Annotated in this window: 52 protein-coding genes; 11 read left to right on the top strand and 41 right to left on the bottom strand. The window is 60.1% G+C overall.

The window, feature by feature from the left end; translation table 11 throughout:
* Positions 1-166: 166 nt before the first annotated feature.
* Positions 167-637 carry a hypothetical protein gene (locus tag OQE56_RS15555; RefSeq protein WP_267225562.1) on the bottom strand — a complete coding sequence of 157 codons (471 nt, stop codon included), beginning with the start codon at positions 635-637 and terminating at the stop codon, positions 167-169.
* 556 nt (positions 638-1,193) lie between these two features.
* Positions 1,194-1,589: a nuclear transport factor 2 family protein gene (locus OQE56_RS15560; RefSeq protein ID WP_267225563.1), complete on the bottom strand. Its 396-nt coding sequence runs from the start codon at positions 1,587-1,589 to the stop codon at positions 1,194-1,196.
* A gap of 537 nt (positions 1,590-2,126) precedes the next feature.
* Here OQE56_RS15560 and OQE56_RS15565 point away from each other — a divergent pair.
* Positions 2,127-4,019 (top strand): S53 family peptidase, encoded by a 1,893-nt coding sequence (locus OQE56_RS15565; protein WP_267225564.1) that lies wholly within the window; start codon positions 2,127-2,129, stop codon positions 4,017-4,019.
* A 111-nt stretch (positions 4,020-4,130) separates the two neighbouring features.
* Here the strand turns inward: OQE56_RS15565 and OQE56_RS15570 are convergent, their stop codons facing one another.
* From OQE56_RS15570 to OQE56_RS15585, 4 genes are all read right to left on the bottom strand, one after another.
* Positions 4,131-4,613, bottom strand: a complete 483-nt coding sequence (locus OQE56_RS15570) for a PepSY domain-containing protein (protein WP_267225565.1) — start codon at positions 4,611-4,613, stop codon at positions 4,131-4,133.
* Between the two features lie 369 nt (positions 4,614-4,982).
* Positions 4,983-5,375 (bottom strand): DUF1398 domain-containing protein, encoded by a 393-nt coding sequence (locus OQE56_RS15575; protein WP_267225566.1) that lies wholly within the window; start codon positions 5,373-5,375, stop codon positions 4,983-4,985.
* 57 nt (positions 5,376-5,432) lie between these two features.
* Positions 5,433-5,849 (bottom strand): hypothetical protein, encoded by a 417-nt coding sequence (locus OQE56_RS15580; protein WP_267225567.1) that lies wholly within the window; start codon positions 5,847-5,849, stop codon positions 5,433-5,435.
* 53 nt (positions 5,850-5,902) lie between these two features.
* A complete protein-coding gene (locus OQE56_RS15585) occupies positions 5,903-6,196 on the bottom strand; it encodes a hypothetical protein (RefSeq protein WP_267225568.1) in 294 nt (97 codons plus the stop codon).
* A gap of 305 nt (positions 6,197-6,501) precedes the next feature.
* On the opposite strand from OQE56_RS15585, the gene OQE56_RS15590 reads away from it, so the two are divergent.
* Positions 6,502-9,747: a TonB-dependent receptor gene (locus OQE56_RS15590; protein WP_267225569.1), complete on the top strand. Its 3,246-nt coding sequence runs from the start codon at positions 6,502-6,504 to the stop codon at positions 9,745-9,747.
* A gap of 203 nt (positions 9,748-9,950) precedes the next feature.
* Here OQE56_RS15590 and OQE56_RS15595 read toward each other — a convergent pair whose 3' ends face one another.
* Entirely contained in the window at positions 9,951-10,214 is a 264-nt protein-coding gene (locus OQE56_RS15595) for a hypothetical protein (protein WP_267225570.1), read from the bottom strand.
* Positions 10,215-10,597: 383 nt separating this feature from the next.
* On the opposite strand from OQE56_RS15595, the gene OQE56_RS15600 reads away from it, so the two are divergent.
* Entirely contained in the window at positions 10,598-10,984 is a 387-nt protein-coding gene (locus OQE56_RS15600; RefSeq protein WP_267225571.1) for a nuclear transport factor 2 family protein, read from the top strand.
* A 172-nt stretch (positions 10,985-11,156) separates the two neighbouring features.
* Here OQE56_RS15600 and OQE56_RS15605 read toward each other — a convergent pair whose 3' ends face one another.
* The 8 genes from OQE56_RS15605 to OQE56_RS15640 all read right to left on the bottom strand — a co-directional run bounded on the left by OQE56_RS15605 (position 11,157) and on the right by OQE56_RS15640 (position 16,767).
* Positions 11,157-11,405, bottom strand: coding sequence for a hypothetical protein (locus tag OQE56_RS15605; RefSeq protein ID WP_267225572.1), 249 nt, complete (start codon positions 11,403-11,405; stop codon positions 11,157-11,159).
* 173 nt (positions 11,406-11,578) lie between these two features.
* On the bottom strand, positions 11,579-11,788 hold the full coding sequence (locus OQE56_RS15610) for a hypothetical protein (RefSeq protein WP_267225573.1): 210 nt from the start codon (positions 11,786-11,788) through the stop codon (positions 11,579-11,581).
* A gap of 255 nt (positions 11,789-12,043) precedes the next feature.
* Positions 12,044-12,463, bottom strand: coding sequence for a hypothetical protein (locus OQE56_RS15615; protein WP_267225574.1), 420 nt, complete (start codon positions 12,461-12,463; stop codon positions 12,044-12,046).
* A 146-nt stretch (positions 12,464-12,609) separates the two neighbouring features.
* On the bottom strand, positions 12,610-13,632 hold the full coding sequence (locus tag OQE56_RS15620) for a DUF2891 domain-containing protein (RefSeq protein ID WP_267225575.1): 1,023 nt from the start codon (positions 13,630-13,632) through the stop codon (positions 12,610-12,612).
* A gap of 19 nt (positions 13,633-13,651) precedes the next feature.
* Complete coding sequence (locus tag OQE56_RS15625; RefSeq protein ID WP_267225576.1) at positions 13,652-14,608, bottom strand: DUF979 domain-containing protein; 957 nt, start codon at positions 14,606-14,608, stop codon at positions 13,652-13,654.
* Positions 14,605-15,297: a DUF969 domain-containing protein gene (locus OQE56_RS15630; RefSeq protein ID WP_267225577.1), complete on the bottom strand. Its 693-nt coding sequence runs from the start codon at positions 15,295-15,297 to the stop codon at positions 14,605-14,607. Before OQE56_RS15630 ends, OQE56_RS15625 begins: the two co-directional genes overlap by 4 nt.
* Before the next feature lie 423 nt (positions 15,298-15,720).
* Positions 15,721-16,185: an SRPBCC family protein gene (locus OQE56_RS15635; protein WP_267225578.1), complete on the bottom strand. Its 465-nt coding sequence runs from the start codon at positions 16,183-16,185 to the stop codon at positions 15,721-15,723.
* A 186-nt stretch (positions 16,186-16,371) separates the two neighbouring features.
* Positions 16,372-16,767 carry a DoxX family protein gene (locus OQE56_RS15640; protein ID WP_267225579.1) on the bottom strand — a complete coding sequence of 132 codons (396 nt, stop codon included), beginning with the start codon at positions 16,765-16,767 and terminating at the stop codon, positions 16,372-16,374.
* Between the two features lie 644 nt (positions 16,768-17,411).
* On the opposite strand from OQE56_RS15640, the gene OQE56_RS15645 reads away from it, so the two are divergent.
* Positions 17,412-18,755: a cytochrome C gene (locus OQE56_RS15645; protein ID WP_267225580.1), complete on the top strand. Its 1,344-nt coding sequence runs from the start codon at positions 17,412-17,414 to the stop codon at positions 18,753-18,755.
* Here OQE56_RS15645 and OQE56_RS15650 read toward each other — a convergent pair.
* The 8 genes from OQE56_RS15650 to OQE56_RS15685 form a co-directional block, all read right to left on the bottom strand.
* On the bottom strand, positions 18,734-19,990 hold the full coding sequence (locus OQE56_RS15650; RefSeq protein WP_267225581.1) for an MFS transporter: 1,257 nt from the start codon (positions 19,988-19,990) through the stop codon (positions 18,734-18,736). The two genes, OQE56_RS15645 and OQE56_RS15650, sit on opposite strands and share 22 nt — an antisense overlap.
* 539 nt (positions 19,991-20,529) lie before the next feature.
* Entirely contained in the window at positions 20,530-21,120 is a 591-nt protein-coding gene (locus OQE56_RS15655) for a DUF899 family protein (protein WP_267225582.1), read from the bottom strand.
* A 27-nt stretch (positions 21,121-21,147) separates the two neighbouring features.
* Positions 21,148-21,852: a DUF899 domain-containing protein gene (locus OQE56_RS15660; protein ID WP_267225583.1), complete on the bottom strand. Its 705-nt coding sequence runs from the start codon at positions 21,850-21,852 to the stop codon at positions 21,148-21,150.
* A gap of 63 nt (positions 21,853-21,915) precedes the next feature.
* Positions 21,916-22,356 (bottom strand): ArsR/SmtB family transcription factor, encoded by a 441-nt coding sequence (locus OQE56_RS15665; RefSeq protein ID WP_267225584.1) that lies wholly within the window; start codon positions 22,354-22,356, stop codon positions 21,916-21,918.
* Positions 22,357-22,589: 233 nt separating this feature from the next.
* Positions 22,590-23,792 carry an alginate O-acetyltransferase AlgX-related protein gene (locus OQE56_RS15670; protein ID WP_267225585.1) on the bottom strand — a complete coding sequence of 401 codons (1,203 nt, stop codon included), beginning with the start codon at positions 23,790-23,792 and terminating at the stop codon, positions 22,590-22,592.
* A 6-nt stretch (positions 23,793-23,798) separates the two neighbouring features.
* The gene (locus tag OQE56_RS15675) at positions 23,799-25,229 is read right to left on the bottom strand and encodes an MBOAT family O-acyltransferase (RefSeq protein WP_267225586.1); all 1,431 of its coding nucleotides are present in this window, start codon (positions 25,227-25,229) and stop codon (positions 23,799-23,801) included.
* A gap of 436 nt (positions 25,230-25,665) precedes the next feature.
* Positions 25,666-26,589: a M14 family metallopeptidase gene (locus OQE56_RS15680; protein WP_267225587.1), complete on the bottom strand. Its 924-nt coding sequence runs from the start codon at positions 26,587-26,589 to the stop codon at positions 25,666-25,668.
* A gap of 204 nt (positions 26,590-26,793) precedes the next feature.
* Positions 26,794-27,819 carry an alpha/beta fold hydrolase gene (locus OQE56_RS15685; protein ID WP_267225588.1) on the bottom strand — a complete coding sequence of 342 codons (1,026 nt, stop codon included), beginning with the start codon at positions 27,817-27,819 and terminating at the stop codon, positions 26,794-26,796.
* A gap of 272 nt (positions 27,820-28,091) precedes the next feature.
* Between OQE56_RS15685 and OQE56_RS15690 the strand changes: the two genes are divergently transcribed.
* Together OQE56_RS15690 and OQE56_RS15695 are read left to right on the top strand one after the other, a co-directional pair.
* Positions 28,092-28,316, top strand: coding sequence for a hypothetical protein (locus OQE56_RS15690; RefSeq protein ID WP_267225589.1), 225 nt, complete (start codon positions 28,092-28,094; stop codon positions 28,314-28,316).
* Between the two features lie 306 nt (positions 28,317-28,622).
* Positions 28,623-28,907: a hypothetical protein gene (locus OQE56_RS15695; RefSeq protein ID WP_267225590.1), complete on the top strand. Its 285-nt coding sequence runs from the start codon at positions 28,623-28,625 to the stop codon at positions 28,905-28,907.
* Positions 28,908-28,927: 20 nt separating this feature from the next.
* On the opposite strand, the gene OQE56_RS15700 is transcribed toward OQE56_RS15695, so the two are convergent.
* From OQE56_RS15700 to OQE56_RS15720, 5 genes are all read right to left on the bottom strand, one after another.
* Positions 28,928-32,107, bottom strand: a complete 3,180-nt coding sequence (locus tag OQE56_RS15700) for an efflux RND transporter permease subunit (RefSeq protein WP_267225591.1) — start codon at positions 32,105-32,107, stop codon at positions 28,928-28,930.
* Positions 32,104-33,408 (bottom strand): efflux RND transporter periplasmic adaptor subunit, encoded by a 1,305-nt coding sequence (locus OQE56_RS15705; RefSeq protein WP_425601638.1) that lies wholly within the window; start codon positions 33,406-33,408, stop codon positions 32,104-32,106. The genes OQE56_RS15700 and OQE56_RS15705 overlap by 4 nt, the downstream gene beginning before the upstream one ends.
* Positions 33,405-34,694 (bottom strand): TolC family protein, encoded by a 1,290-nt coding sequence (locus OQE56_RS15710; RefSeq protein ID WP_267225592.1) that lies wholly within the window; start codon positions 34,692-34,694, stop codon positions 33,405-33,407. The genes OQE56_RS15705 and OQE56_RS15710 overlap by 4 nt, the downstream gene beginning before the upstream one ends.
* Before the next feature lie 630 nt (positions 34,695-35,324).
* The gene (locus OQE56_RS15715) at positions 35,325-35,960 is read right to left on the bottom strand and encodes an energy transducer TonB (RefSeq protein ID WP_267225593.1); all 636 of its coding nucleotides are present in this window, start codon (positions 35,958-35,960) and stop codon (positions 35,325-35,327) included.
* 641 nt (positions 35,961-36,601) lie between these two features.
* Positions 36,602-42,202, bottom strand: coding sequence for a putative Ig domain-containing protein (locus tag OQE56_RS15720; protein ID WP_267225594.1), 5,601 nt, complete (start codon positions 42,200-42,202; stop codon positions 36,602-36,604).
* Positions 42,203-42,537: 335 nt separating this feature from the next.
* On the opposite strand from OQE56_RS15720, the gene OQE56_RS15725 reads away from it, so the two are divergent.
* The 4 genes from OQE56_RS15725 to OQE56_RS15740 are packed head-to-tail and all read left to right on the top strand — an operon-like array spanning position 42,538 to position 44,756.
* Positions 42,538-43,044 (top strand): phage tail protein, encoded by a 507-nt coding sequence (locus OQE56_RS15725; protein WP_267225595.1) that lies wholly within the window; start codon positions 42,538-42,540, stop codon positions 43,042-43,044.
* Positions 43,045-43,062: 18 nt separating this feature from the next.
* Entirely contained in the window at positions 43,063-43,593 is a 531-nt protein-coding gene (locus OQE56_RS15730; protein ID WP_267225596.1) for a phage tail protein, read from the top strand.
* A gap of 52 nt (positions 43,594-43,645) precedes the next feature.
* Positions 43,646-44,179: a phage tail protein gene (locus tag OQE56_RS15735; protein WP_267225597.1), complete on the top strand. Its 534-nt coding sequence runs from the start codon at positions 43,646-43,648 to the stop codon at positions 44,177-44,179.
* Positions 44,180-44,186: 7 nt separating this feature from the next.
* Positions 44,187-44,756, top strand: a complete 570-nt coding sequence (locus OQE56_RS15740) for a GNAT family N-acetyltransferase (protein WP_267225598.1) — start codon at positions 44,187-44,189, stop codon at positions 44,754-44,756.
* On the opposite strand, the gene OQE56_RS15745 is transcribed toward OQE56_RS15740, so the two are convergent.
* The 6 genes from OQE56_RS15745 to OQE56_RS15770 form a co-directional block, all read right to left on the bottom strand.
* Complete coding sequence (locus OQE56_RS15745; RefSeq protein WP_267225599.1) at positions 44,749-45,051, bottom strand: DUF6916 family protein; 303 nt, start codon at positions 45,049-45,051, stop codon at positions 44,749-44,751. The two genes, OQE56_RS15740 and OQE56_RS15745, sit on opposite strands and share 8 nt — an antisense overlap.
* Before the next feature lie 330 nt (positions 45,052-45,381).
* A complete protein-coding gene (locus OQE56_RS15750) occupies positions 45,382-46,167 on the bottom strand; it encodes a hypothetical protein (RefSeq protein WP_267225600.1) in 786 nt (261 codons plus the stop codon).
* A 268-nt stretch (positions 46,168-46,435) separates the two neighbouring features.
* Entirely contained in the window at positions 46,436-46,792 is a 357-nt protein-coding gene (locus tag OQE56_RS15755; RefSeq protein WP_267225601.1) for a DUF1428 domain-containing protein, read from the bottom strand.
* Between the two features lie 139 nt (positions 46,793-46,931).
* Positions 46,932-47,951 (bottom strand): agmatine deiminase family protein, encoded by a 1,020-nt coding sequence (locus OQE56_RS15760; RefSeq protein WP_267225602.1) that lies wholly within the window; start codon positions 47,949-47,951, stop codon positions 46,932-46,934.
* Positions 47,952-48,242: 291 nt separating this feature from the next.
* A complete protein-coding gene (locus OQE56_RS15765) occupies positions 48,243-49,484 on the bottom strand; it encodes a sensor histidine kinase (protein ID WP_267225603.1) in 1,242 nt (413 codons plus the stop codon).
* Positions 49,465-50,145 (bottom strand): response regulator transcription factor, encoded by a 681-nt coding sequence (locus tag OQE56_RS15770; RefSeq protein WP_267225604.1) that lies wholly within the window; start codon positions 50,143-50,145, stop codon positions 49,465-49,467. The genes OQE56_RS15765 and OQE56_RS15770 overlap by 20 nt, the downstream gene beginning before the upstream one ends.
* 477 nt (positions 50,146-50,622) lie before the next feature.
* On the opposite strand from OQE56_RS15770, the gene OQE56_RS15775 reads away from it, so the two are divergent.
* Positions 50,623-51,381 (top strand): phytochelatin synthase family protein, encoded by a 759-nt coding sequence (locus OQE56_RS15775; protein ID WP_267225605.1) that lies wholly within the window; start codon positions 50,623-50,625, stop codon positions 51,379-51,381.
* A gap of 549 nt (positions 51,382-51,930) precedes the next feature.
* On the opposite strand, the gene OQE56_RS15780 is transcribed toward OQE56_RS15775, so the two are convergent.
* The 7 genes from OQE56_RS15780 to OQE56_RS15810 form a co-directional block, all read right to left on the bottom strand.
* Positions 51,931-52,815 (bottom strand): CPBP family intramembrane glutamic endopeptidase, encoded by an 885-nt coding sequence (locus OQE56_RS15780; protein WP_267225606.1) that lies wholly within the window; start codon positions 52,813-52,815, stop codon positions 51,931-51,933.
* A 126-nt stretch (positions 52,816-52,941) separates the two neighbouring features.
* The gene (locus OQE56_RS15785; RefSeq protein ID WP_267225607.1) at positions 52,942-53,601 is read right to left on the bottom strand and encodes a hypothetical protein; all 660 of its coding nucleotides are present in this window, start codon (positions 53,599-53,601) and stop codon (positions 52,942-52,944) included.
* A 91-nt stretch (positions 53,602-53,692) separates the two neighbouring features.
* Positions 53,693-54,004 carry a hypothetical protein gene (locus tag OQE56_RS15790; protein ID WP_267225608.1) on the bottom strand — a complete coding sequence of 104 codons (312 nt, stop codon included), beginning with the start codon at positions 54,002-54,004 and terminating at the stop codon, positions 53,693-53,695.
* 124 nt (positions 54,005-54,128) lie between these two features.
* Positions 54,129-54,599 carry a hypothetical protein gene (locus tag OQE56_RS15795; protein ID WP_267225609.1) on the bottom strand — a complete coding sequence of 157 codons (471 nt, stop codon included), beginning with the start codon at positions 54,597-54,599 and terminating at the stop codon, positions 54,129-54,131.
* A gap of 613 nt (positions 54,600-55,212) precedes the next feature.
* Positions 55,213-55,488: a hypothetical protein gene (locus OQE56_RS15800; RefSeq protein ID WP_267225610.1), complete on the bottom strand. Its 276-nt coding sequence runs from the start codon at positions 55,486-55,488 to the stop codon at positions 55,213-55,215.
* A 754-nt stretch (positions 55,489-56,242) separates the two neighbouring features.
* Complete coding sequence (locus tag OQE56_RS15805; protein ID WP_267225611.1) at positions 56,243-56,554, bottom strand: hypothetical protein; 312 nt, start codon at positions 56,552-56,554, stop codon at positions 56,243-56,245.
* A 149-nt stretch (positions 56,555-56,703) separates the two neighbouring features.
* The gene (locus tag OQE56_RS15810; protein WP_267225612.1) at positions 56,704-57,537 is read right to left on the bottom strand and encodes a carboxylesterase family protein; all 834 of its coding nucleotides are present in this window, start codon (positions 57,535-57,537) and stop codon (positions 56,704-56,706) included.
* Between the last annotated feature and the right edge of the window lie 134 nt (positions 57,538-57,671).

Below are 57,671 nucleotides of genomic sequence, written 5' to 3' on the forward strand. Positions count from 1 at the left end.
TTGCTGCCAGCGCTCCCACATCACCGCCTTCTGGCTATCGGTTATGTGCCTTCGGACTCTGGGTGCCATGCAACACTCCTTCCGCTTGCGCGTCTATAGTGTGTTGCGTTGACCGGCTGAAGTCGCAATCGAAAGCGGACCTTCCCACTAGGGCACCATGTCCCGCCTATGTCAATTTGACCTCAGTGCAAGACAGGTCCGGGGCACCAATTTCACTGGCGCCTTGTATGCCGACAGGAATTATCCACTGCGCCCTGTCTGTGGTGTCAAAGAAGATCTGAATGCTAGGGTTTTTCGAACTGCTCACGTCGCTTTGGATCGAAATGTAGAACATCCAGTTCGACCCCAACCAATGGGCGTTTGGCCCCTTTGGTCCGAAATCGAGTTCGCTGAAGTCTGGCGAACCAAGCTCACTGGCAACTTCATCTTTGGTCATGCATCGATAAAGTTCCTTGGCTCCGTTCATAAGGCGTGTCGCGCGCTCCGTTGACGCCACATAAGGATAGTGTTTGATGCCGTTCAAAAAGGCCTTCGCGCTGGGGTAAGCGTCATGTGGAACGCTTGCCGTCTCCTGTGGGTGATATCCGCAACCAACAAGCAAGACTGCGACCAGAGCGAAACCGATTTCACGTCGCATAAACACCCCTATCGGTTGTGTGGCATTCCATTGAAAGTGTCTGCTTCGGGTCGAAAGCGGATCTTCCCATGGTGCCGGAAACGCGCAGTTATCCGCTAGCCGAAGACACTCGCCGGGGATCGATCAACAACTGAGCATGGGCCTGTCCATTTCGAGTCAGCGTTCAACCTGACCGAGATCCTCAGCTATCGCCTGTACCTCTTCGCCGCCGACTTTTCGGCCCCTTCGCCTCCAAGCATCCAGAGCCATGTGAACACTACGAGGATGGTATTGGTATGCCAGTAGGCATTCGTAGCCAGAATGGCGACCAGGAGGCGCGGCGTCAGGACCCAGCCCAACCACCAAAGGAACCCGCCAGTAGCCACCGAGCTGAAGATCAACGTGAGGCGTGGAAAGAAAAACATGGCCAGGATGAATAGCCAGCCGTGGACATTCCAAAAATTCTGGTGCGCCATAGAACCTCCAAGCACCATCAAATTCGACTTTCACTGCTTATGTTCGGTCCGTCATGACCGCTCTGTATCGGAAGCGGACACTTCGAGTCCCATGGATATCACTACGCTCCCTGCTTTGATTGCAGCATCGCGCCCATTCGCTGATGGATGAGATTGATGGCCTTCAGCGGCCTCAGCATCACTTTGAATTCGACAATTCGGCCCATGCCGTTCCACTTGATGATATCGACGCCGTTGACGAGTATCCCGTCAATTTCCACCTCGAACTCCAACATCGCGTCTGATGTGCCCACAATCTCGCGCACATAGCGGAATGTTGGATTGAAGAACACGGAGAACGCCGCGCTCAGGTAGGCGGTGGCCAATGCCTTGCCTAGCTGTGGCGTGTGGACGACGGGCGAATAAAAAACCGCATCGTCCGCAAGCAGCGCGTCGAGGCCGGAAGGGTCCTGGGTACGAACCAGGCGATGCCATGTTTCGAGCGGGTGTGCGTCCATCTCATGCTCCTCTGCATTTATAGAGATGTCTGCTTTGGGTCGGAAGCGGACTCTTTGAGCAAGCTCTAGCTTAAAAGGTAGCTGCTCCGGTGGGCATGGCGATTCCCGGCCACGGCCAGCCTATCGCTTCCCCTGTCGGTTGGCGTTGGCCTTGAAGTCGGGTTTTGGCAGGCAACTCACGTCTCAATCATGTCTTTCGCGGATATGCCCTAAGGACTATGACGACATGCATAGGCTGACCGCGACCCAGATGTGACGCGCTTTCCACCGTATGAGCGCACGTTCCACCCCTCAAGACACCAGCATCAGGCGCATTCCTTCACATCGTTTATATGCATCGAGGGGGATCGTCCCGACACCTGCCGGTTCGGGGAGTCGTGCACGGGACTTTGTCTATGATTGTGGCGGCCTCATCGGCGCGCCCGCAAGGATGCCGGCTATCCGGCGCAACCACTGCAACCACTGTATTAAGGTCGGAACACACGAGCATCCGTGCTCGCAGGCCCTCGTCATCGTACTTTCATGAGGAGACCTGCCATGCTTTTCCACTACAAGCGCAAGCTGGTGACGGCGTCGCTGACGCTGATTCTCGCCGGCGCCACCGTGTCCACCGCCATGGCCGCCAATCCGGGCCAAGCCACCGAGAAGGGCGCGAGCAGCGCGAACGCACCCATCACCGCGTCCGTCGTCCTGCGTGTCCACAATCCGGAGGCACTCGAGAACTTTGCCAGGGATGTCTCCAGCCCCGGAACATCCAACTTCCGGCAATTTCTCACCACGGAGCAATTTGCCGCGAAGTTTGGCGCGAGCAATGAAGAGATCAGTCGCGTCACCCGCTTTCTGCAGCGGAACGGTATCCAGGTCAATGAAGTGGCGAGTAACCATCTTCTGATCAAAGCCAGTGGCACCGCCGCTCAGTTCAACGCCGCATTCGCGATTGGTCTTCGTGACTATGTAAGGAACGGCCGTGTCTACCATCGGCCTGATCACAACCCCAGCTATCCGGCAGAGCTGGCGGATGTCGTTACACACGTATCGGGCTTGTCAAACGAATCGTTCCGCACGCCAAAGAACCATCGCTCGCTCAGCCAGCCTGACTTCTCTGCGACATCCAACTTCGTACGGTCGGCCACGGCGTCGACCGGTGGAAGCCCAAAAGTCACGTTTGGCACGCCACTCACGGTGTTCGACGTCGCCAACATCTATGACATCAACCCGCTCTATGCCGCTGGCATCAATGGCGCGGGCTCCACGGTGGGCATCGTCACGCTGGCCGACTTCAATCCGTCGGATGCCTACGCCTACTGGACAATGATCGGTCTGCCAGTGAAGTCCAACCGCATCCTCGATATCCCCGTGGATGGAGGGGGCCAACTGAGCGCTGACGCCGGATCCGATGAGACCACGCTGGATGTAGAGCAATCCGGCGGGCTCGCCCCGCAGGCGAACATTCGCGTGTACGAGGCACCCAACACTGACTCGGCCTTTATCGACGCCTTCAATCAGGCCATCTCCGACAACGTCGTCGACTCGATATCGACTAGCTGGGGTCAACCCGAAGTGTTCCTGTTCCCGACGCTGTTCGATGGAAACATCGACAACAGGGGCGAGTTCGCTGCGTTCCATCAGCTGTTCCTCGAAGCGGCGGTACAAGGTATTTCGCTGTTTGCAGCATCGGGCGATTCCGGAGCGTATGACACTAACCGCGACGGCGCTCCATTCCCGTTCTTTAGCAAGGTGCTGACGGTTGATCATCCAGCCGCCGACCCCGCCATCACCTCGTCTGGCGGTACCACGCTGCCCTACTCGCATATCTTCAGAGGCGCCACCGTACCGTTTGTCGTACCCACGGAAGAGGTGTGGGGCTGGCACGGGCTTCAGGACTATCTGAATACCAAAGCGGGGCGCAACGTCGACTTGTTCTCAGCAGGCGGCGGCGGTGGTGTCAGCATCGTCTTTCAAGAACCGTTCTATCAGTTCTTCACCCATGGCATCCGCAAGACCGAGCCCAATCAGAACTGGGTGGACATCGCAGACGGCAACATTGAGCTTCTGAAACTGCCTGCGAACTTCCATGGACGCAATCAGCCCGACGTGTCGCTCAATGCCGATCCGGAAGTGGGTTACTTTGTGTATACGACGCTGCCGGGTGAAGGGTCGATCCAGGCGGGTGGAACGAGTTTCGTAGCGCCGCAACTCAACGGCATCACTGCGCTGCTCAAGCAGGCTGACCACCGCCGCATCGGCTTCTGGAATCCGCAGATCTATCTGCTGCAGAACGCGGTCGGCTATGGCGGATCGTTCAGCCCGTTCCACGACATCACCCACGGTGACAATTGGTTCTACTCGGGCATCGCCGGCTATGACGACGGTGCTGGCATCGGCACACTGGATGTCGCCAATCTGGCGCTGTGGCTTAACGCCTTCTGAGCCTCATGTTGAGCAACCGGCGGCGCCTTGCGCGCCGCCGGTTTTCACCTAAGCATTTCCATACAGGATGGCCGTCATCTCTGCGCGACCGGCTCCGACCCTATGGGTGCTTCAATCCTGCGAACTGGCAACAACGGCGCCATCGCCAGGATCGATCAGCAGATCAACGTGAGCGCCCCTCCCGTTTTTGGCGTTAGCGCTCCACAGGCCGTCCTGGAACTTCACGTGCTTGATGTTCTGGAACCCGACCGCTGCCAGCTTGGCATTCACTTCGTCTTTGTTGAGCTTGGATGGTGCATCGGCGGGGTAAACCTTGCCCGTGACGGGGCCGACCTTGAGTTTGACCCACTGTTTGTTGCCACCGCGGGCCTCGCTGCGCCACACACCGTCCTTGAACTCCAGGCCTTTGACTTCCTTATAGCCGGCGTTGGCGATCGCGGTCTTAATGGCATCCTCACTCAACGCACCCGTCGGCGGTTGGGACGCCCATGTCGTAACTATGGTCGTCGTCTGGGCGGCACTGGCCGGGGAGTGTGTGGTGGCGGGCAGATCCTGCGCGAAGGCTACGTTGAAAACTTGCAGTGCAATCAACATGGGAAGTATGCGCTTGATCATAGTGATCTCCTTCCACTAACAGGGATCGTACGATCAGCGTGCGCACGCGTCGTTTAAGCCTGCATGAACCATCGCCTGATACTTAGCGTCGATTCATATGGTGTTGACCGAACTTTTACGTTCCGTGCAGCGCGGGGGGCACTCACAACCTTGATAGCCACCGCTCTGAATGCAGGCCAACAAGAAGGCACGGAGGATTTGAAAGTCATTCCACTGAACCGGTCAGCACGCTCGTGATGCCGTCGTCATGTGGTTTACCTTGCGTGATCTGAATTGCGTGACGGTCAAACGCCGTAGTCTTGAAGCGATATGACGCGTCCGCCATGGGTCGGAAGCGGACTCTTGCGCTCACGCCATCTCAATCTGTTTCACCAGCAATGGCACACCCGCTTTGTCGTAGAACGTCATGGTCAGGTTGCCGGTGTGGACAGTCCATTTCTCCACGCCAGCCTCAGCCAGCCCACGCGACATTTCGAGGTATTTGGTCCGGCCGAGCTCGTGCTGCCGCAGGTGGTGAAGAAATGCCTCGTGCTGAGCAACGTCAGCGACGATAAGTGGATCATGCGCCGGAGGTGACGCCAGTTTGTAGCCACCCTGACCGAAGTACTCGGAATGCCCATCGCACAGATAGGAATCGTAATAATCGACGCCAAGCGCCTGCAGTGATTGCACATACTCAGCAAGCGTCTTCGCGCTGCCGAGTCGCGTGTGGATATCGTCGATTTGCTGCAAAGTGAACATCGATGGCGCCCCAATGGGAAATGGTGTGCTTTGAGTCGGAAGCGGACTTTCTACTACTCAACTCAGCCCCTTCCGTCCTTGCTCACCGAGCGCCGCAAAAAGCTCGCCCATTGAAAGCCGATCGTGCCAGATACTCCGCAACGACAAGTCATGGATTCTATCCAGGTCATTCGCAAGCGTTTCAAACTCTAGCGCGTCAGGCCAACCGCCCACGGGATAGCGCGCCCGGTAAATGGCCAATAACTCGTCATCTGGGCGAAGCAAGAGCGCTTGGCGACGAGGAATAGCGAACGAGGAAGCGAACATCCAAAGGAACTGCCGGATGTCTTCTTTTGGCGAGTCGGGGAACTCTCTGCGCCAGAGCTTCCCCATACATTGCCGCCCACGATAGACCTCCACGCTCTTGCGCGATATGTGCATGAGCATTCCGACGGCAACAGCGGCGCCAATGACAACGAGCAGAAAAACCACCATGTTGGCTCCTTGGTGAGTGTCCGCTTCGGGTCGGAAGCGGACCTTCCAAGCTCTTAGGCTTCTTCATGCCCTTCGAGCTCAGGCTTGGGATAAATCCGCACTGGATATTTGAGCCTAAGGACGCCGATGACGTGCTCGACATGTGAGCCTGCGCGCGCTGATTTGACCTGATGCTTCGTCGAAGAGAACGTGTCGATTGCCACCTTCTCTCCGCCATCAAAAATCCAAAACCACGAATCAGTCTGCATGCCCGACTCGACGCATGAATAGTGACTACAGAGGAAGCCTTCCAGCTCCTCATGAAAGTCCCAGTACTCAGCCGGATGGTCCATTTCCGCGAAGATCATTGATGCCTCGTGTCAGGTTTCTTTCGGTCCGCTCCGGGCCGGAAGCTGACCTTAGCCCAACCCATACCCAGCACCCAACTCCCCAGCCGCCGCCGTTGCTGCGCAGCAGTCGTCAGTCTCGCGTTAGCAAGGCATCGTAAGTTTGTCACCGGGCAATCGTAATTTTGAACGTTGAATCGCGTAACCGGGTGGCCAAACCCCGGTCGTCGATTAGCAGGGGCTCGCTATCCATGGACGGTCTCGCGGTGCTTCCGCGCGGGCAATCAGGAGTAGTGGGCCGAAAACCCACGTGACAAGGACTTCTGATGATTAACCCTATTCGCCTCAGGGCGCTGCCTGTTGCCATTGCTTCGCTGCTCGTCGCCGCCCCGCTCGCCGCTCAAAACATCACCACGTCCGGCGTCAGTGGACGCGTGGTGGATGCCTCGGGGCATCCGGTCACCGACGCGACGGTCACTATCGTGCACCAGCCCTCGGGCACCACGAAGCAGGTAACGACGGATGCCGATGGCCGCTACGCCGCGCAAGGCCTGCGCGTGGGCGGTCCGTTCGAGATTACCGCCAGCAAGGCGGACATGACGGCCGCCGAGCAGCACGATATCTACCTGCAGCTTGGCCAGCCCTCCGCGATCAATCTGAGTTTGGGTGCGACGGCCCAGGCAGCAAGTACGCTGGGCGCGGTATCGGTGAATGCGTCGTCGCTGGCGCAGACCTTTACCTCGGACAACAAGGGTCTGTCGACCAACCTTACGCAAAAGCAATTGGAGGCCACGCCCCAGGGCAATCGGTCGATCGATGACATTGCGCGGCTTGACCCGCGCATCACGGTGATCGATCAGGGCGTTGGCTCGATCTCCGCCAACGGCATGAACAACCGCTACAACAATATTGCGGTGGATGGCGTGAGCCAGGGTGACCCGTTTGGCCTGAATGCCAACGGCCTGCCTTACCAGAAGTCGCCGATCTCGCCGGAGGCGATCACCGGATACAACATATCGACCGCGAATTTCGATACCACCTCCGATACGGTGGGCGCGGACGTCAACGCAGTGACCAAGTCGGGCACCAACCAGTACCACGGCTCGGTGTATTACTCCTACCGCAACGCCAGCAAGCTGGTGGGTGACGCCGGCTGGTTGCCCAGCAGCGACCCGGGTTACCAGTACCACGGCTACAAGACGGACTGGACGGGCGGTTTCAACGTCGGTGGCCCCATCATCAAGGACAAGCTGTTCTTCTTCGTGTCGGCGGAACACGAGCGCACCAACGGTATCGGCGCGGACTCCGCCAACGGCCTGGACTACTCGCTCGGCAATGGCCCCTCGACCAGCAACAAGGTGTCGCCCGGCGATCTGCAGAAGATCATCAACGCCGCCACCAAGCTTGGCCTGACGCCGGGTACGTTCGGTGGCGCCACGGGCCTGGCGTATGACGACAAGCGTTATCTGGGCAAGGTCGACTGGAACATCACCAACGAACACCGTGCCAGCTTCACCTATCAGCGCACCAAGGAAGAGCTGCCTGCCGTGGGTGGCAACAGTGCCAACAGCGTGGGCCTGACCAGCTACACGTATACCAAGGCCATCACCACCGACGGCTACGTACTGCACCTGTTCGACGACTGGACCGACAGCTTCTCCACCGAAACCAAGGTGGCGTATCAGAAGTTCGCTCAGGACACGACGGCGCCGTTCCAGCAGCCTGCCGTCAACGTGAACTTGTCGCCCGACGGCAAAGGCCCCTCGGTCAACCTCGGCGAAGAGCGCTATCGCCACTACAACCACATCGATACCAAGAAGTTCAGCCTGTTCCTGGCCGGCACCTACGTTGTGGGCGACCACGCCATCAAGGGCGGCATCGATTACCAGAGCAACAAGATCTACAACTTGTTTGGCCAGACGGAATTCGGTCAGTACAACTTCTGGGGCATCAATAATTTCCAGAAGGCCAATTACAACTCGTACCTGCTCTATCACCCCGCGCCCGGTTATTCGCTCGGTGATATCGCCGGACGCTGGACGTATACGCAGTACAGCCCGTTCCTGCAGGACACCTGGCAGGTGACTGACCAGCTGTCGGTGCAGTACGGCGTGCGTGTCGATATTCCAGACGCCAACGTCAAGCCGGAGTACAACCCGGCATTTGCGAAGGCCTTCGGCTTCCCGAACAACTTTGCCATTGGCCCCGGCAACCGCGTCGTCGAGCCGCGCCTGTCGTTCAATTATCTTTTCGACAGCAGCTACCGCACGCAACTGCGTGGTGGCGTTGGCTTGTTCCAGACCACGCCGCCCATCGTGTGGCTGACCAACCCGTACCAGAACAACGGCGTTACGCTGCTGAACTACACCTCGTACGCGCCGTCGACGGCGCCGTTCAGTGCCGACCCGTTCAACCAGAACATTCCGGCGGGTGGCGGTGCAGGCTCCATCGACACGATCGACCCGAACTTCAAGATGCCTACGGTGTGGAAGGCCTCGCTGGCCTTTGACCGCGAGCTTCCGTGGTGGGGCATGGTGGCGTCGGCCGAGTACCAGCACATCAAGGTCCGCGATGGCATTCTTTATGAAGCGCTGAACTTCGGCGCCCCCACCGGCACGCTGCCGGATGGCCGCGAGCAGTTCTGGAAGACGCCGGGTGAACCGCCGAAGACGGCGGATTCACTCGCCAACCAGAACCGTGCCTTCAGCAACCAGTCGACCTACCTGACCAACACCAAGAAGGGCAAGTCGGACACCTTCACGCTGGCTCTCAGCAAGCCGTTTGGTGATGAGTTCTCGGGCACGGTCAGCGCAACGCTCAGCCACGCAACCGATGTCGATCCGGGTACCGACACGATTGCGTTCAACGGCTATTCGCGCATCGCTCGCCTGAATCCGAACAGCGACGTGCTGGCAACCTCCAATTACAACGTGGCCAAGAGCCTGAAGGCCTCGCTGAACTGGCAGCATGCGTTCTTCGGCGACTACTTCACGCAGGTGTCGCTGTTCTACAACGGCCATACCGGCACACCGTACACCTGGGTTTTCGCCAACGACGCGAATGGCGACACCATTGCCGGATGGGATCCGGTCTACATCCCGTCGGCCAACGACCCGAAGGTGGCTTACGCCAAGGGCACCAATCCTTTGGTCATCCAGCAGTTTCAGAACTACCTGGCCAACGACAGCTATCTGAAGGAGCACCGCGGCCAGATCGCCACGCGCAACGGCGACACGACCCCGTGGGTCAATCAGCTGGACGTGAGCTTCTCGCAGGAAGTGCCGGGCATTTTCGCGGGCAACAAGGGTGTCATCCGCCTGGACATCTTCAACTTCCTCAACCTGCTCGACAAGCATTGGGGCGACGTGCGCAACACGGGCATCTACCCGACCCGCACACTCGCGAGCTATGGCGGCGTGAATGCGCAGGGTCAGTACGTGTATTCGCTGCCGACCGACAAGAACGGCAACTACCAGCCGCAACAGCTCACCACGTATGACGGCGGGTTCTACGATCCGAGCCGAGTGGTATCGCGCTGGTCGGCGATGGTGACGCTGCGCTACAACTTCTGATCGATACCGAACCATCGCGTTATCGAAATGATGGAGAGCAGGCGCCGCAAGGCGCCTGCTCTTTTTTATGCCAAACAGCGATGGGGCGGCCAAGTCACAAAGAACCAGGCTATTGCTGACCTCGTTCTTCGTAAGGAATAGCCTTACCAAACGGGATATATGACGATCAGATAGAGCCGTCCGCTTCGGGTCGGGAGCGAGCTTTAGCCGCCGCCTGGGTTGGCATACGTCGCATGCGGACGAATGGCGACCACGGCCTCAAGCAGAGATCGACCGCTCTGCAGAATGTCATCCCTATAGAACTCCTCGGCCGCGAGGCGCTCAGCATCAATCTCCTTAAGCGCCGTTTCCGCCCATTTCGCGCGCACCGCCCCAATAGGAAATCTATCTGTCTCCGAGTCGACGCCAACGAACGTGAGAAAGAGTTCGCGTTCCAAACCGTGGCTTGAATGACGCCATTGGACCACGTTCCTGACTCCTTCCGTTAAGCAACAGCGCCCGTCAAGCAAGTCACGAAGGGCCTGCTCAAGGTGTTGCAGCACAATGGCGTTGGGGTAACTACTCAGAAATGGACTCCTATGAGCTGGTCATCGTCCAAGTCCGCTCCGGGTCGGAAGCGGACACTTTCTCGCTGGCGTTGGATCATGGCAGAACTTGGCGTTCCTACGCAGCGGATAAGCAGTGGGCGCTTCGGAACCGGGGTGTCCGGCACGAGCACTTGCATGCCAGCTGACCTGGGCGCAACGTAGTTAGCCGCCTTAGCGTTTCGCGTGCGGCACATTGCCGATTCATCGGTCAGGTACGTACCAGGCGCTGGCGTCGTAACCATACGATCCTAAATGGGAGACCCATGATGGACGTGCATAACATCCAAATGGCTTTGGAGCGACATTGGGCTGCATCTGCTGCAGATGATCAAACAGCCGAGCATGAGATCTATCACGACGATGCCGTGTGCGAGTACCCGCAGTCGGGTGAAGTGATTCACGGCCGGCGCAACCTACAGTTGCTTCGTAGCCATCACCCGGGAAAGCCTTCGGGGTTCATCGTCCGACGTATGGCAGGAGAGGGCGATCTCTGGGTTACCGAGTATGTGATTACTTATGAAGACAAGCCCGTCTACACCGTGAGCATCATGCAGTTTCGGGATGGAAAGGTGTCGCACGAGACGCAGTATTTTGCAGATCCGTTCGCTGCCCCTGCCTGGCGCGCTCAGTGGGTTGAAACGGCGGCGTGATCACCGGCGCGAATCCATCGCGCCCGCTACTTGGAGTTGGCTTCTGCTAGCGAAGGGGAACCGTCCGCTGTGGGTCGGAAGCCGACATCTCCAGTGCATCGATTGATCACTTGAACGGCAGAAGCCACGGTGAGCACCCTGGCTCTGAAATGGCCTCTTTGCCTGGATACCGTCAGTACTTCAAATTTAGCTCGGGTATGTACTTTCTGTTGAGCTCGAAGAGGTCCTGAAACTCCTCTTCGGTCAGTTCGTCGGGGGCATAAACCGCCACCGGATCCCAAATGCGGTCCGTCGCTTGCGGTTGTCGCGGGCCACCGCGCAAGGAAAACCAGCGCCCATCGCGCTGGAGCAATTCGGGCGCTTCCTCAATATGCTCGGTTCGCGCCTCATGGGAGGTTTCAAGGAACACGGCGAAGATCATGGGGAAATTCCTCGTGAAGCGTGGCCGGGTGTAGCCATAGAAAACTACCGATCCCATTTCTGCGCAAGGAGGAGATGGACTTAGGACGGAAGCGAGCACGCTGCGCAGCGATCCGCTTAGGTCTAATGGTCGCGTTAGGTCCGCTTCGGGTCGGAAGCGGACGTGGCCGGTTTTCAGTGATTCTTGAGTGCAATGTTCGAGGCTGACCGAATGCACACCATCTGCATTTCTCCCGCTTTTGCCAGATTCAGCGGGCAAACCTCCATGTCCGCCATGACGCTCTGATCAAAGGTCACGGCCCGCTTGATGCTTTCCGGTGCGTCCTCGTTTTCTGCCGGAAGCACTCCGAGGATGTGGCGAGAGCCAATCGGCGAAATTCGCATCGAAGGCGTCCCGTTGGAGAGGTAAACCCGCCCACGAAGCGCAAAGCATTTGCCACCCATTGCCTGCGCTGACTGGCACGCAAAAGAGGCGTTCGTCGCCAATGCCAGGACCAGTCCTAGGCCCAGCAGCGCACTGAGATTGTGGCCTCGCATTAGCGTCACTTCCCCTCCCATGTTGTTCTGAGAGGTCCGCTACGGATCGGAAGCGGACATCACATGATCTTTGGTGGTACCCGCGCACGACGCACATCCCGACTAGAAGCGCTGACAAGCCTGCCTCGCGTCGCCAATGAGGTAGTCAGCCTGTCGGCGCTCAAGACCCAACCCATACCGCTTGAACACCATCACTTCGGTTTCCGATCCCCACACCGCCCGGCAAACCATATCTCCCCGATAAATCTCGACATCCGGCTTCATCCAAGGGTCTAGCGCAGCACCCCAGCCGACGACCAATAGCGAGACGAGATAGCCACCAGACAATGTAAGCGCGGCCAAGGTCGCCACCCACCGACGCTTTATACGCCACGACAAAGCCAGTAGTGCGCCCAGAGTGGCCGTCATGGCGATAAGGCCAACAAGGTAATTGGCTGCCGATGATCCAAATGAAACCTGGTACACGAAGGCCGACGCGATCAGCACCCAATAAGCGACCAGCCCGGCCAAGGCTACACGCATCGATGGATCTCCCCACTGACGAATAACCATTCCGGCACACGATGAAACAGCATTAGTTTGCCCCGTATCGCATCGCTTTCGACGGGCAATTTTATGTCTGCGTTCGGTTGGAAGCGGACATTACCAAGGCGCCAGTCACGTCCGCCCTAGGCCTCCAGCGCCAGCGTCGCGAAGGTCGCCAGCCAATGCTCACCCATGTAGTCGCCCGCGACATGGGCCAGCGCGCTGTCCAGATGCCGATCTGCAGCGTGGAGCAGTCTCGTTCGGCGCACATCGCCTTCGGGCAATGCGCGTGCCAGCGCACGCTGACACCATGCACGGCTCAGGTTGAGGCCATCGAGGTGACCGATCTTGCCATCGCTGCGATCGCTGACGGTGGCCGGCTCAAACAGCGTCGCCGGCGCCCCCTGCGCGAGTTCGGGAAGGAAGCGCGCGAACCACGCGTCAAACTCAACCGGCACGAGAACGCGCCGCATGAGCTCCGCCTCCATCAGGGCCGGCGACAGGAACTCATCTCCCGACGGCTCCCACGCCTGGCAGGCAACATCGTTCAGATGCCAGCGGCGCGCCGCATCGACGATCAGCGCGCCCAATGTCTCGCGCTGCGTCGCCCGCGCGAAATCCAGCGCCAACGCGAGCGCAAACGCGGTGTTGAAGTGCGTACCAACGCGAATGGGATAGGTGGCCTTTGGCAGAAACGCTTCGAACCAGCCAACGAACACCTCGGTAAGTGGCGCGAAGGTCTTCGCCCAGCGCTCGGCCTGCGGCACCATTTTGCCCAGCGCGAGCTGCTCAATCTGGGCAGACAACGCAAGCAGCCACGCCCAACCGTAGGGTCGCTCAAAGCCGCTTTGGTGCGGCTGCGCCAGATAGGCACACTCGCCCTGGACGTTCGCCGCGGTGATGTGTGCGTCGACCACTGCGATGATGCGCTCGGCCTCTGGTAGCGAAGGAAACCGCTGGAGCAGGTGCAACACGAGCCAATAGCCATGCACGGACGAATGCCAGTCGTAGCTTCCATAGAAAATCGGATGCAACGTGCGCGGGCTCTGCACATCCTGTGGCCCCGCGAGTGCGTGCACGAGCTTATTCGGGTATTCGCGCGTCAGGTGCGACAACGCAAGCGACGCAAATTTCGACGCCAGCTCCAACGTCAACTGTGGCCCCATCGACTTATCGCCTCTTTGATCAATAGCGGGAAACGAACAGGTACAACAGCACAGTGTTGACCACGAGCAGAAGGCATGCCGTTGGGACCTGTACTTTGATCACGCCGTTCTTGTCTTTCAGTTCCAGCAATGCGGCGGGAACGATATTGAAGTTCGCCGCCATGGGCGTCATCAGCGTTCCACAAAAGCCGCTCAGCATGCCCAGCGCACCCAGTATCGCCGGATTGCCGTGAAACTGGTGCACGATCAGGGGCAGCCCAATGCCCGCCGTCATCACTGGAAATGCCGCAAACGCGTTGCCCATGATCATGGTGAAGAGCGCCATGCCCACGGTGTAGGCGACCACGACCGCCAACAGCGAGTCCACCGGCACCCATGCGGTGATCAAACCCGACACCACGCCTCCCACGCCGGCCACGGCAAACAGGGCGCCGAGCGCAGCGAGCATCTGAGGCAGAATGGCGGCCCAGCCGACCGCATCCATCGTGTAGCGCGCATCCTTCAGCGCGTGAACGGGTGAGTCGCGAAGCATGGCCAGCGCAACGATGAAGGCAATCACCGTACCGAGCACCAGCGCGATGAGCGTTACGTTCTTCGGATCGACCCAGGGCACATACGGCAATGCAAATGTACCGACAAGGGTGACGATGGGTATCAACAGTGCGACAAGGAAGAGGCGATTGCCGTAACGGTTGGCACCAGCGACACGGCGCTGCGCGGCCGCATTCACATCGGCGGCTGGCTCGGCCTTGCTGCGCCCTAGCTTGCCCGAGCCGGCGATGAGCGCCAGCAACAGCGCGAGACAGCCCGTTACAAAATGCGGCACCCTCGAGCCGAGCAGAAATGTCGCCGCGTAGATGGCCCAGAACGCGAAGTTGATGAAGCGTCGTGGGTTGGTTCGATCGGTGAGATTGAACCAGGCAAACGCGGCGAACATCAGCCCCGCCAGTGTGTACAACGTTTCCAGGCCAATCATTGCCCGCCACCTGGCCTGGAGATCGCCACGTCTCGCTTCAGCCGGCGGTCGAACAACGCGAGCCTCGCGCCATGAATCAGCAAGGCCGCCACCGCGGTCGGGATGGCCCAGACCGATACTTGCAGCGGTGCCACGATAATGCCGTTCTGCTCAAGAAAGCCCTTTATCAGCAGGATCGACTGGATGGCGATGAAAATATCCTCGCCGAAGAACACAGCGATATTGTCCACCGCGGCGGCATGCGCGCGAATCTGCTGGCGAATCGACTCGACAAGCTCGCCATGACGGTTCGTCGCCGCGGCCTCGGCCATCGGCGCGATCAGCGGCCGGACCATCTGCGCGTGGCCGCCCAGCGAGGTCAAACCGAGGGCTGCGGTGATTTGACGGGCGACGAAGTACAGCATCAGAACGCGCCCAGCGGTCGCCGCATGTACCCGCGAGATCAGGTGCCTGGCCCGCTCCTTGAGCCCATTGCGCTCAAGCAAGGCAATTACCGGCAACGTCAGCCAGATGAGCCCCATATAACGATTGTCCGCTACGGCTTTGCCGAACGCGCTGATGATGTCTACCAGGTTCAGTCCGGCAGCGAGCCCGGTCGCCAGGCCGGCCACCGTTACCACTAGCAATGCGTTGAAGCGCAGTGCAAAACCGATCACTACGATCGGCACCCCAATCAGTACCAACAACATGACCTCTCCCCGTCATACGGCGCGCACGGCGTACAAACCATCTGATTCAACCGGCCGGCGTGTACCGAACCTGAGAACGGTGGTTAACATGAAAGCCCATTGGCATCAATTGTCTTGATGACACTCGCCCTCCCAAACGACGATCGGGCATTCCGCGCCCTCCATGGTTGCAAGCGCGCATGACCACGCCCGTGTTCCGCATCAGGGCAGCGTGGCCCCATAGCCACGCCATCGCGTCACCGACGACGGCGCGTGCCTACCTGGACGATCTTGCGCGACCGCTCGCCTTTCGCAGCGAAATGTCCTCCAGGTCGAGGTTTTGACGGAGCAGGGCGATGATGCGTCATTCGAATGGAGTGAGTTCCGCTAGCGACGGGACACTGTCCGCTTTGGGTCAGCAGTGGACGTAGTCCATGTAAATGGCTATCGCGACTCTGTGTATTGCTTGAAGACGTCTAGCGTTCCCATCCAATAGAAGTGCAAATGTCTGTAGATGGCCATCGTGGGAAACCCGGATGCCTCGAATCTCAGGAGGGTTCGGGTGCCGGCGTCTTCGAGTACGAAGCGGAGCTTCGTATAGCTCGAGGGCTGATCCGGGAGGCGGGACAACGAGCTCAGGTGCGTGAAGCTCAGCTCTTCGTACGGACAGTACGCCAGGATGATGCCCTTGTTCTCGAACGGAAGATGGTGCGTGCCTCGAATGACAATCGCGCTTCCCACTGCCCAGGTGGTGTCGACCTCGACTGAATATTCGTCGCCGCCAAGCCACTGGCGCATGCTGTGATGGCCAACCAGATGCCTCCAGACCTCGGCAACGGGTCTCTCCAAAACCACCTTTTCGCCGAAGCAATCGGGGATATTACCGTGATCGTTTGATAGAAGGCTCATGGTTCGAAGTTCACATCGGCGAGCACGAAAATTTGAGATTACCGCGTTCAACGCGCCCCGTTTCTCTCTGGGCCAGGCTGTCGCGAGGAACTAGCTAGCACGGCCCGCCCTTTGTCAGCGCTTACGTTTCAACTCAACGCGCGAACGATAGAGGCAATCAAAGACCTTTCGTCTGGCTTCGGACGTCTAACTGGCGCGCATGCAGTATGGGCCATCGCCCAGCATGGATTGAAGAACCAGCAACAGCGACCACACCAGCGGCAGCTCCGCCCCTGCGCCGGTAAAGTAGAAGCCCTTTCGTGCGGCCCAGAACTGCGTTGCGCCGAGCATCATGGGTAGTGCGTACAGACTGACCCAGCGCGTGTAGATGCCGGGAATGAGCAGCAAGGCACCGGCGAGCTCGGCAGAAAAGACATACCAGGGAACAAACGGGGGATAGCCGCTTGTGGCAAACCCCGCCCACCAGCGGGATAACCCTCCCGGCAGCATCGCGAATTTCCAGTACAGGTGTGCGATAAACAGCGACCCAAGTACCACCCTTAGCAGCAACGGCGCGTATCGGGCAGCGCGGTCTGAGTTCATGCTGAGCCCCCTTGGTCAGTTGTCTGAGCTGCCGACGGCAATGCCGCCCCTTCGAACCAAATGTAAGGCCGCCACCTCGTGGCCAACGCGAACATGAAGATCAGCGTCAAGCGAAACATGTTCAAAGCAAGCCATTCCCAGGTGAGCTAATCGATGTAACGATGAAACAAGCCGACTTTAAAGCCGGTGCCTGGCGGCCGTCAGAATCTCAGGCTTACCAACGCAAGCGCAAGCCTGTCATGGCGGCCAAGCGAATGGATCGAATGCAAAGAAGCTCACGCGCACGTTTCCAGTTCACCGATAGCGCGTTGAACCGTGTGCGCCGGTTTCGGTACTACTAGGCGACTTAATCAAACGACACATCCACATAGTTAACCCTTCGCACGCACTGCTAGGTCGTGACGAGTGCGGTTCTCAATCCGCGATAAAGCTTGGTAGTGCTTATGCCTGCGAGCGGTATCCGCGCTTGCACCGATAGATGGCATTGAACGAAACACCACTCGTTCGTACCGCGAGGCATAGCGTTCGGCGCAATGGTCCGATAGCGCTGATGGGCACGGCTGCGCCCGAGCCAAGGCATCGCTATAACGGAGTAGCTGCGTATGAGTGCGTTATGCAGAACCGCTGGAGGTCGGCACAAGCGCATGCCCGCGCGGTGGCTGCGCCGGGCCGTGACGTTCGCCTGTCTTGTTCTGCCTGTTTTTGGCGCACAGGCGGTACCTGCTTTTGCGCGGCAAACGCATCAGCCATGCACCAGTTGCCATGTGGGCGGCTTTGGTCCTCAGCTCACACCCTTCGGGCGACAGTTCAAGATGCTCGCGTACACGCTGAAGGTGGGTGACGATACGAAAGTGCCGTTGTCGATGATGCTGGTGGAGGCATTCACACGCACGGCCAGAGCGCAGCCGGATCCACCCGCGCAAGGTTTCGACCGCAACAACAATCTGGAGCTGGAACAGGCCTCGGCGTTTCTCGCAGGACGACTTACCGAGCACCTTGGCGTGCTGGCACAGGCCACGTATTCGGACAACGGCGGCAAGTTGGGCTGGGACAACGCCGAACTCCGTTACGCGCGTACCTTTCAGGCGAGCGGGCATGCCGGTATCTGGGGCGTGTCGCTGAATAACAATCCTGGCCTCAGCGACGTGTTCAACACCACGCCGGCCTGGCAGTACCCGTATATGTCACCCGATCTGGCACCTTCGGCTCCCGCCGCGCCGGTGCTTTTCGGGGGCATGGCCGGACGTGTGCTTGGCGCCAGCGCCTATATGCAACTGGATGGCGCGTGGTATCTGGAGGCGGGCGGCTACCGGTCGCTGTCGCCCGCGTTTCTCAGGACAGTGAACGCCGACTTTGCCGGACGCATTGCTGGCATCGCCCCCTATGCGCGCATGACGTATACGCGAAATATGAAGCGCGGCAATTTTGAGGTAGGTGGCATGTTGCTCAGCATGCGACGTGGGTTGGCAGGCACGGATGCAGCGGGCCGCATGGTGTCGCTGGGCGGACCCACGGACAGGTTTCAGGATGTGGGCGTGGATGCCAGCTATCAGTTCATCGACGGCAGCGAGCACATTGTGACGGTGAAGGCATTATACGTGGACGAGCATCAGCGGCTGGATGCTACGTATGCATCGGGTGGCGCCGAGCACCGCAGTAACTCGCTGCAGTCGCTGAACGTCAACGCGAGTTATTGGTATCAGAATACGTGGGGCGTGACGCTGGGCGCGTTCTCCACCAAGGGTAGCCGCGACGCGTTGCTATACCCCGTGACGGGGCGCCCGGATACGAATGGCGACATGGTGGAGTTCAACTGGAACCCCTTTGGCAAAGCCGATTCGTGGGCGTCGCCGTTTGCGAACCTTCGCCTCGGCGTGCAGTACACGTTCTACACGCGCTTCAGCGGCGCGCGCAGCAACTTCGACGGTGCAGGGCGCAACGCCAGCGACAACAATACGTTGTTTGTTTATACGTGGCTGGCGTTGTGATCGGCGTGTGGCGACGGCCGGGTTTCCGGCATGGTCAGCAACACCGGCAATACCGCCAGGGCAATAACCGCAATCATGGCGCCCGGCACGGCGGCCCAGCCGGTACGCTGCGTGAGCAGCTCGGCGAGAAATGGCGTGAGGCCGCCGAAGATGGCCGTAGCCACGGTGACACTCAACGCCAGTCCGCTCAAACGGCCTTCGCCGGGAAACTGTTCCGCCGTCGCGGGCGCCCCCACGGCACTGACGCCTCCGGCGACAAAGGCCAGCACGATCGCACCGAGCACTATCGCTACGCGGGAGCCACCCGCCATGACGGTAAACATGGCGAGCGGAAGCATGACGCTCAGCACGGCGAGCACCACCAGCACCGGCTTGCGGCCCACACGATCGGAGAGCGCGCCAATAAGCGGCGTAATGAGAATGACGGCAACAGCCGCAACGGTGGAAAGCCCGAGGGATTCGCCTTCGCCCACGGTTCCCGTCGAGTGGAGGAACGCTGGCACATAGGTGATGCCAACGTAGTACGTGATGGAGCCCAACGCCGAGATGGCGAATGTCCGCAGCAGCGCCGCGCGGTGATGAGTAAGTGTGTGGCGTGCGGGCGCGATGGGCACGGTGCCGTTGGCGCGTTGCCGCTCGAAGTCGGGCGACTCCTGCATGGTGGTGCGCGCGATAAGCGTGCTGCCGGCCAGCGCGGCGCCGACGAAGAACGGAATTCGCCATCCCCAACTATCGAGGCTGGCCGTGCTCATAAGGCCGACCGTGAGCGCAGGCACTGCCACAGCGAACAGCGCGCCGATTTCGCTGGCCGCGGGCGCCAGAGACGTGATCAGGCCGCGGCGATGTGCGTCGGCGCCTTCAAGCAGGTAAGCCACCACGCCGGTGTATTCACCGCCCACCGAGAAAGCCATCATGCATCGGAGTAATAGCAGCAAGACACCGGCAGCCGCGCCCACCTGGTGATACGTGGGCAACAGTGCCGTGGCGAGCATGGCCAGGGTCATCAACCCCATGGACAGCAACATGGTTCGGCGGCGGCCGGAGCGGTCGCCAATGTGGCCAAACACAACGGCACCCAGCGGCCGCATGGCATAGGAGATGGCGAAGCCGGCCAGCGTGTAGAGCAATGACCCGCTGCCGCCGCCGAAGAATACGCGGGCCAACACGGTGGCGAAGTAGAGGTACAGCGTGAAGTCGTACCACTCCACAATGGTAGAGATTGCAGCAATGGTCATTGAGGCGCGCGAAATCCCAACGACTTGCAGTGTCCCAACAGCCCTCATCGGCTGGCTCCCCGTGGTGCGTCGGTAAATTGAGAACGGCTGATCGGGCGCTCGCGGCGTGGCGATCGGCGAGGCGCCGACGGCTCAATATACCTGTGTTGGGAGACGGGGCTGCTGGGGAGCGTTTGCACGCTACGAGTGGAGCGGGGTTCCCATGTTTCCCACGAAACGAAACCTGTGCCCACCGTCATCCCCGCGAAGCCGGGGATGACGGTGGGGTCATGCTGAGGCTCGGCAGGAGCCTTTGAAGGCTTCGATGCCCGAGCAGCAACATCACTTCTGACGTGGCGCTGCCAGTACTGCTTTCACCTCGCGAGTCCGGGCATGGTCATCGCCACTCGCTGGTGACGCGACTGCAAGCGTTGCCGATGAACGCCGCCGCCGGGTGATGGATCGCAGCGAGAGCACCGTCACCCCTCCCGCCGAACTCGCGCCACCCAGCAGAAGGAGGGCGGACCCAATGCACAGGGGACACATGGCAAATCTCCAGGTCAGGCGTGGTTGCAACAGGAAGGCTTTGCTGCAGCGCGTGGTTCCTCGCCGATGCCACCGGGCAACAGATCGAAGAAGTGCCACAGCGTGCAGAAGTCATCGCTGGGGCTGAAGCCCGTATCGGAAACGCGCACGATGGCGTCGCCTTCGCGCCGGAATACCGACACGCCGGCGATCCAGCCCCCACCGGCAGACACGTAACCCATATCTGCCGCAAAGGTGGAGCCCACATGGCTCACCATGGGGAATTTCCAACCGCGGCTTTCGGCGAATCGCTTCTGCACGGCGGGACGATCCGGGCTTGTCACAACGAAACCTGCGCGAGTGACCACGTGTTGATGGATGCCGTTGTAGCCGTCTGCCCATAACGTGCAGTTGGGACACGACACACCCATGTTGTGGATGACGATGAGATCGTCGTGCTCACCAAAGAGCTGGGACAGGCGCACTGAACCCTCGGTATCGGCGAAGTCGTAGTCGATGACTGGCTCCGGCTCCACCGTGGCGAGCGTCTCGCGCATGCGTTCTCGAATCGCCGCGATCTGTTGGCGATAGTCCGCGAGTTTTCCGTTGACGTCGGTGTATTTCATGGGACACGTCTCCTGCGGCGTTTCGCGTCAGCTTTCGTAGGCGAAGCGGTGTTTCAACCAAGCCATCGTGAATGGCAGATCGTCTTCGTCACGGCCCTTCGGCGCGAGATCGAGGTAGTGATACGCGGTGTTGAGCATGTCCACGCCACGCGCGTAGGTGGAGTAGGTGTGGAATACCTGGCCGTTGTCTTTGATGAAGGCGCTGATACCGGGCAGATCCGATTTTGAAGAGTGCTGCGTGCCGAAGTTGTAAAGCGCCTCGTCTTGAGCGATGGCTTCCGGCGAGAAGGAAACGTGGTAGTCGTAGTTGAAATCGCTGTCGCAGGAGGAGACCCACTTGAAGGTCCAGCCCTGCTTTCGAGCCTGTTCCCTGAGCTTTTCCAACGGCGCGCGCGATACGGCGATGAAGGTGACATCGCGTTGATTGAGATGCGGAATGATGCCGTTGAAGTTGTCGGCCCAGAAGGAACAGCTGCGGCAGCCGATTTCCCACTCGGGGGCATACATGAAGTGGTAAATGATGAGCTGGCTTCGACCGGCGAACAGATCGGCCAGTGTCTCCTTGCCGTTCTCGCTTTCGAACAGGTAAGGCTTGTCGACGCGCTCCCAGGGCAACTCCCGGCGTTGGCGGCTCAGCTCGTCGCGAAGGTGGGTGAACTCTTTTTCCTTCGCGAGAAAGCGTTTGCGCGCGTCGATCCATTCCTCGTGATTCACGATGTGATGACTGTTCATGACACTCTCCGTAGGACGTTGTGACGCTGACTTCGGAGTAGCGCCGCTGCGCAGCGGCGCGGCTCATTTTTTGCGGGGCGCTGATTTCCCGGGCCGTTTGGCGGGCGCCTGTTTCTGCATACGCCGCTCGTCGATGTCCGCGAGGGTGGCGGCGAGCACGTCGAACTGCTGCTGCCAGTACTTGCTGTAGCGGTTCATCCACACCGCGGCCTGAAGCATGGGGCCTGCATCCAGGCTGCAACGGCTGATGCGTCCGGTGCGTTCCTGCTGAATCAGCCCGGTGCGCACCAGCACCTGGATATGACGAGAAACGGCCTGCAGTGAGATATCGAACGAAGCGGCAAGCTCGGAGACAAGCAGCGCCTGTCCATCGAGCTGCTCCAGAATCTGCCGGCGCACGGGATCAGACAGCGCAAAGAAGACCTGATCCAGTTGCGCCTGCGCGATCTCCGGACTCTCTCCGGCCCCATCCACCACGCGCAGCGATTGCCGAATGCTCATCATGGCCTATAAATATCAACCTATCGGTTGATTGTCAAGCACTATGTTGACTATTGAGCCGTGAGCCGCTGGCCCTGAGGTGGGAGTCCACAACCATGAGGCGGAGCACCTGGGAAACGTCTCCGCAAGCGCGGCCCTGCGCGCAGAGCGGATTTGCGACGCTTCTGTGGCCCATGAGCCAGCACCGAGCGGCGGCCACCGGTAGGTGTGCGCGCCATGCCTGGAAAAGCGCTACGTCAGTGGGATGTTTCCCCGCAGAGTCCGCTCATGCGCTGGGGAGGGCTATCTGCGAGCAACCGAACGTTACGCTCGATGATCTCCAGCGCGACCACGGTAGGCTTGTGGCGCATGATCTCCGCGCCATCGATGTCATGCCCGCTGTAAGACTCGATGCTTGCAAAGTCTTCCATCAGATAGGGCAGCAAGTCGCCGCTGAATGAATCTCTGTAGATGACCAGCCTGCCGTTACCGGTGTCGCTCGCCGATGTCGCGCGCTCACCTTGAGGCCCGGCGGTCGGTGCCATCACCCAGTGGCCGAGGCGCGGGGTTCGTTTGTCGATGTGAGTGCGGAAGTCCTCGAAGTATCCGGGCAGGGACGCCATGGATACGGCGATATCACCGCCTTCATAGGCCGATTTGTCCATGGTCCAGGCGTCGAGCGTGGCCGATGGCGCCGTCGGCAGAACGCCGTCGCGAACAAACCGGTTGGCGATGGCACGGTACCCGTAAAAGGCGCCAAGCGAGTTCCAATGCGTGTCGGTGCGCAAATACAACTCGTCGGGAGTCGTCGCCCTGGCTTCTTTCAGTGCCGGCCGAAGATCGATGACCTTCAGCGCGGGTAGCGCCGTGGAGAGATGCTGCAACAGCTGATCGAGTCGCGTGGTTACGCCGTCGGGCACATGGACGCCCAACTGCTCGGGATAGATGGTTTGCTTATCGGGCGCCACGATGAAGTAGAACGGGATGTGGCAGGTCTCGAGTTTCTCTTGCGACTCTTTGAGGTTATCCGTAATCGCCCGAAGCTGCTCCGCAGAGAACGGGTCCCGGCCCTGAAGATCGGCAAAATGTGGCTGACCCAGCACGTAGAACGGGTCGTAGAAGAGCCACTGATTCGGGCCAACCACCACGTTCTGATTAGTCGGCGTGCCAGTGCGTGCCATCTGAAGCCGGGACCCGTAATAGACCAGCGCGTCACGCATCCCGAAGCGGTCGCTGAACCACTTCTCGAGCTTATGCAGCCAGCGAATGGACGGCTTGGGAAACGGCTCCATCACGCGATTTTCGTGCAGCGGCACCGGCGCGAAGCTCGCCTTGTTGAACCAGGCAATCGGCAGCACGATAAAGCACAGGAAGACGAACGGAACGGCGGCCCGGTTCAATCTTGCCAGCAACGACGACGACCGCTGCACCTGGGAACTCGATTCGATGTTATTGAGCATTAGGGATCAGAATCGGAAATAGATGAACGGGTTGTACTGATCCAGCGCCATCGACATGGCGGCGAGAATCAGCGTCGGCGCGACAAACGCCGCAGCGACGAAACCATCCAGATTGCGCGCCGCAAGCCACGTTCGCACGGGCATCGCACGCGCGAGTGTCCAGGGATACGCGCCGACGGAAAGAATCATGGCCGCTGGAATGAGCCAACCCAGATGCGGCGCGAACAAGGTCGCCATACTGATGGCAGGGCTTGCCGGCGAGGTGAGTCCAAGCAGGGCTTCGAAGTAGGCGCCTGCATGCCCCAGGGTGTCACACCGGAACAAGACCCAGGTGAGCATGACTGCGAGCACAACGTAGGCATGGCGCAGCATGCGCCACGCGATCGTTCTCGAAAACGCGTTTTCGGGAATGACTTTTTCGAGCGTCAGCAAAGCGCCATGTGCCGCTCCCCAAAGCACGAAGTTCCACGTCGCGCCATGCCAGAAGCCCGTCAGCAGGAAAACAATCCAGAGGTTACGCAACGTTTCCGTGGCACCGCCCTTGTTTCCACCGAGAGGGATGTAGACGTAATCGCGGAACCATGTCGACAGCGAAATGTGCCAGCGGCGCCAGAAGTCCTGCATGGATGTCGCGCTGTAGGGATAGTTGAAATTCTCTGGAAACCGGAACCCGAACATGCGCGCGAGACCTATCGCCATGTCCGAATAGCCGGAGAAATCGAAATAGATCTGCAGCGTGTAGCAAAGTAGCGAGAACCATGCGACAGAAGGAGCAAGGTCGCCAGTCGGGATGTTGAATCCCGTGTCTGCGATCAAGGCCAGCTGATTGGCGATGAGGACCTTCTTGGCCAGGCCGAGCGTGAATCGCAACGCGCCGGCGGATATGTCATCAATGGTACTCACCCGCTCGCGAAGCTGGTGCTGGATGTCCTTGTAGCGGACGATCGGCCCCGCGACGAGCTGTGGAAACATGGTGATGTAGAGGCAATAGTCGACGATGTTTCGGCTGGGTTTCGCGTTTCGCCGATAGATGTCCACGAGGTACGAAATGGCGTGGAACGTGTAAAACGAGATGCCAATGGGAAGAGGCAGGTGATGTACCACCCATGGCTTGAGGCCGAACGATGTCAACAATACGTTGATGTTTTCGACGACGAATCCCGAATACTTGAACACGCCGAGAACGAAAAGATTGTAGGCAACGCCGATGCCCACCGTGCGCAATCGATGCTGCGCCTTCTCGATCGCGATCGCCAGGCGGAAATTGACCGCGACGGACACGATCATGAGCAGCAAGAAGCGCGGCTCGCCCCATGCGTAGAAGATGATGCTGGCCAACGCCAGGGTGAAGTTCCGCCATGTGCGTGGCGTGAGGTAATACGCAATAAATGCGATCGGCAGGAATAGGCCCAGGAAAGCGATGCTGCTGAAAACCACCGAAGAATCCCTTTGACCAAGCTAACGATATGGAGGGCGCGCACCAACGTGAAAAACGTCGTGAACGTGCCGCTCCCTTTTTCTAAGAGCCACGCAACAAGGAAGGTGCCGGTTTTCGGCGATCAACCTGCAGCACCATAACGGTGCCCGGGCCCCTGAGGCGTGCCTTCTAAAGCGACGTGGAAACCACTAATTAGTGCAGCAGATATTATGTGGCCTCACCAGTGCCGAAGGCCACCACTGGCGCCGAGCAAAAGCCCATCACTCGGTCACTTGCGCTTATCCCGTCGTGAGCCGGTGATCCTCGATCAGAGTCGATCACAACACCTCACCGTGCTCCGTGTCTGCTTCGCAGCATCAACGGAGGGCTCCAGCCGCTGGGCTGAAGCCCGGTTTCTCCGCTTACCTGAGACATCCCCGCCGGCGATGCGCTGCCTTAGCCGCCATGGGCTAACGCGTAATCTATCGCGGCGCGTATCGCTGCGACCTGGGCGTCGTTGCACTGCTGCGGCGTGGCGCGCGGGCTGTCCGGATACACCTCGGTGGTGGTGGCGTAACGCGCGTTGGTGATGGCCGCGCACAAGCTCCACTGCTTTACGGGAAACTTGATGACGCCCGGAATCAGCAACGGCGAACCGATGATCTCGCCACGGCTATCGGCCTCGGCGATATGGGTTACTTTGGCTACCGCCTCGATCACCGCTTGCTGGAACGCGGGCTGCGGCTGGCCGTCATCGTCCACAAGATAGAAGCCATCGGGAATCTCGCCGGGCTCAAAGTCTTTGCCGTCGCGCGCGGCGACGGCGGGACGGAACTCGGATTCGTCCGAATCAGTCGTTTCGTGCAGGTCGATATGCATCAGCACGCTATCGCGCAGCGGCTCCAGCATGTTCACCAGCGCGGCCGCCTCGCCAGACGGACTGTCTTTGCGGAAGTTGCGGTTGGGATCGATCGCGCTGGGATTCCAGCGGTGAATGCGCTCGTACGCCCACGGACTGACGCAAGGCACCGCCAGCACGTTGGCGCGACCGGCATAGTCCTGACCATGCTGCCGCAGGAACTGCAATGCGCCGTGCACGCCGCTTGTTTCGTAGCCGTGCACGCCACCCGTCACCAGCACCACAGGAAGCTCGTCGCGCCAATGGCGGCTACGAACGGCGATCAAGGGGAAATGTTCGGTGCCGTAGTCCAGCGCGCCGTACTCGATCACATCGAAATCTTCGCGCAGCTGGTCGATGACACTCAACACGTCATCGGCATAGCTGCGGTGCTTGACCTGCTTCCCAAGCCAGGCGGCACGTTCCGCCTCGCCCCAGGGTTGTCCGGGTGTACCGATGGGATAGAAAGCCTGGCTGGTCATGGTGACATCGCGTGGTGGGAAGTGGCCGTACTTTACCATTCGCGTCACGCCTGATCGCCGTTGCCGGAACGCCCATGCAAGCCACGTGGTACGGGGCGAGGTCCGTTCGCATCTTTGCGTCTACGTGAAGGTGAGGCCCGCCATGTCCATCGCGGGCCTCACCATGGTTGCCACTGCCCAGCTGCAGATACCCTCCTGCACGCCTTACCGGGCGGATGCCGACGTCTGTTTCAACAAAGCGGCGACGGCAGTGGCCACAACCTGGGGCTGATCCAGCTGAATGTCGTGCGATGCGTGGTCGACCACGATGCGTTTGCTCTGCGTGGTGGTGGCAAGGATCTGCTGCTGGGTTTTGTCTCTGGCCGCATCCAGCGTTTTGCGCAGATCCGCAGGTGCGTCGGCGTAGGTATCGGCCGCGGTCAGCACGATCATCGGCGTAGCACCATGCGTTTCCTTCGACGAAACCGCCTGGCCATACACCACCATGTTGTCCGCGAGCTCCGACTGCAACGTGCGCCAGAACGTCGGCTTGTACTTGTAGGCCGCAATGGCGGCATTCACCTTGGCACTGGCCAGCGGATTGCTGCCCGCCACACAGCTCGCCAGCGCAGGCGGAGGCGACGCCAACTGATGCTTTTCTGCACCCGCTTCGCATTGGCGTATGAAGCCGGATCGCTGCTCGCTCATCTGCTGCTCTTCCTTCGCCCAATCCGGCGCGACCGAGGCGACGTCCTGCGCAGGGGGATCAATCAGCACCATGCCGCTGACCTCCCTGGGATACGCTTCCGCGTAGTGGCGCACAATATTGCTGCCCCTCGAGTGCCCCACCAACACCAACGGCGTCTTGAGGCCCGCGCGTTGAATCAACGCGTGCAAATCAGCCACCTCGGCATCCAGGTTTCGCGGCAACGGACCTTCGCTACTAAAGCCATAACCGGCCCGGTCGTATGAACACACTTTGGTCGACGCAGCCAACAACGGCTGCAACTTGAACCAGGTGGTGGTGTCGGCGTGTGAGCCCGCCTCGAGCAGTACTGTCTGGGTGCCTTTGCCTTCGCAGCGAAGATTCAACGTGCGATCGGGCGCTATGGTGACGAGCGTTCCCGCCTGCGCGTAGCTATCCGGGATGCGCTGCGGAACCGCGATATCGCCCACAATTCCGGCACAGGCGCCCCCGGCCAGCACCATTCCCAGCACTGCACTACCTGCCTTCCAGCGTTTCCGTTCCAAGGCCGTCTCCTCAATGAGCCGCAACTCGGCGAGTCGCCTGGCATGCCTTTAGATCGACTTGGGGAAGAAGGAAAAAGTTCGCTGGCGTCATCTACCGATGTTTCGAACAAGGCGTGGATAGGTCTATCGAGGGGGGAATGGCCCCCGACGTCCACGGCGGCATTTCCGTTTAGCCGGGGACAAACGTCTCACTGAGGTAGGCAGCAGGCATGGGGCGTGCTGAGGTCCTTGCCGGCGACCGATGGCTGGCGCGAGTGGGAAGGGGGCGCGTAATGGATGCCAGGCAAGTGAGAGAGCGGGTGATCGAAGCGCAGAACCGCATCAAGCTTGAGCTCGATACTCTGACGACGGACCTTGGGCCTGGATGGCGACTTTGCTGCGATGTCATCGTGGAAGAGCGCTATCACTTTGAGGCCGAGTACCACTCCTGGATCGTCAACATCGAGGCCAAGCTCAATACGGAGTGCTCGCCCTACCCCAGACCAACCTTCCCTTGACCCTTTGGTCTTGAATCCCGCCACAGGCCGCTCGCTGGCCACCCGTGACCTCATGTAGCCGCGCACTCCCGGGCACGGCGACCGGTTTCCGCGATGGCATCTGGCCGTCCGGCTCGCCGATGACATGTATTTGTCCGCCGGCATTTCCATTTTGGCGCTGTCGAACGTCGTACTAGATGAGAGGCGATCTCCATGCACCCCCCTTAAGGCCGGTGAACTGCTTACCGCTTGCCGGTCAATGGTGATCGCCTCTCTTCGTTTGGCCACTGGCCTTACCGGTGGCGGGGGCAGCTCGCGGAGAGATCGATGCTTTTGAGCCGAAAGGAGATAGACAAGGAGGTCCATAAGCTGGAACTCCTCGTTCCGCGCATGTTGGAGCGTGCTGGAAGCGCAACGGTTTGGGCGGAGTTTTTTGAGCGCGCCAACAGGATCAAAGCGCGGGTCTCCCCTGACCAGAAGGACCTGGTATGGGAAAAGGTCTGCGAGCTGCTGTCGAAGTCCAACCTCTCGCCGCTCCGGCAGAACGCGTCGAGCAACGGCGCAACGACCGGCAGGGTCTATGCCTTCCCAACCGGTTTACGTCTCTCATAAGAGGGAAAGAATGGGGGTCTTCAGGTATGGGTTCCCTGGTCTTGGGTTAGCACGACCTTGGCTTCGTCGGTCTTACGCAACCGGTGCATGACGAGTAGGCGAAATGCGGCGGGTATGACGAGCATGGATAACAGCGGTGCGGTGAGCATGCCGCCTACCATAGGAGCTGCAATCCGCTGCATGACTTCGGAGCCGGCACCATGGCCAAGCAGAATGGGAAAGAGGCCAGCAAGGATCACCGCGACGGTCATTGCTTTGGGGCGCACGCGCTGAACCGCACCTTCGCGGATGGCATCGTCCAACTCCGTTGGGCCTGCCTGGGGATTGAGTGCGAGGTGATGCTCCCAGGCGTGGCGCAGGTACAACAGCATCACCACGCCAAACTCGGCAGCCACACCGGCCAGCGCGATAAAACCGATCATGGTTGCCACGGATACGGCGTGGCCAAGCAGCCAGATCAACCACAGCCCGCCAACGAGAGCGAGGGGCACGCTGGCCATGATCATGGCCGCTTCTGTTGCACGACGAAACACCACGTAGATCAGCGCAAAGATGATGACCAGTGCGATGGGCACCACGATCTTGAGGCGTTCCATTGCGCTGGCCAGGTATTCGAACTGTCCCGACCAGGCCAGTGTGACGCTCGGCGGCAGTGTCACCTGTTGAGCAACCGTTCGTTGCAGATCTGAAACGACGGCGCCGAGATCCCGCCCAGCAGTATCCACGTAGACGTAAGTGGCCAGCTGCCCGTTCTCGCTCTTCAGCATCGGCGGCCCGACGTCCAGGGTGATGTCGGCGACCTGTGCGAGAGTCAGTTGCGCGCCGCTGGCCGCGACGATCGGCAACTGCCGCAGCGCCGCGACCGAATCACGAACGGCGCGTGGATAGCGAACCACGATCGGATAGCGCTCGCGTCCCTGGACGGTCTGCCCAATCGGGTCGCCGCCCACCAGGGTAGAGATCAACTCTTGCACCTGTTGTTGAGTCAGCCCGTATCGGGCCGCGTCATCAGGGCGAACACGAACGTCGACATAGCGGCCGCCCTGAGCACGTTCGGCAATGGCCGAGCCGACACCGGGAACTTTCCTGGCCACGGTTTCGATCTGATCGGCGACGGTTTGCAACGTGGATGGATCGGGCCCGAGCACCTTGATGCCGATCGGACTCTTGATGCCGGTCGCCAGCATGTCGATGCGATTCCGGATCGGCGGCACGAACAGGTTCGTCAATCCCGGTACATGCACAGCCTTGTCCAGCTCGACCTTGAGCTTGTCCATGGTCATGCCCGGCCGCCACTGATCCTTCGGTTTAAAGGTGATGGTGGTCTCGAACATTTCCAGCGGTGCCGGATCGGTGGCAGTCTCCGCGCGTCCGGCCTTGCCGAACACGTGGTCGACCTCCGGCACAGTCTTGATCATGCGGTCGGTGAGTTGCGCCAGTTGCGCTGCTTTGCCGGCGGACAAGCTCGGGAGCGCGGTCGGCATGTACAGCAGCGTGCCTTCGTCCAACGGTGGCATGAACTCACTGCCCAGTTGGCTAAAGGGAATCGCGGCACTGAGAGACAAGGCACCGGCAAGCAGTAGCGTGACTTTCGGGTAACGCAGTACGGCCTCCAGAATCGGCCGATACAACGCGATCAGGGCACGATTGAGTGGGTTGTCATGTTCAGCACGAATGCGCCCGCGCACCAGATAACCCATCAATACAGGTACCAGGGTCACGGCGAGACCGGCAGCAGCAGCCATTGCGTAGGTCTTGGTGAAGGCGAGCGGCTTGAAGAGCTTGCCTTCCTGGCCTTCCAGCGCGAATACCGGCACGAACGACAACGCAATGATAAGCAGGCTGACGAACAGCGCCGGGCCGACTTCTGCAGCCGATTCGGTGACCAGCTTCCAACGTTCGACACCTTGGGGCTCTTGTCCATCGTGCGCATCACGCCAATGCTCCAGATGCTTGTGGGTGTTTTCGATCATCACCACCGCTGCATCGACCATGGCACCAATGGCGATGGCGATGCCGCCGAGCGACATCAGGTTGGCCGACACGCCTTGCAAATGCATCACGATGAAGGCGACCAACACACCGAGCGGCAGGGTAATCACCGCCACCAGCGCTGAGCGCATGTGGCCGAGAAACAGCGCGCAGACCAGTGCGACGACGATGAACTCCTCCAGCAACTTGCCCCATAGGTTCTCTACAGCCGCATCGATCAGTTGCGACCGATCGTAGGTCGGTACAATTTCCACGCCGGGCGGAAGGCTGTGTTTAAGTTCGGCCAGCTTGGTCTTGACCGCGGCAATCGCCGCCTTGGCGTTCTTGCCGGTGCGCAACACGATGACGCCGCCGGCCACTTCGCCTTGCCCGTCCAGCTCGGTGATGCCACGCCTGAAGCTGGGACCACGTTGTACCTTGGCGACATCGTGCAGCAGTACTGGCACGTCACCGGCATTGGCCATCACCGGAACGCGCTCGAAGTCCTCCCGACTGCGCAGGTAGCCTTCGCTACGCACGATGAACTCAGCCTCGCCTTGTTCGATAACCGAGCCGCCATTCGCGCCATTGGCGGCACGAATCGCCTCGACCAACTGTGTCACCGTGACATGACGCGCGGCCATCTGCTGCGGGTCGGGCACGACCTGCCACGCCTGTTCCATGCCGCCGAGGCTGGCGACTTCAGCAACGTCTGGTATGGTCTTCAGCTGATAGCGCAGGAACCAGTCCTGCAATGCGCGCAGTTGACCGATGTCGTGCTGCCCGGTCTTATCAATCAGTGCGTACTCATAGATCCAGCCGAGACCGGTAGCATCCGGGCCCAGCGAGGGGCTGACGCCGGCTGGCAAGCGATCACGGACCTGGCTCAGGTATTCCAATACGCGTGAGCGCGCCCAATACAGATCCGTGTTGTCGTCAAACAACACATAGACGTAAGAGCCGCCGAAGAACGAAAAGCCGCGCACGGTCTTGGCCCCGGGCACCGAGAGCATGGTGGTGGCCAATGGATAGGTCACCTGGTCTTCGATGACCTGGGGCGACTGGCCCGGCCAGTTGGTCTGGATGATCACCTGCGTGTCGGACAGATCCGGCAACGCATCGATCGGCGTTCGAATGGCCGCGTAGACACCGGCCAGTGCCAGCGCCAATGCAGCCAACAACACGAATACGCGGTGGGCTATGGCGGCTCGAATGAGGGCGGCGATCATGGCCGTTCTCCCTGCATCGGCATGCCCGGCATCGGCGTGCTGGCCGCGGGTGCGGGTTTCGCCGCAGGGTCATTCAGGCGATCCAGCGCCCCGGACAGACTGGCCTCCGAATCGATCAGGAACTGACCGGACACCACCACTTTTTCGCCGCCGGTGAGGCCATCAAGAATTTCGGTATAGCCGCCGGCCGCACGCCCGGCGCGTACCGCGACGGCGCGGAAGCGTCCGCCATCTTCGGCGACGATCACCCGCGTGTGATCGCCGGTCGAAATGAGCGCTTCGTCGGGCACGACAGGCATCGCGTTGCCCGGCGTCGGTTCGAACTTCACGGTGGCGAACATGCCGGGACTCAGCGCGCCCTCTGGATTTGCGAGCACGATGCGTGCGCGCTGCGTACGGGTGGCGATGTCGATATCGGGCAGAAGGGCTTCCACGCGGCCGCGAAAGACTTGCTCGGGCAGGGCGTCGACGTGGATGGTGACCGGCGTATCCGCATGCACCGTGCCGGCCACGGACTGCGGCAAAGCGGCCTCGACCCACACGGTCGACAGCCCGTTAATCGTCATCAGCGTTTGCCCGGCATTGACGCGCTGACCCTCACGCACCTCCAGCGTACTGATCACGCCAGCCTGTGGGGCATGCAGCGTGATCTGGCCGCCGCTTCCGATCGCTCGTCCATCCGTCGGCGACAGTCCGAGTACCTGCAAACGTTGTTGCGCCGGGCCGCGCAGGGCTTTGGCTTCCTCCGACTGCACATGCTGCAGCGCCTGCGATTCGGCCAGGGCGCTGGTCCATTGCGGCGCCAGCAAATCTGCCAGCGGGGCACCTGCCGCGACGGTTGTATAGGGCGCACGCGCATAAAGCTTGCTGACCACCGCATCCACACGGGCGCTAACAACGACGGCCTGGCGCAGATCCCAGCTGATCGTTCCGGGCACCTGCACCGTTTCCGTCAATGCACGACGTTCGACCGATGTGGTGCGCACTCCAAGATTCTGGATAGTTGCCGCATCGATGCGCACGACGCTTTGGTCAGCACCGGCATCGGCGTACTTGGGGATCATCTTCATGCCCATCGACGACAAGCCGGGCTTGTCATGATGCTCGGCGGGAATCATCGGGTCGTACCAGTACAACGGCTTGGCACTGGCGGCAGATGCGGGTGCGCCTGCACCTGCACCTGCGGAGTTTTCGGCAGGTGATGCTGCCGAGCCGCTACCGTGACGGCCTGCCCAGTAAGCCACGACCGCAGTCATGAGCAGCGCCGCGAGAGTGAAGGAAATCCATCGTGCGCGTTTCATGGGGTATTCCTCTCGGGGAGCAAGTAGGCGAGGGCTGCCCAGGCGCGACCGTAGTCGGTCAGCATGCGAGCAAAGTCGGTGTGGTGAGAGATTTCGTCGCGACGTGCATCCAGCAAGGGCTGGATGTCGCCGCCACCGCGATAGCTGGCCAAGGCCAGCGCGGCACGATCATTGGCTTGCGGCAAGAGTTGATCGAGATGCCGACGCACTTGCCGCCCTAACGCGTCCCATTGCGCCCACGCGGCCCGCACGGCTTCGGTCTGTTGCCGTCGTGCATCGTCGTGCTCGGAACGAATCGCATCGAGATCATCCGCACGCGCACTGATACCGCGATCCTGCCGATTGCGAGTGAACAACGGCAGGCTCACTCCGACTTGTACTGTCACCATGTCGGACAAGCCGTTAACGCGGGAGCCGTAGCTCAGTCCCACACTCCATTCGGGGTGCTTCTCCGCCTTGGCCTCTTCCAGCGCCGCTTCGGCGGCATGTTCGCGAGCGGGCCAGTCCAGCAGGTTGCCTTGTTCGTCCACGCTGGCGAGCAGCGAAGACTTGTCGTGCGGGAGCACCGAGAAGTCAGGCGCGTCGGCAAGCGGCTGGTTGACGGAAGCGCCTAGCCAACGCTCCAGCGATGCACGCGCCTGCGTTTCGCGGGAGGCCGCCTCGTCGATGCGATTCTCGAGATCGAGCGCTTCCATGCGCATCGCCAGTACATCGGCTGCGCTGCCGCTGCCACCGCGCAGCCGCGCTTCAGCGATCACGACATCGACCGCCCATTCCTGCCGAAGGCCCTGAAGCATCTGAACTTCATGGTGAGCACCCCACGCACTTATCCAGGCGGTCGCGACCTGCTGCTCAATGCCAAGTCGTGTCATGGCGGTGGTGGACTCCGCTTGCTCGACATTGGCGCCGGCCACATCGCGCTGCGCCTGGCGCTTCGTCCGCGATGGAAGCACCTGGGTATACCCAACGGTGCGCATGGTCATGGTGTCGCCGCCGGCCGTGAATGCACCCGGCCCTTGAATGGCGAGATTGTCGATGCCGAAGGTGAGTTGGGGATCCGGCAAGGCCCCGGCGCGGCCCGCTTCCTCGCGGGCTGCGTCTTCCTTGGCCTGGCGCGCCTGCAACAAGGGCGTTTGCTCCAGGGCTTGTTGCGTGGCGGCTTTCAACGTCAGCGCCGTAGCGGATGGGTCCGCCCACGCTGGGGATGCAAGAAGAATCATGGCGGCCCAAAGGCACAGCCAACGGCGCACCGGCAAGGCGCGCGTTCTGTTTCGATGCGAAAACATGACTAGCTCCGATCACAAAACCGTACGGGCCGCGCCAGCAAGCGCGACCGCCTCGTGGTTAGCGATCGGGGCCTAAATCAACAGAGTGCAGAACCGCAACGTGGGCGGTGGATCGGGTCGGTGCGATGCGACATCAGGCAACGGCCTCTCATCGGGCGCGTGGACAATGGTCCCCAGCAACGACGGCGACTCGAGAGGCAGCAGAAGCGGTGGAACCGCAGGCAGGCGAACGTCATGTACGGAAGTCGCGTTGCCGGCGCAGTGCTCGGCGCAACGCGCATCCGGACTTTGATGCTGAAACGACGTCTTCGCCGAGGAAGACATGCCCATGGCGGCACAATCGCCCGTCATCACGACATCGGCAGGCTTCGTCGGCAAGGTGCAGACATAAGCCGCCATGGCCAACTGTTGAAACAGCAGGCAAAACAGGACCACGCCGATCCAAGAGGCGCGGCGACGACGGCTGATGTGAAAGCACGAGCGCATGACCCGTTGATCATAGCGCAGCTGGACCCAGGTCCAGTCAAGGGGGTGTTAAACCCTTAACCGAGACGGTCAGTTTCGCTGCCGCCGATGGCCATTGGTCTTGCACAGAAGCATCCGCTGCGGGTCGGAAGCGGACGCGATGAATCATATGGGCGGCTGTTGCGTAGGCATGAAATAAAGGCTGACTCCCATCAGGGCGATGCCGAGCGCGACCAAGATCAGATTTCGTTTGGCCACGGACCAATGAGTGGCCACGAATAGTGGGTACGTGATCAACCAAAGAGCGACCATCCCCGATAGCCAGAGGATCGACTTGCGCTTAGCAAGGACTACCGACCAACCGAAGCCAACGATCCAGATCAGGGCACCCAGAAACCCGGCCAGAGAACTGGCCATCGCCTTCAAATATTGGGGTGAGGCCAGTTCGCCAAGCGATGCAACTTTCAGCTGGAATGTAACCGGCACTAAAACCCACCGCTCTTGCGGCTTACCATCCGTCATTCCTGGTGAAAAAGACCATCGCGAAACGCTTTGCAGCGCCGCTTCGTCCAAATCAGAATGGCCACTTGATTTGTGGACTGTCGCGTCGATAGCACGACCATTTATATCCACCTTGGCTTTTACGAGAACCGTGCCTTGCTCCCCAGCAGAAACGGCCGACGCCGGATACTCAATGGGCGCATGAACAACTGCCGGATCAGTCGCGTCCGCAGATGCCCACGCATGACCAGACAGGCAAGTCGCCAGTAACCACGCGGCTACCACATATTTCCGGAACATCTCCCCCCCTATTGACCCACGTTATCTGGAAGGCATGTCACATCTTCCAAGCGTCCGCTCCGGGTCGAAAGCGGACCTTAAAGTCAGCCCCCATCTCTCAGGTCGCTCCCACACATGGAGCACTTTTGGGGAGGCCATGCCACCCAAATTGTTCCCCACGTTTTGCTTTGGCTTCGCCCAAGAGGATTTCCGCAGGCTCCACATCTAATCGATGCTGACAAACCCCCGATGACAACGACGATGATGAAAATTGTAATTGCGGGAGAAATGAAAGCCGAAAGAAGCGGCGGAATCACGGCCGCCAGAACAGGGAAACACGCCAACAAGAGAAAAAACCGCCGTCTAGGTCCCATTCCATTTACACCTGTCAAAAGCCGGCGCTTGCACTGGGTTGAGGAAGGCGCCTTTTATCGAATGTCCTCTTCGGGTCGGAACCGGACCTCACACGACTCGGCCGATCGACCACGGACCGCTTAGCTACAGAGTCGCATCCAACATCAGGCACTTTAGCCTTTCAGCGATGCGTCCCCAGTTTCCTCTCCCAGGTCATCAAGCCCCCCCAGCACTCACCAAGCTAACAAGCCACGACAAACCGGACTCAACGTAGCTTGGTGCCAGCCGGCTTTTCACTGCCTTATCGCTTACGGCTGGAACTTTTGCTCCACGCCTAGCAGGATCGACTGATTGTCGTGGCTGCTGTTGTCCAACAGGTTCTGGTATTCCATTCGTAGCATCAGTCCGCGCAACGTCTGAAGTTCCACGCCGACGCCAAACAGCATGTGGTTACGCGCCTGCTGATTGAGCGTGGCTTGATAAAGCGGCCCCGTAAGCAGATCGGCATAACGCATGGTCGCCTGACTCGCCCCTTCAAAGTCGCGTTGGTACTCAATGCGGAAGCGAGGCGTCCACACGCCGTAATCGCGCTTGATCATGAAATCGCCGCGCAGGCCCAGGCTGCCGGTGCTGCTGTCCACGGTCTGACGCTGGTAGCTCAGTGCGTAGATGCCGTCGCCATGTTCGGTATAGGCATCGAGCGTGGCATGGCCGATGTCCAGTCGCCCATACGGTGCCAGCACCCAGGTATCGCGGCGCCGTTCGTAGCCCACCGAGAACGAGCCGAACACCTGGCCGCCATCGCGGCTGCCTTGCACCGTGCCGCCATTGTCGGTGACGTAGCGACGCGCATCGAACGAAAGCCACTGATAGCCGACCAGGGCATCGATAAAGGTCGACTCGGCCGGACGGTAGCTCGCATACGCCGCCACGTTGTAGCTGTCGACGGTACTGCGACTGCCGTTGTGACCAATATCCGACGCATCGTGGCCATAACCCAGGCCACCGCCGACCGCCCACGAATCGCTGATTTGCTTGTCGGCACCGATGCTGAGTCCCGCCGTGGTGAAGTCGATGCCATTGGCGCTGCCACCCAGTTCGCGCGTGCCGAAGTTGGCCGCGCCGCCGGTCCAGATCGAGATGCTGCCAGGCAAACCACCACCGCCTGCGGTGCCGCCCGTCTGCGCGGGTGCCGAGCCATCTGGCTGCACAAGGTAGCGCCGCCCCCAATCATCCTCGCCATTGTCGTTATGCATGAGCCCCGTAACGGGGTCGCGACTGACGCGGCCACCACCGGACACCAGGCTGATGCCATTGGTGAATCCGCCAGTGGCGTTGCCGACGTGCAGGCTTTCCAGGCGCCGCTGGAAGTTGTTGATCTGGCCCGCTGCCAGGCGCCGGGTGGCATCGGCCTGCGCGTCGAGAATGCCCAGCACCTCAGCGTTCCTGGAAGGGTCGCTGCGCGGCGTCACCTGGATGGACAGGATCGCCGGTGCCGAGGTGGCATATGCATTGCTCAGGGTAAAGGCGAGCTGTGCCGCGCCGCTAAAGTTGGCGGCGACGGTGAGATCAAGCACGTAACCGTTGCCCGTGTTGCGGATGCTGGCGCTGCCTGCTTGTGCCGGCGTGATCGATAGCACGTTAGCGGCAGTGAACGGTCCACCCGTCGCACCACCCGTAAGGTCGACATGCACCGTGGTACCGGCAACGGCCTGCACCGCCAGCGATGTGGAGGGTAGCGGTAGCGGATTGACCGTGACGGTGGCATTCGCAGGCGCGGATGGTCCGAATGCGTTAGCCACGCTATAGCCGAAGGACACCGGACCCGAGGCATTCGCCGGTGGTGTGTAGACGATATCCATGCCTGCAACGGTCGCCGTGCCGGTACTCGGAGGCGACGTGATCGTCACCGCCGTGAACGGCCCGCCAGTGGCACCATTGGTCGCGTGGATGGTGACGGGTTTACCGGCCAATATGGTCGCGGTCTGCGGTGCGGCCACCGGTACCGCCAGCGCGGTCACGGTGATGCTGACGGAGGCAGGCGCGGACGTTCCACCCGGGCCGGTCGCGACGTACATCAACGTGTCGTTACCGAAGAAGTTGGCGGTCGGCGTGTAGATCACCGATAACCCGTTGACGCTCGCCGTTCCATGCGTTGGCGCCTGGGTGATCGCCACACTGGTGATCGGGCCCGTGTCATTGGCCGTCACCGCAATGGTCACGGGCGCATTGGATGGCGTAGTCGCCGCATCATTGACTGCCACCGGTACCGCCTGGCCTACAGTAAGCGCATAGGCCTGCGACCCGGTGAAATTTGCGCCATCCTTTGCGGTGATGGTGAAGGCATAGCTGCCGGCTGCGGTCGGTGTGCCCGTCAGCGCGCCATTGCTGGCAAGACTAAGCCCCGCTGGCAAGCTGCCGCCACTGACGTTGAAGACATAACTTCCGTTGCCACCGCTCGCTGTGAACTGCTGACTGAAGGCGGCACCCACCTGTGCCCCCGTCAATGTCGCCGGACTCACGGTGATGCTCGGCGCATTGACGGTCAGCGTGTAATTGCGCACTGCAGTGAAGGGCGCTCCTGTGCCGGTGCTGCTGTCAGTGGCGCGAATGGTGACGTTGAAGGTTCCCGCTGCGGTGGGCGTACCCGATAGCACACCCGTGCTGGCATTGAACGACAAGCCGGCCGGCAACGTACCCCCGCTTACTGCATAGGTGTACGGCGCCGTACCCCCACTGGCGTTGACGGTTTGACTATAGGCTGCTTCAGCAGTCGCCGTCGGCAGGCTGGCAGGGTTCAGCGCCACGACGGCTATACCGACTGTGACGCTGTAGGACTGCGTGCCCGTCGCGCCATTCGCATCGGTGGCCCGCACCGAGATGTTGAACGTTCCGGCAGCCGTCGGCGCACCACTGATGGCACCCGCACTGCTCAGGGTTAACCCAGCCGGCAACGCACCCGAGGTAACGGCAAACGTGTACGGTGCCACGCCACCACCCGCGGTGAGACCTTGGCTGTAGAACGTACCGACGGTTCCCCCCGGCACACTGCCAGGTGTCACCGTGATGGTGGGTACTGCAATGGACAGTGTGTAGTTCTGGGATGCACTGAATGGCGCGCCCGCGCCCGTACTCCGGTCCGTTGCCGTAATCGTGATCGGAAAGCTGCCGGTTTGTGTCGGCGTGCCGGAAAGTGTGCCGGTCGCTGCGTTCCAGGACATACCCGCCGGCAAGGCACCACTCTCAACGTACGTATAGGGCCCCACACCACCGCTTGCCGTGAAGGTTTGCACGTACGCCTGCGCGTAACTGCCATTGAGCGTCGATCCAGAAGGCGCAACCGTCACCACAGGCGCGGCGATGGTAACCGTGTAGCTCTGGACTCCGGTATACGGACCTGTGCCGGTGCTGCTGTCCTGTGCCCGCACGATGAAACTGTAGTTACCAGCGCCCGTAGGCGTGCCTGTCAGCGCGCCGTTGCTTGCCAGGCTCAGGCCGGGCGGCAACGAACCCGATGCGAGGGCGAACACGTAGGGCGCCGTACCGCCGCTGCTGCTCAAGCTTTGCGAATACGCCACGCCATCGGTGCCTGCTGCCAGCGTCGCAGGGCTGACCGTCAGGGTCGCCGCGTTGATCGTCAGCGTATAGGCCTGGCTACCGGTATTGGCGTTGGCATCGGTGGCCGTCACGGTGAAGGAAAAACCGCCTCCCGCCGTTGCTGTGCCCGACAACGTGCCACTGCTGCTCAGTGTCAAACCGGCAGGCAGTGCGCCTGAAGTCACTGCATACGTATAGGGGCCACTGCCGCCGCTCGCCGTGATGACCTGGCTGTACGACGTGCTCACTGAGCCCGCGGGCAAACTGCTCCCCGGACTCAACGTGATGCTTGGCGCGCTCACCGTCACCGAGTACGACTGCGAACCCGTAAACGGGCCGGTACCGGTGCTCCCATCCGTCGCGGTGATGGTGAAGCTGTAGTTGCCGTTGGCCGTCGGGTTACCGCTCAAGACACCGCTGCTGCTCAGCGCCATGCCGGTTGGCAACGCGCCTGCGGTCACGCTGAAGGTGTAAGGCGCCGTGCCGCCGGCGCCGGTCACCGTCTGGTTATAGGCGCCGTGCAACGTGGCTGCGGGCAGCGTGCCCGGTGCAACCGCGATGGTCGGTGCGGCGATGGTCAGCGAATACGACTGCGTGCTGGTGGCGCTCAGCGCATCCGTCACCGTAATCGAGAACGAGAAGGAGCCTCCCGCCGTCGGCGTACCGGACAGCACGCCGCTACTGCTCAAGCTCAACCCGGCGGGCAAGCTCCCCGCCGTCACCGCAAAGCTAAGCGGCGAGTTGCCGCCGCTGACGGCAATGGTCTGGCTATACGACGTACCGACCGAGCCCGCCGTCAGCGAGGTGGTCGTGATGACCGGTGGAAGGGCATTCACGGTCAACGTGTAGTTGCGACTTCCCGTGTACGGACCGGTGCCGGTACTGCTATCCGTTGCAGTGATCTGGAACGTAAACGCACCGGACACCGTCGGTGTTCCACTGAGCGTACCGGCACTGGACAACGTCATGCCCGCAGGCAGCGATCCCGATGTCACGGCGTAGGTATACGCGGCCGTGCCGCCGCTCGCGGTCAGTGACTGTGAATAGGCGCTCGCCTGGGTTGCGGAAGGCAACGTGGCCGGCGTCAAGGTAATGGTCGGCGCGGACACGATCAGCGTATACGCCTGCGTTCCCGTACTGGCACCGGCATCGTGCGCGGCGATGGTGAAGTTGAATGTGCCGCCGGCAGTCGGCGTTCCCGACAGCGCACCGGTGGATGTGTTCAACGACATGCCGGCGGGCAGGCTGCCGGCGGAAACGCTGTACGTATACGGCGCGGTGCCGCCGCTCGCGGCAACTCCGCCGCTGTATGACGAACCTACCTGACCATTGCCAAGCGAAGTGGGCGAAAACGTCAGCGGCGGCGGCGCCAGTACGGTGACGTTGTAGGTACGGGAATTGAAGTACGGGCCGCCTGCGCTGTGGTCGGTGGAGCGTATGGTGAAGCTGTAGCTGCCTTGTGTTGTGGGCGTGCCCGACACCACACCGGAATTCAGGCTCAGGCCCGGCGGCAACGGTCCTACGTCAACGCTATAGGTATATGGCGCCGTGCCGCCACTGGAACTCAGGGGCTGGCTATACGGTGCGCCTTGTACCGGGTTGGGCAGAGCGCTCAGCGTGATGGTGGGCACCGGCACGGTGACCGAGTAGCTCTTGTCCACCGACAAGCCCGTCTTATCCACCACATGGATCGTAAACGCGGAGCTGCCGGCCGTCGTCGGCGTGCCGGAGATGACATTGCCGCTTATCGTCAGGCCAGGTGGCAGGGAGCCGCTGCTCAACGTAAATGTATATGGCGCGGTGCCGCCTGTGGCGGATAGCGACGTGCTGTTAAACGTTCCAACGTTGAGCGCTGGATAGGTACCGGGCGAAACCGTGATGGGCGACGTCGAAGCACCGATCGCTACAGTGACGCTGATCGCTGTGCCGTTGCTATCGTTGAACGTAAAGCTGTCGGTCGTCTGACCGTTGCCGTTATTTACATAAGTGATCGTATCGGTGCTGCCATTCGAAATCGTCGCACTGCCGTTTAATGGCCCAGACGTCACGGGCCCGACACCGACGACACCCGGGAGCGAATCGCAAGCGGTGACATTGATCGAAATCGTACCGCCCGAGGCCATGGGCGATGTCGATGGCGTGGTATTCGAATCGGGGACACTGAAATTCGCGCACAGCGGTGCCGCCGCATGCGCAGGCATCGTCCACATCATGGCAAGGCATATCAGCGCAAAAGCGCCGAGTCGGCGAATCCAGCTCGCACGATGTCCAAACGACATCGCGGCGCGATGCCTCCACTGACGAAATTCCATGTCCGCCCCCTGGCAGAGACATTGATTGCTAGGCCAAACGCACACCAACAAGCATCGCCACGTGGCGACCATGTGAGATCTGGAACCCCTGCTGCGTACCCCTGGATCTGGCCGTCCATGCTTCCAGGCATGGAAAGACGAACGGCTTTTGTGACACACCGAAGTCATCATCGGCCATTCGGCATAGGCCAAATGGCTTCACCAATGCGTCACGCAGTGATCAGTGACTCAACATAGTAGTTCGTTGCGAATTGCACTTGTCAAGTCCAAAGCACTTAAGGGACAGTACGCGCCGCATGTCGGCCAGGGCGGCCCGGCATCTTCAGGGGGACAACATGGCAGAGGTATTTCTCGGGCAGATCATGCTCACGCCGTTCAATTTCGCGCCCAGAGGCATGGCGCAATGCAATGGCGCGCTTCTTCCCATCAACCAGAACACGGCGTTGTTCTCGTTGCTAGGCGTGACCTACGGCGGTAACGGCACCACCACCTTCCAGCTTCCTGATCTGCGCGGGCGCGCCCCGCTCGGGTATGGCACGTACAACAGCATTGGCGAGATCGCCGGCACGGAATCCGTCACGCTAAATTCCGATCAGATTCCGCAGCACACGCATATGGCCAATGCGAGCACCAACGCGGGTGGCGCGCGCAATCCGACCAGCGGTCTTTATGGCAACTCGGGCACTGAATCGATCTATGGGCCCTCCGGCGGCACCCAGGTCGTGCTCAATTCGTCCACGCTGGACGGAGGCGGCCAGAACCAACCGCACTCCAACATGCAGCCGTACCTCGTGCTCAATTTCTGCATTGCGTTGAACGGCATCTTTCCGTCGCGCGGCTAACGTCATCGGAGCATTTTCATGAGCACACCGTATCTCGGAGAAATCCGGCTGCTGCCGTACACGTTTGCGCCTGTGGGCTGGGCCGACTGTGACGGCTCGATGCTTAGCATCAACGACAACCAGGCGCTGTTCGCGCTTATCGGCACCACTTACGGCGGAGATGGCCAGATCACCTTCGGCCTGCCCGACTTGCGCGGACGCGTGCCCTTGCATCAAGGCCAGGGCCAAGGCCTCAGCGTGCGGGTGATCGGTGAAATAGCCGGCTACGAAAGCGTGTCGCTGACCGCCAACCAGCTGCCGGCGCATACGCACTCGTTCTCGGCGACCAGTGCTGCCGCCAGTGCGACTGCACCGGGCGGCAACGTCCAGCTTGGCGCCTTGTCCGGCGACTTTATGTACACCAGCGATATCACCGGCAGCGCCAGCGTTTCTCCGGCGCCGACCATGATCTCGAGCGCTGGCAGCAGCGCGCCCCACGACAACACGATGCCCACATTGACAGTGCGCTTCTGCATTGCGACCCAGGGCATCTTTCCGACACAGAGCTGACGACGCACCGAAACGCTTCGCAGAGCGAGCCGTAGCGACAGGGGATCACATTATGACCACACCGTTTCTGGGCGAAATTCAGCTGTTTGGCTTCAACTTCGCCCCCTATAACTGGGCGCAGTGCAACGGGCAATTCATGCCCATCTCGCAATATACGGCCCTGTTTTCGCTGCTCGGCACCAATTTCGGCGGCAATGGCACGAACATTTTCCAGCTGCCGAATTTTCAGGGCAATCTGCCTTGTTCGCAGGGACAAGGTCCAGGTTTGACCCCGCGTGCCATCGGCGAGACGTTCGGCAGCAACGACACCACGCTGAATAGCATCGAGATGGCTGCGCACAATCACAAGATGCACATCTTCGGCCAACCCGATTCGACCAAGCGCCATGGCGTGCCGCTCACCGGCGACGCCGTGCTGATCCCGGGGAGCGATGGCCCGTTCACCACGAGCAGCACCGCCAACACGACGTTTCCTGCAGCGATGACCGGGCCCAGTGGCAACGGGCTGGCGCATAACAACCAGCAGCCGTTTCTCGCCGTCAACTTCTGCATAGCGCTGGGTGGGGCGTTCCCCGTCCGGCCTTGACGCTGCCGTGCTTTCGACGCTCTCGTTTCCACCAGGTCAGGAGCTCTTATTCCGTCTGCCCGCGCACGTCCGGGCAGACGGTTTCTCCGTAAGGCCGGCCTGCGATGCGGATATCCCCTTCATGCGCCAGTTGTATGGCGATTTGCGTGGAAGCGAGCTGAATTCGCTACCTTGGCCGGAAGCGGCCAAGCAAACGTTTCTGGATCACCAGTTCTCGCTGCAGCACCGGCATTACATTCGCTACTACGTTCCCGGCGACTTCCTGCTGATCGCGCATGAAGGCGCGCCTATCGGCCGCCTTTATCTGCACCACGGAACGCCAGATTTCCTGCTGGTCGACATCGCCTTATCGCCGCAATGGCGCAACCGTGGCATGGGCACCCTGTTGATTCAGGCCGCCCAGGACGCCGCCGCACAAGCGTCGGCTCGCGGCCTCGCCTTGCATGTCGAGCAACGCAACACGGCAGCACGCCGGCTCTACGATCGGTTGGGCTTCATGCTTGCTGGCGAAAGCGACGGCCAACGCTTCGAGATGCATTGGCCATGCCGCGCCGAACTCACCAGCGCACTCAGTTGAACAGCGCCTGGTAGATAAAGCCCTGCTTGTCGCGCGCGATGGGCACCAGGAAAATCCCGAACTCACCCAGGGCCTGGTGCGTCATCGTGTAGGTCTTCTGTGGAAACACGATGGCCGATTCATTGCGGAACAGCAGGGAAAAGGGTGCACGCATCATGCCGGGCATCAGGCGCTCGTCTTTCGACATCGGCCGTGCCTCCACCAATACATACGGCGCCCGGCCATCACCCTCGATGGAAACCATGAAGGTTTCGTTGAGATGGGCGGCGAACTGCTCCAGAGTGAATAACTTCATTGTATGGCTGCCTTTTCCCTATCTGCCGTGCACATGTGAGGCGCATTCCATCTGAATGCCAACGTGCCGTTACCCGTAGAAACATGACGCACGCCCTGAGCATTTCCTCAGTGCCATCTCGGCCTGGCGTTCGAGGCACGTTGAGTTGCATATCGCGCGCGCCATCATCGCCCAAAGTGACGACTTTGGCACGAGCTATCAGAGACTCGGGGAGCGAAGGCTTTCATCCTGAAGGTCAGAGCGTCGCCTTCGAAAGCGGACGTCAAACATCGACAGCCGCGCCTCGGCCGATCGGCGGAGGCGCGACTGTACATTCCAGGCAGCTTCCTCTTACTGCTTGTTGGCCACCCATGACGTCGTGCGATTGCGCAGCTTGTCCTCAGTTACCACCTTGAGAGTCTTGCCATCAGCAGACGCCGTGGCAGTCATCACGGTAACGACCTTGCCATTGCGCAGGTCACTTTCCTCGAGCGTGTTGCCGGCAACTTTGACCTTGACACTCGTCACGCCCGGGTCACCCGTGAAGGGGGCTTCGGTGCCGTCGGTCTTCGCGCTGTAGGACTGCCCGGTGGCCGTGCTTAAAGTGAGCACGCCGTCCGCCTCTTTCCACGTCCATGTCGTGGCGTTGTCGGACACGCGGAGTGCCTTCGAAATTTGCCATTTGCCCGACCAGGCATGGGAACCCGCAGGGCCGGCAGCCACCCGGACAAACTCGTAGGAACCCGTCACCGGAGCGCCACTGCCGCTACTGTCCGTGTACTCGTTCCGGCCCGTCTTGCCGTCCGCTGCCACGACGGCCGACATCGTCTCGGTCACCTTGCCAGCCTTCTTGTAGGTGGTCTTGACCGTATTGGCGTCCACCACTTGGACGGCTACGGTGTCGAAATAGGGGTTGCCCGAGACCGGTTGGTCCTTCCCGTCAGCCTTGATTACGTAAGCTGGGACACAGCTTTTGCAGTCGAACATGCCGTTCTGCAAGACGAACTCGTACGGCTTTTTTGACTCCTGGGTTTGGTTCAAATCGGTCTTCCATGTACCGTCGAACGCACCACCTGCAAAGGCGCAAACCGGCGACAACAGCGCCAGGACAGCAAAAGCCCTTCGGAACGTACTCATAACTGGTACTCCCTTCAGTAGGTGACGGACGTGGCCATGAGCGGCCTTGGTTACAGCGGAACCAACGGCACCAAAGGGTCTTTGCTCGGAGCAGTGCTTACAACTATGCCTTGTCGTGTATTGATTTGCCCCGACAAGAAGAGAAACATTCAGCGTTTTGCCGGGGATGTCGCCTACTGCGCCCCCGGCCCCCTCGAACGACCACCAGGAAGCGCCCGCCTTGAGTCGGACGCCGGCCTTACCTTGAAAGCACGCGGGTCAGAGCCCCCTAGTCAGGCACACTAACCACCGGCTTGAAGCCGCCAAAGATCATGCGCTTGCCATCGAAGGGCATGTCACTGGCCGCCGGCATGCGCGGGTCTTTCATTATTTTCTCCATGCCGGCATCCCGGGTGGCCTTGTCGGGCCATTCGATCCAGGAGAACACCACGGATTCATCCTGCGTCGCCTGCACGGCGCGGCGAAAATCGGTGAGCTTGCCCTCTGGCACGTCATCGCCCCAGCATTCCATCACCCGGGTGGCGCCGTACTCCAGAAATATGGTGTCGAACGTACGGGCGTGCTCGATGAACGGTTCCCGGTTGGCGTTGGGTACGGCGATCACGAAACCATCGATGTAGGACATGACTATCTCCTTGACGAAGATGGCAGCCGACATGGCTGCCCCCATGTACCCGACGAACGAGTGCCCGGGAGATCGACACCGGGTCTCTGCTGCGTGTCTTCAAGATGGTCGCCTGGCACGCAACCGGACCTCGGGTGCCTCAAGGGGTGGCCGCTTCCGGCTGCTGCTGGGTGACGCAGTGGATCATGCCGCCATTGGCGTAGAGATTTCGTACATCGATGCCAACGACCGTGCGATCAGGAAAGACCTGCTGAAGGATGGCCTTCGCGACGGCGTCGTTAGCGTCGTTGTAGGTGGGCATCAGTACGACGTCATTGCCCACATAGAAATTCACATACGAACCCTGATATCCGAGATCCTTCCCGTAAGTGGTGACGACGTTCTTCGACGTAAGCGGGAGTGGTACGAACTTGTACGGCACATTATTGACATCCGTGGCCGAGTAAAGACGTTGGATGTCCAAGGCAGAAAGACCCCAGTCAGCGAGATCGCTTTGGCTCATCGTGACAATGGTGTCGCTCGTTGCAAATCGGGCGAAGCCATCGACATGCATGTCAGTGATGTCGGCATTCTTCACGCCATCCAGCCAGATGAAGTTTGAAACACCGAGATTGGCGGAAAGCGCAGCATCCATCTGATCTTCGGTCACGCCCGGGTTTCGGTTTGCATTGAGGATGGAGCTGCGCGTAGCCAGAAAGGTGCCACGCCCATCGGTTTCTACCGCGCCTCCTTCAACCACATAATCACGGAGGTCGATCGTCGGCATCCTCAGTTCGCTGGCGACCACTGCGGGGACTTCCGCACTCAACTGATACGGTTCCTTCTGCCCCCAGCCATTGAATCCCCAGTTTTCCACCGCCAGCGCCTGATCCGGGCCGACAACGAAGATCGGGCCATTGTCGCGAACCCAGACATCGTCGGTGGGTTGAACGACGAAGGTCACGTTGTCGAGCGATACGCCGGCATCCATGAGCACGCGCCCGATGCGGTCCTGCTCGCGTGCGTTGTAAGCAACGATATGAACCTTTTCGCCGCTTACGAGAGACCGCGTCATCTCGACCCAGGTCGACTCGATGCGATTCCTGTAGGTGGTTCCATAGGTGTAGGAATGTGGCCACTGCAGCCATGTGCCTTCGTGGCGCACGTTCTCGTGCGGCATCCTGCTTTGAGCGTTCGCGCAGGCGGTGCCTAGGAGTACCACGGCGGCCAGCAGCAGCCGGGCAGGTGTGCGTTTCGTAGCGTTATGTGACATGGCTGGACCTCGATGTGGGCGCCGGAAAGACGATGGGTTCGCCCGGCACCTTACGGAGCCAACCTGATATCGAGCTGACACGCGCTACGCTTAGACCCGTTGCTGGCGGCATCCACGTCCATGCCCGGCGGTCGACGCCCACCTGGGTAGCGATGGGCCTGATGCTGGTTACCGCGAAGCCGGCAATCCGCTCGCCCTTCAGCCGATCCGCAGGCGCGCCCTGGCGCCATGGGGCACGCGGTTTTCCAGGGTCAGTTGCCCACCATGAAGTTCGGCAATGTGCTGCACGATCGCCAGGCCAAGACCATAACCAGGGCTCCCTGGCGACTTGTGGAACGGCTCCCTTACGTTCGCCCATTGATCCGCGGGAAAGCCCGTACCGCCATCCTCGATCGTGACGGTGCCTTGGCGCACTGTTATGCGTACCGACGCACCGGCGGCGTCGTGGGGGCTTCCATGGATCAACGCGTTCTCGATCAGATTCCGCACCGCGATCTGCAAGAGGCGCTTATCCGCGACGACAACGGACGCGTCCAGATCCGTGACGATGGCATGTTCTTCCGGGAGTGCCGCTTCCACCAACAGGTCGAGTCGGACTTTCTCCTTCGTGATGCCTGTGGCTGATGACTCCAGCTGTGCCAGCAACAGCAGCTTGTCGGTCATGGCCGCGCTGGCTTTGGCGACATGGCGAACCTGCGCAAAGCCGTCTTCCAGTGACGTGTCCCCGTAAGTCGTCGAATCGCAGATGGCGAGCAGATTGGCCACCGGTGCGCGAAGCTCGTGAGCGGTCGCCGCGATAAAGCGCTCACGCATCTCCATGGTCTCGGCAACGGGCCGCAGGGCCTGGCGAGCCAGAAGGTTGCCAACCACGAGACCCAGCGAGGCAAGCGCGGTCATGGCAAGCAGCAGATTGCGCGTAAACACAGCCTGCGCTGCTTCGGTCGCCCTTGGGTCACCCAACACCAGAATAGTCGCCACAACGCGATCGGCGTCGTCGTAGGTGGGTGTGGTCAAAAACAGGAAGGCTGCGCCCGAGTTGTCGCGCCCCTCATGGATCACGCCATCCTCGCCGTCCACGTTGGCATCCGCCAACGCTGCGGGCGAGTGGAGGTTGAAGATGGCCCGCTTGGGTCTTAGAAGCACCTGGCCAGAGGGAGGCTGCGAGATGACATAGATATCCACGCCCCCCGTGAGGATGCCTGGCTCCTTCCGAAGAAGCTCGTCATGGAAACGCCCTTGCGCGTCGAACCAGGTCAATCCGTAGACAGCCATCGCCCGCAATCGCAGCATGTCTTCGAGTCCGGCCTGACCAAGCCGATGGTTCGTATGGATGGCCAGCATGCCGAGCGACGCAAAGCCCACGATCCACGCCAACGCCCAGCTCATGGTGAGCTTCAGGTACAAGCGCTGGTAGACGGCGTTAGGAGGTCGCTTTGCCATCGGCTGCATCGAGAATGTATCCAGCACCACGTACCGTGCGAAGCAGGGAAGGTGCACCAAGTTTCCTGCGCAGCGAGGCGATGAGCACCTCTTCGGCGTTGGACGCCGGTTGATGCTCCTCGCCCCAGCATCCGGCGATCAGCTCACTGCGCGACACGACCGTTCCGGCACGTTCCGCCAACAATTGCAGGGCAACAAATTCCTTGTTCCTCAGCGGAAGCGCAATACCGGAACGCCGGACTTCGCGGCGACCGATATCAATCTCGAGATCGGCAATGCGAATAACGCTGGGCCTGATGGTCGATCCGCGGCGTGCTATGGCAGTAATACGCGCCAGCAACTCATCCATGTCGAACGGCTTGACCAGATAGTCATCCCCACCCACTTCGAAGCCGCTCAGTCGATCAGACACGCGATCGAAGGCAGTCAGAAACAGCGCGGGTGTCGTCAGCCCTTGCTCGCGCCATGCCTTCAGACGGAATAGCGCATCGCCGTCAGGCAGCTGCCGATCCAGAACCCACACATCATAGGTATACGAACGAACAAAGGATTCGGCGGTCGCGCCATCGATGGCTTCGTCAACCGCATGCCCTGAGGCACGCAGACGTTTTGCAATGGCGTCTCTGACAAGGACCTGATCCTCGACAACTAAAGCGCGCATGACCCGAGTGACTTCTGTGACGCTTGTTGATGCGGCGAAGCATAACGCATGGCGGCACAGTGGGCCGGGGCCGCCCTGACGCGGCCAGGCGGCGAGGGCACTGCTGATCAGACTTCGTCCTGGGAATGTCCGCTTCGGGTCGGAAGCGAACCTAATCAAGATGCCAGCAACATCCAGCCAACAAGGCCCCATTAGCTACCTGACAGCATCAATGTCGTATTCACGACCGAGCGAAATGGGCAGTCAATCGGCCTGAAATCCGCAGTTGGTAGGACCTTAGTCTTAGCTCCCTTGTTGGATTGCTCAGTAACCTCACCGGCGTAATCTCCGGCGCCGGCGCATCGTCGGATGATTGCACAGTAGATGTCGTCTGCCGAAAACGAGCACGAAGGTCAATGTGACGCGAGCACCAACAGTACGTGCTGTTCAGAACGCGGACAGACGACGTATGGAGTGCCATGAGTTTCAGGGGGTCATGTGAAACGAGGACTGAGGTTCGTTGCAATCGCCGTCGTCGCCACCCTGACTGCGGGCTTCTCGGGTGCGATGTGGTACGGATTTTCTGAGCCGCCCGTTCACCGGTTGCCTTTGGCTCATGAGCTTATCGACGCAACGTCCACCGAAGGTAAGGAATTACTCGCATCCTCTTCTGCGAAAGTCGCCTATGAAGAGCTTCTTCCCTACTTCGTGGCGCAGAGCCGCAGGGCGTATTGTGGTGTTGCGACCGGATCCATCGTTGCAAACGCAGCGTTGCACCGCCAGCCATTCGTGACTCAGGAGACATTCTTCAGCTCGGAGGCGTCTGCACTGCGCAGCGAGGTCGCGGTCACGTTCAGCGGCCTGACCCTGTCGCAACTCGCAGCAATCCTGAGAAATCATGGGCTCGACGTCCAGGTTGTCCACGCGACACAAGATGGACTTGCGTCGTTTCGAGAGGTTGCCAGTGCCACGCTCGCCGAACCTCATCAGTTCCTCATCGTCAACTACGATCGTGCCGCGCTGAAGCAGGAGGGCCCCGGCCACATCTCACCGGTTGCCGCATACAACGCTGCATCGGACCGCCTGTTGGTCCTGGACGTGGCAGCGCAGAAGTATCCCTATACGTGGGTCCCATTGCGGGAGCTTTGGGACGCGATGAATACGGTTGATCCCCAATCCGGGGAGACACGGGGATTCCTTCTGGTTCGCGCATACCACGCCAAGCAAACGGCCCCGGGGAGCACGAGCGTTAACTAGTAGTGGCACGCGCCCGGATTTGATCAGACTGTCGAAAATCCAATGACCAGGGTCGGCACGAACCAACTCAAGGATGGCGTAACGTTCGCCGACAGTGGATGTGATCAGCCGAAAACAAGCACGACGGTCAATTTGACGCGAGCATCAACACACTCTTGTTGAGGTCCACTTCGCGTCGGAAGCGGACGCTAGCCCCGCTCCAATTACGGCCCACGTCTGTCGGACAATGCGCGCACTAGTGCCGCCATCCCAAAACCAGCGCCGGACGCAACGCACAACCAGAATAACCAGCCGAAAACGACAGGCCATCGGCATCGGGCCAGGCTTGCGCCGAGTGAGAAGGTCCCGTTACACGGGACAAAGGCCAAGGAATAGCCGCTTACCGCGTACATCCAAAACACGGCGGCGAGCAGGAACATGCCGCCCATACCAACGATGAGCCATTTTTTTGATCGGCGCTGTCGCGACATTAATCCCCCTGCTCCTCTCGCAACGTCCGCTCTGGGTCGGAAGCGGACCTTACAGTACCCAAATAGAACTACCTTTTGATCAACTGATCACAGCCGCCAATGCAACGACGTTGACGACTACATGAAGAAGTACGGCCGGTAGCAAAGACGAAGTCCAGCGAACAAGGAACCCGAGCGTCAGGCCGAATATGAACAGATAGATCAGCCTTCCCATTTCCAAGTGCATGGCAGCAAACAGAAGTGCCTGCCCAATCAATGCCGCCCACGTCGGCACACTATCCAGCAATGCCTTGAACACAATTCCACGAAAGAAAAGCTCCTCGATGACCGGCGTCAACACACCCGCAATGAGCACAAACAGTAGGGCTGACCAAGCGCCTGCATCATGGAGTGCCTCGAATAATATGGATAACCCGAACTGACTCGAATCGCTTCCTAAGCCAACCACTTTAGGGTGATGAAGTGAGGCTTCAACAATCCACTGATCGACGCTGATGCTTAGCGGCTTGATGACGAAATGCAGTCCGCAATAGCACGCCGTGATAGCAGCAATTAGCAATAAAAATGGCACCTCAGGTCGACGGAGACCAATGAATGCCCAAGTTGCCGCCCCTGATTTAATGAGCACATAGACTGAAACGAGGAGGCCCAGTTCGTAGCAGAGCGCCTCGGTATAGAAACGCCAGGGGGCATCGATCCACCCTTCCAGTAGCTCGGGACGCGGGCTCAACGTCCACCCAAGAGTCCACGCGACAAACAAGGCGGTCGCCAGAAGCGCCAAGGCCTGACCACCCAGGAGCGCCACCCCAAGGCGATTTGCAGGAAAAGCAGTCGCTGCTCCGTCAGCAACAGATCTTGGCCGAGCCAGCGTTACGACGACTACAAAGACGCTAACGATAAGGAAGCGATACGGCCATGGCCGCAGCATCGCACTCCAAATAATCCACGATGGCAGTTCTGTCATGAGCCCCGCCCCCTTCACCAAGGCCTAAGACGTCTTCAGAGCTAAGGTCCGCTACGGGTCGGAAGCGGACTCTTCCGGCCCAGCAATGTGCCACCCAACAACCGAGCCAATGGCATTGAAGTCTGCTCAATCCAATCGGATCCTCGGCCGCTTGTACGATATTCGAACCAGGGCCCCCTCTGCGAAATAGATAACAAACTCCGCGCCTGCGGGCTTAGGGCCGTGGATATCAAATGACCATACGTCGTAAGCATTGATCGACGTGTGGCCCGCTCGCGACGCCCGGTCAATTTCTATCCAGTTCCGGTTATCGCTGGTGATGACTTCACGAACAGCCAAATTGTGGTTGCTACTCACGGCATCCTTCAGGCCCGAGATCAGTTGTGCACTTGAGACACCAACCGAGTCGGCCCACGAACTAGCAAGATCACCCTCGGCTCGAACATCTGATACCCGGCAGTCACCAAACGTGAAAACAACCTTGCCGCCGTGATCGTCCGCAAGCTCAAGCGAACGGCCTTCTCCAGGCGACACCAGTCGTGAGGCATCTGAAAAGTTGATGCTTGGCCTAGCGGGAAGAACTGGCCGAATTGCCTCCACCCCCTTTTGCCGAGCGACTACCAAGGCCTCATCTTTCGACATCCCTATAGAGAAGCCTTCCAATGCGCCGTTCGTAACCTCCGCAGACTCGACGAATAGCGTGTTTGAACATCCGCTCAGTCCTGCCGAGGACGAGAAGATCAGTAGGGCCGCAAGTACGCACCAAGCTCCGCCTTTTACGTTCATCAGCCTTACTCCATCGCTGGATGGGAGAACTCCATGCGGATCAACGAGATCATTTTGTGCGACCCCGGCATGTCCGCTTCGGGTTGCGGATTCAGCCTGCTCCACCAAAGGCTTTCAGTGCCGGAAAGGCGACTATCGCCCAACAAAGGCCAAAGAAAATTGCTGCCTTCGACAATAGCTCGCCCCAGGGGAATGGCCGCTTTCCATCTGGGTTATCCCAGTGATGCGCGCCACCGCAGGCTTCCATGCCGATCTCGCAGCCGGGCTCGGCCACCTCCATGACAGCCTTTAGCCAGCGATCTCGCGACAAGCGGCGACGCCATACCGGTTGCTCAAGCCGATCAACCCCGTGGACCTGGAAGACCTGCTTGGCCACGTCGACTCCAATGCGCGTAAGCTTCATGGGTGGACTCCTCTTCGCCAGCGACTGGTTCTAATCGCTTCCAGTCTGGCACTTGATGCCGAAGACGGAGAGGAGTCCATCTCATTGCTTCGGGTCGAAAGCGGACATTAAGAACGAGCTAAGGTCACTCATTCTTGGCTCTGAACCATAAAGGAAGAATGCCCATCCTTATAAGGAACAGCCAAGTCAGTACGCCGCAGAGACCCCCTAAGAGTGCAAGGACATGAGTACCCAGATAGGGCCACGGCTCGAACGTACCATCGATGACGTAGGAAAAGCTGGCAGCACTTTTAGCAATGTGCGTCCCTTCGACTAGCAGGCCATGTTTGAACTGATAGCCAAATGGCACGAAGTCACCGACTTTCCCATCGGCCCTGACAATCGAATAGTGGGTCTCGCAACGATTGTTTAGCGGCTGCTCGCATACCTGATAAGGCGTGCTAATGACAAAGTCTTCGGCGGAAAAAAATACAGTTGCGATCCTGCTTGCACAAATGAGAACAACGACGCCACTCCAGAAGATGAGGCCGAGCATCGCCACAAACGCTAAGGGATTGGATGACAGCTCATCTTGATCAAAGAAAGGTCTGCGCATGCTCCCCTATGCTTCCTTTGCCGATTTGTCAGTTATCGAACCGGCTTCGAAGTAACCCATTGCGACCAATGCAAAGGTCCGCTTCGGGTCGGAATCGGACATTTCCCGAATCCTAAAATCGCTCTCGACGCATCCTCGGGCCAAGGCGTGCGATCCAAAGACCTATGCAAAGTAAGCCCAGAAGAATAAGACCCGAGTAGAACACTGCCGGAAAGTCATCAACGTGCTGTCCATTCAGGGAGTACCCAAAAGACCACTTCGCTTTTGAGATCTCTGTCCCCACGGGCATGTCCCTTTGGAGGGCGCCATCTGTTGCGCCTGCAACGTAGTTCGTTTGCGTTCCATCGGTGCCGCGCACGACATATCGCGTGACACAGCGATTGTTCCCCGGTTGTAAGCAAGTCACCTGCGACGCGATCACTGTGCCATTTACTGCGATGGCGAGGCGGGTATAGATCGGGTAACCGGCAAGCATCCACGCCAAGAAAGCCACTACGAGAAACAGGTTGGATCTTTCCGCCGCCAAATCGAGACCTCCGCAATTCTTCCTAGCCCAGCACTAGCGCCTCGTATGTATTGAAAAGCATCCGCTACGGGTCGAAAGCGGACCCAATCAGCATACGCGACGCAGGTGATTACTCAGCGTGGCCGCCGCTTCAAGAATGGCACCGCCATGGACGCCATCCATATCGAGTGCCCGCGAGATTGAAGCCATGGCAACTTCTCGGCCATCGGCCAGAGAGGTAGCAAGATCCCCAAAGATTCCTGCCCACTTTACCCAGGTCTCTTGGCGCCACCCGTCCGTAACGGCGCTTTCGGGCATAGGGCTCGACAGCTGCTCAGCCAACGCGCTCGCCTGTTGAATCGCCACTTCGAGCATCGTGCTCATGAATTCCCTTGTCGTTCTTCTGATCGGCAATTGGCTAGGTCCGCTCTGGGTCGAAAACGGACCCTTACGACACTCCAACGTTACACATCTTCGCCCTGTTCCAAGTCGTCATCTTCGCTCATCAGGTGACTTAGATCCTCGGGCTTCATCCGTTTCAGCTTTGCCTCCAAATCCCGATCGTAGTGACGGTCATTGGGCTCAACCCCTCGCTGCGCCTTCCGCTGATATTGCTGAAGGAAGGTGCCTATGTTGGCTCGTATCCACTTCCTCCGCCCTCCAGGCATTGCTATCTCCTATCTGGCTCGAAGCATGTTTGATCCTGATGCAGGAACGTCCGCTCCGGAACGGAAGCGGACGCTGGCGCCGCCGAGCACCAGCGCCCCAATGAGCGACTACCTCCGCACGACACTCTGTAGCGAGTGCTTCGGGGCAGAAGTACCCGCCTACTTCGTATTCCGCTTCTTTTCTTCTTTCGCGGCCTTCTTTTCTTTCATCGTTTTGGCCGGCTTTTTCTTTTCGGCCTTCTTCGAATCCATACCCTTGCTCATGTCATTTCCTCGGTCAAAGTCATTGCCTGTCGAGTCCCGCCCTGGACGTCTCATCCCCTGGTTACCGGCGCTTGCGCCTGGGTGACATCTCACGGGCGGAAGGTCGCGCGGAGCTGCCGGTCCGTAACGCTTTGCAGATGGGCATCTTCGCACCATCGCAAAGATCCCGGGCCCGATTCGGACGTATCGTCAGGCTTTCTCTGGCACTAGGGCAGTTTGAACTTGCGAGTGGCGCGTAGCGGCCAGATGGATGTGAAGCTGTTCCCGCCAGCCACGCGGAAGCCGGCTGACATGCCGTTCACAACGCCCAATTGTTCCAGAACATCTTTTGCGCGCCGAAAGGAAAGTCGCGGGTCAGACGCGAGCATAAAAAGATTGATCTCTTTTGGACTGACATCGTAGCCCTCCAATTCGACCGCGTCGCCCAATGCCTCTTTCAGCTTGCCCTCAACCCCCGAGAGAAAGGCTTCGTCGGCCAGCGATTTGCGCCAGAACTTGATGACAAGTTGATATTCCATGGGGCGATTGTAGGCCCAACTGGCCTGTCGGGAGGCTCTGGCGGATGCCGTCCGTATCAGTACCCACAAGCTCACCGTCATCCGGGACGCAAAGTCTGCTCTGGGTCGGAAGCAGACCTTTGGAACGTGCCCTCTGACCCTGGTTTGCGTTACTCAACGATGGGGTCAGACAGTGGATCTTGCTTCTTGACCTGTTTGAAAAGCCAGATGAACAGGTCCTCACGCTCGTAGGCCGGGTCCCAGGCATTGTGGCCAATGCCAGGCAGTTCCGTGTACTGCACATCGGCATTGACCGCTTTCAGTGCCGCAGCCATATGTCTCGAAACGTCGACCGGCACCGTCGGGTCGGCATCGCCATGGAAAATCCAGATCGGAAGGTGCGAGACGCGTTGCGCAATGGCCGCATACGGATCATCCACCGATGCAGGCACCAATGCCGGATAGCGAATTCCACTCTGTCGACCGGTGAACTCGCCGACAAACCCGCACGCAACCACCACCGCGGCAAATCGATCGGCATGCCGGTAGGCGAGAGACCATGCGCCATTTCCACCCATGGACAGCCCGGTCAAATAGATGCGGGTGCGGTCACCCTTGAACTCGGCCACCGACGCGTCTAGCTCCGCCAGTGCAATGCGCTCGCCGAGTCCCTGGAATCCCGGGGTTCCATCAGGCGGAATTTGCGGGAAAACGATAATGGAGGGAAAGCGTTCGGGATGCCGCCGAACTGCGCGGGCGAGCCCCAGGTCCGTCTGTGAGATGCCATCTCGACCGTACTGCCCTCCACCATGCAATGCCAGGATCACCGGCCACGAACGCGCCTGGCGAAAGTCTTGCGGTACGTAGACTTGGTAGCGGTATTCAGTGTTGTCGATACGCACAGACCGATTGAGAAAGCCCGTTTCCTGGCAGAACACCGAACAGGTGCTCGCCAAGAAGATGGCAACGATGGCCAGCAGCTTTCGCGCAACTCGCACCATCATGATTTCTCCCCTCGTGGAACGGGCGACCCGGGCGCCTGTGCTGTCCGCGTTGGGTCGAAAGCGGACATTTACATCCGTCATCGATATTGCCCCATGAGTCCGACATCACGGGGCCTGGCTACGGCACGCACCTA

Origin of the sequence: Dyella silvae (genome assembly GCF_026421305.1) — a bacterium.
Classification (GTDB): Bacteria; Pseudomonadota; Gammaproteobacteria; order Xanthomonadales; family Rhodanobacteraceae; genus Dyella; species Dyella silvae.

Bases quoted from the DNA above. Each gene is read 5' to 3' on its own strand.
- OQE56_RS15780 (WP_267225606.1), bottom strand. From the start codon at position 52,815: ATGACAGAACTGCCATCGTGGATTATTTGGAGTGCGATGCTGCGGCCA.
- OQE56_RS15590 (WP_267225569.1), top strand. From the start codon at position 6,502: ATGATTAACCCTATTCGCCTCAGGGCGCTGCCTGTTGCCATTGCTTCG.
- OQE56_RS15585 (WP_267225568.1), bottom strand. From the start codon at position 6,196: ATGATCTTCGCGGAAATGGACCATCCGGCTGAGTACTGGGACTTTCAT.
- OQE56_RS15655 (WP_267225582.1), bottom strand. From the start codon at position 21,120: ATGAAATACACCGACGTCAACGGAAAACTCGCGGACTATCGCCAACAG.
- OQE56_RS15575 (WP_267225566.1), bottom strand. From the start codon at position 5,375: ATGTTCACTTTGCAGCAAATCGACGATATCCACACGCGACTCGGCAGC.
- OQE56_RS15735 (WP_267225597.1), top strand. From the start codon at position 43,646: ATGACCACACCGTTTCTGGGCGAAATTCAGCTGTTTGGCTTCAACTTC.
- OQE56_RS15635 (WP_267225578.1), bottom strand. From the start codon at position 16,185: ATGAGCCTTCTATCAAACGATCACGGTAATATCCCCGATTGCTTCGGC.
- OQE56_RS15805 (WP_267225611.1), bottom strand. From the start codon at position 56,554: ATGGAATATCAACTTGTCATCAAGTTCTGGCGCAAATCGCTGGCCGAC.
- OQE56_RS15560 (WP_267225563.1), bottom strand. From the start codon at position 1,589: ATGGACGCACACCCGCTCGAAACATGGCATCGCCTGGTTCGTACCCAG.
- OQE56_RS15765 (WP_267225603.1), bottom strand. From the start codon at position 49,484: ATGGCAAAGCGACCTCCTAACGCCGTCTACCAGCGCTTGTACCTGAAG.
- OQE56_RS15700 (WP_267225591.1), bottom strand. From the start codon at position 32,107: ATGATCGCCGCCCTCATTCGAGCCGCCATAGCCCACCGCGTATTCGTG.
- OQE56_RS15725 (WP_267225595.1), top strand. From the start codon at position 42,538: ATGGCAGAGGTATTTCTCGGGCAGATCATGCTCACGCCGTTCAATTTC.
- OQE56_RS15745 (WP_267225599.1), bottom strand. From the start codon at position 45,051: ATGAAGTTATTCACTCTGGAGCAGTTCGCCGCCCATCTCAACGAAACC.
- OQE56_RS15555 (WP_267225562.1), bottom strand. From the start codon at position 637: ATGCGACGTGAAATCGGTTTCGCTCTGGTCGCAGTCTTGCTTGTTGGT.
- OQE56_RS15650 (WP_267225581.1), bottom strand. From the start codon at position 19,990: ATGACCATTGCTGCAATCTCTACCATTGTGGAGTGGTACGACTTCACG.
- OQE56_RS15580 (WP_267225567.1), bottom strand. From the start codon at position 5,849: ATGGTGGTTTTTCTGCTCGTTGTCATTGGCGCCGCTGTTGCCGTCGGA.
- OQE56_RS15810 (WP_267225612.1), bottom strand. From the start codon at position 57,537: ATGATGGTGCGAGTTGCGCGAAAGCTGCTGGCCATCGTTGCCATCTTC.
- OQE56_RS15785 (WP_267225607.1), bottom strand. From the start codon at position 53,601: ATGAACGTAAAAGGCGGAGCTTGGTGCGTACTTGCGGCCCTACTGATC.
- OQE56_RS15705 (WP_425601638.1), bottom strand. From the start codon at position 33,408: ATGAAACGCGCACGATGGATTTCCTTCACTCTCGCGGCGCTGCTCATG.
- OQE56_RS15800 (WP_267225610.1), bottom strand. From the start codon at position 55,488: ATGAGCACGATGCTCGAAGTGGCGATTCAACAGGCGAGCGCGTTGGCT.
- OQE56_RS15600 (WP_267225571.1), top strand. From the start codon at position 10,598: ATGATGGACGTGCATAACATCCAAATGGCTTTGGAGCGACATTGGGCT.
- OQE56_RS15750 (WP_267225600.1), bottom strand. From the start codon at position 46,167: ATGAGTACGTTCCGAAGGGCTTTTGCTGTCCTGGCGCTGTTGTCGCCG.
- OQE56_RS15795 (WP_267225609.1), bottom strand. From the start codon at position 54,599: ATGCGCAGACCTTTCTTTGATCAAGATGAGCTGTCATCCAATCCCTTA.
- OQE56_RS15665 (WP_267225584.1), bottom strand. From the start codon at position 22,356: ATGATGAGCATTCGGCAATCGCTGCGCGTGGTGGATGGGGCCGGAGAG.
- OQE56_RS15610 (WP_267225573.1), bottom strand. From the start codon at position 11,788: ATGCGAATTTCGCCGATTGGCTCTCGCCACATCCTCGGAGTGCTTCCG.
- OQE56_RS15565 (WP_267225564.1), top strand. From the start codon at position 2,127: ATGCTTTTCCACTACAAGCGCAAGCTGGTGACGGCGTCGCTGACGCTG.
- OQE56_RS15790 (WP_267225608.1), bottom strand. From the start codon at position 54,004: ATGAAGCTTACGCGCATTGGAGTCGACGTGGCCAAGCAGGTCTTCCAG.
- OQE56_RS15715 (WP_267225593.1), bottom strand. From the start codon at position 35,960: ATGTTCCGGAAATATGTGGTAGCCGCGTGGTTACTGGCGACTTGCCTG.
- OQE56_RS15695 (WP_267225590.1), top strand. From the start codon at position 28,623: ATGCTTTTGAGCCGAAAGGAGATAGACAAGGAGGTCCATAAGCTGGAA.
- OQE56_RS15760 (WP_267225602.1), bottom strand. From the start codon at position 47,951: ATGCCGCACGAGAACGTGCGCCACGAAGGCACATGGCTGCAGTGGCCA.
- OQE56_RS15630 (WP_267225577.1), bottom strand. From the start codon at position 15,297: ATGTTGTTGGTACTGATTGGGGTGCCGATCGTAGTGATCGGTTTTGCA.
- OQE56_RS15680 (WP_267225587.1), bottom strand. From the start codon at position 26,589: ATGACCAGCCAGGCTTTCTATCCCATCGGTACACCCGGACAACCCTGG.
- OQE56_RS15710 (WP_267225592.1), bottom strand. From the start codon at position 34,694: ATGTTTTCGCATCGAAACAGAACGCGCGCCTTGCCGGTGCGCCGTTGG.
- OQE56_RS15660 (WP_267225583.1), bottom strand. From the start codon at position 21,852: ATGAACAGTCATCACATCGTGAATCACGAGGAATGGATCGACGCGCGC.
- OQE56_RS15730 (WP_267225596.1), top strand. From the start codon at position 43,063: ATGAGCACACCGTATCTCGGAGAAATCCGGCTGCTGCCGTACACGTTT.
- OQE56_RS15615 (WP_267225574.1), bottom strand. From the start codon at position 12,463: ATGCGTGTAGCCTTGGCCGGGCTGGTCGCTTATTGGGTGCTGATCGCG.
- OQE56_RS15690 (WP_267225589.1), top strand. From the start codon at position 28,092: ATGGATGCCAGGCAAGTGAGAGAGCGGGTGATCGAAGCGCAGAACCGC.
- OQE56_RS15770 (WP_267225604.1), bottom strand. From the start codon at position 50,145: ATGCGCGCTTTAGTTGTCGAGGATCAGGTCCTTGTCAGAGACGCCATT.
- OQE56_RS15720 (WP_267225594.1), bottom strand. From the start codon at position 42,202: ATGGAATTTCGTCAGTGGAGGCATCGCGCCGCGATGTCGTTTGGACAT.
- OQE56_RS15625 (WP_267225576.1), bottom strand. From the start codon at position 14,608: ATGATTGGCCTGGAAACGTTGTACACACTGGCGGGGCTGATGTTCGCC.
- OQE56_RS15570 (WP_267225565.1), bottom strand. From the start codon at position 4,613: ATGTTGATTGCACTGCAAGTTTTCAACGTAGCCTTCGCGCAGGATCTG.
- OQE56_RS15605 (WP_267225572.1), bottom strand. From the start codon at position 11,405: ATGATCTTCGCCGTGTTCCTTGAAACCTCCCATGAGGCGCGAACCGAG.
- OQE56_RS15640 (WP_267225579.1), bottom strand. From the start codon at position 16,767: ATGAACTCAGACCGCGCTGCCCGATACGCGCCGTTGCTGCTAAGGGTG.
- OQE56_RS15620 (WP_267225575.1), bottom strand. From the start codon at position 13,632: ATGGGGCCACAGTTGACGTTGGAGCTGGCGTCGAAATTTGCGTCGCTT.
- OQE56_RS15645 (WP_267225580.1), top strand. From the start codon at position 17,412: ATGCCCGCGCGGTGGCTGCGCCGGGCCGTGACGTTCGCCTGTCTTGTT.
- OQE56_RS15670 (WP_267225585.1), bottom strand. From the start codon at position 23,792: ATGCTCAATAACATCGAATCGAGTTCCCAGGTGCAGCGGTCGTCGTCG.
- OQE56_RS15755 (WP_267225601.1), bottom strand. From the start codon at position 46,792: ATGTCCTACATCGATGGTTTCGTGATCGCCGTACCCAACGCCAACCGG.